General features: G+C 69.2%; 49 protein-coding genes (2 of these 49 running past the window's edge). 22 read left to right on the top strand and 27 right to left on the bottom strand.

The genetic code is table 11. The features are described from left to right. Positions 1-710, bottom strand: the 5' portion of a protein-coding gene (gene miaA, locus FBZ89_RS21820) for a tRNA (adenosine(37)-N6)-dimethylallyltransferase MiaA (RefSeq protein WP_246172438.1). It extends 226 nt beyond the left edge of the window; only the first 710 of its 936 coding nucleotides appear in the window; the start codon lies at positions 708-710; the stop codon falls past the left edge of the window. Positions 711-863: 153 nt separating this feature from the next. On the opposite strand from miaA, the gene serB reads away from it, so the two are divergent. Further along, complete coding sequence (gene serB / locus FBZ89_RS21815; RefSeq protein ID WP_145752130.1) at positions 864-1,784, top strand: phosphoserine phosphatase SerB; 921 nt, start codon at positions 864-866, stop codon at positions 1,782-1,784. Positions 1,785-1,798: 14 nt separating this feature from the next. Here serB and FBZ89_RS21810 read toward each other — a convergent pair whose 3' ends face one another. From FBZ89_RS21810 to hflK, 4 genes are all read right to left on the bottom strand, one after another. Further along, positions 1,799-3,358: a DegQ family serine endoprotease gene (locus FBZ89_RS21810; RefSeq protein WP_145752128.1), complete on the bottom strand. Its 1,560-nt coding sequence runs from the start codon at positions 3,356-3,358 to the stop codon at positions 1,799-1,801. 196 nt (positions 3,359-3,554) lie between these two features. Beyond that, the gene (locus FBZ89_RS21805) at positions 3,555-3,728 is read right to left on the bottom strand and encodes a DUF2065 domain-containing protein (protein WP_145752127.1); all 174 of its coding nucleotides are present in this window, start codon (positions 3,726-3,728) and stop codon (positions 3,555-3,557) included. Between the two features lie 50 nt (positions 3,729-3,778). After that, positions 3,779-4,681, bottom strand: coding sequence for a protease modulator HflC (hflC, locus tag FBZ89_RS21800; RefSeq protein ID WP_145752125.1), 903 nt, complete (start codon positions 4,679-4,681; stop codon positions 3,779-3,781). A 13-nt stretch (positions 4,682-4,694) separates the two neighbouring features. Next, positions 4,695-5,801 (bottom strand): FtsH protease activity modulator HflK, encoded by a 1,107-nt coding sequence (gene hflK / locus FBZ89_RS21795; protein WP_281292038.1) that lies wholly within the window; start codon positions 5,799-5,801, stop codon positions 4,695-4,697. 463 nt (positions 5,802-6,264) lie between these two features. On the opposite strand from hflK, the gene apbC reads away from it, so the two are divergent. Together apbC and FBZ89_RS21785 are read left to right on the top strand one after the other, a co-directional pair. Then, positions 6,265-7,398: an iron-sulfur cluster carrier protein ApbC gene (apbC, locus tag FBZ89_RS21790; RefSeq protein WP_145752203.1), complete on the top strand. Its 1,134-nt coding sequence runs from the start codon at positions 6,265-6,267 to the stop codon at positions 7,396-7,398. A gap of 175 nt (positions 7,399-7,573) precedes the next feature. After that, the gene (locus FBZ89_RS21785; protein WP_145613266.1) at positions 7,574-7,867 is read left to right on the top strand and encodes a hypothetical protein; all 294 of its coding nucleotides are present in this window, start codon (positions 7,574-7,576) and stop codon (positions 7,865-7,867) included. A 209-nt stretch (positions 7,868-8,076) separates the two neighbouring features. Here FBZ89_RS21785 and mutL read toward each other — a convergent pair whose 3' ends face one another. The 3 genes from mutL to pgi form a co-directional block, all read right to left on the bottom strand. Beyond that, complete coding sequence (gene mutL, locus FBZ89_RS21780; protein WP_145752123.1) at positions 8,077-10,029, bottom strand: DNA mismatch repair endonuclease MutL; 1,953 nt, start codon at positions 10,027-10,029, stop codon at positions 8,077-8,079. A 118-nt stretch (positions 10,030-10,147) separates the two neighbouring features. Further along, positions 10,148-11,443 (bottom strand): pentapeptide repeat-containing protein, encoded by a 1,296-nt coding sequence (locus FBZ89_RS21775; RefSeq protein WP_246172436.1) that lies wholly within the window; start codon positions 11,441-11,443, stop codon positions 10,148-10,150. Positions 11,444-11,658: 215 nt separating this feature from the next. Then, entirely contained in the window at positions 11,659-13,356 is a 1,698-nt protein-coding gene (gene pgi, locus FBZ89_RS21770) for a glucose-6-phosphate isomerase (RefSeq protein WP_246172434.1), read from the bottom strand. 310 nt (positions 13,357-13,666) lie between these two features. Between pgi and FBZ89_RS21765 the strand changes: the two genes are divergently transcribed. Further along, positions 13,667-14,695 carry a GIN domain-containing protein gene (locus FBZ89_RS21765; RefSeq protein ID WP_145752120.1) on the top strand — a complete coding sequence of 343 codons (1,029 nt, stop codon included), beginning with the start codon at positions 13,667-13,669 and terminating at the stop codon, positions 14,693-14,695. A 16-nt stretch (positions 14,696-14,711) separates the two neighbouring features. Here the strand turns inward: FBZ89_RS21765 and FBZ89_RS21760 are convergent, their stop codons facing one another. The 8 genes from FBZ89_RS21760 to FBZ89_RS21725 form a co-directional block, all read right to left on the bottom strand. Continuing rightward, positions 14,712-15,311, bottom strand: coding sequence for a hypothetical protein (locus tag FBZ89_RS21760; protein WP_145752119.1), 600 nt, complete (start codon positions 15,309-15,311; stop codon positions 14,712-14,714). An 80-nt stretch (positions 15,312-15,391) separates the two neighbouring features. Further along, a complete protein-coding gene (locus FBZ89_RS21755; protein WP_145752117.1) occupies positions 15,392-16,759 on the bottom strand; it encodes a M16 family metallopeptidase in 1,368 nt (455 codons plus the stop codon). Further along, a complete protein-coding gene (locus tag FBZ89_RS21750; RefSeq protein WP_145752115.1) occupies positions 16,756-18,183 on the bottom strand; it encodes a M16 family metallopeptidase in 1,428 nt (475 codons plus the stop codon). Before FBZ89_RS21750 ends, FBZ89_RS21755 begins: the two co-directional genes overlap by 4 nt. A gap of 217 nt (positions 18,184-18,400) precedes the next feature. Continuing rightward, entirely contained in the window at positions 18,401-18,904 is a 504-nt protein-coding gene (locus FBZ89_RS21745; protein ID WP_186457503.1) for a DUF3035 domain-containing protein, read from the bottom strand. Positions 18,905-19,014: 110 nt separating this feature from the next. Beyond that, positions 19,015-19,512: a signal peptidase II gene (gene lspA / locus FBZ89_RS21740; RefSeq protein WP_186457502.1), complete on the bottom strand. Its 498-nt coding sequence runs from the start codon at positions 19,510-19,512 to the stop codon at positions 19,015-19,017. Beyond that, a complete protein-coding gene (gene ileS / locus FBZ89_RS21735; RefSeq protein ID WP_145752111.1) occupies positions 19,509-22,385 on the bottom strand; it encodes an isoleucine--tRNA ligase in 2,877 nt (958 codons plus the stop codon). The genes lspA and ileS overlap by 4 nt, the downstream gene beginning before the upstream one ends. Before the next feature lie 291 nt (positions 22,386-22,676). Further along, complete coding sequence (locus tag FBZ89_RS21730; RefSeq protein ID WP_145752109.1) at positions 22,677-23,627, bottom strand: bifunctional riboflavin kinase/FAD synthetase; 951 nt, start codon at positions 23,625-23,627, stop codon at positions 22,677-22,679. 117 nt (positions 23,628-23,744) lie between these two features. Beyond that, complete coding sequence (locus tag FBZ89_RS21725) at positions 23,745-24,947, bottom strand: MFS transporter (protein WP_211115307.1); 1,203 nt, start codon at positions 24,945-24,947, stop codon at positions 23,745-23,747. Positions 24,948-25,045: 98 nt separating this feature from the next. Between FBZ89_RS21725 and FBZ89_RS21720 the strand changes: the two genes are divergently transcribed. Further along, entirely contained in the window at positions 25,046-26,014 is a 969-nt protein-coding gene (locus FBZ89_RS21720) for a LysR family transcriptional regulator (RefSeq protein ID WP_281292037.1), read from the top strand. A 239-nt stretch (positions 26,015-26,253) separates the two neighbouring features. Beyond that, positions 26,254-27,159, top strand: coding sequence for an alpha/beta fold hydrolase (locus FBZ89_RS21715; protein ID WP_186457501.1), 906 nt, complete (start codon positions 26,254-26,256; stop codon positions 27,157-27,159). On the opposite strand, the gene FBZ89_RS21710 is transcribed toward FBZ89_RS21715, so the two are convergent. Together FBZ89_RS21710 and hisS are read right to left on the bottom strand one after the other, a co-directional pair. After that, positions 27,160-30,354: a transglycosylase domain-containing protein gene (locus tag FBZ89_RS21710; RefSeq protein WP_246172432.1), complete on the bottom strand. Its 3,195-nt coding sequence runs from the start codon at positions 30,352-30,354 to the stop codon at positions 27,160-27,162. Positions 30,355-30,555: 201 nt separating this feature from the next. Then, positions 30,556-31,929, bottom strand: coding sequence for a histidine--tRNA ligase (gene hisS / locus FBZ89_RS21705; RefSeq protein ID WP_145752104.1), 1,374 nt, complete (start codon positions 31,927-31,929; stop codon positions 30,556-30,558). Between the two features lie 232 nt (positions 31,930-32,161). Here hisS and pyrC point away from each other — a divergent pair, with 232 nt between their 5' ends. Continuing rightward, positions 32,162-33,238 carry a dihydroorotase gene (gene pyrC / locus FBZ89_RS21700; protein WP_145752103.1) on the top strand — a complete coding sequence of 359 codons (1,077 nt, stop codon included), beginning with the start codon at positions 32,162-32,164 and terminating at the stop codon, positions 33,236-33,238. Positions 33,239-33,439: 201 nt separating this feature from the next. Further along, positions 33,440-34,114, top strand: coding sequence for an orotate phosphoribosyltransferase (locus FBZ89_RS21695; protein WP_145752101.1), 675 nt, complete (start codon positions 33,440-33,442; stop codon positions 34,112-34,114). Between the two features lie 66 nt (positions 34,115-34,180). Here FBZ89_RS21695 and FBZ89_RS21690 read toward each other — a convergent pair whose 3' ends face one another. Beyond that, positions 34,181-35,032, bottom strand: a complete 852-nt coding sequence (locus FBZ89_RS21690; RefSeq protein ID WP_145752099.1) for a helix-turn-helix domain-containing protein — start codon at positions 35,030-35,032, stop codon at positions 34,181-34,183. A gap of 158 nt (positions 35,033-35,190) precedes the next feature. On the opposite strand from FBZ89_RS21690, the gene FBZ89_RS21685 reads away from it, so the two are divergent. Then, positions 35,191-36,174: an alpha/beta fold hydrolase gene (locus FBZ89_RS21685; RefSeq protein WP_145752098.1), complete on the top strand. Its 984-nt coding sequence runs from the start codon at positions 35,191-35,193 to the stop codon at positions 36,172-36,174. Between the two features lie 74 nt (positions 36,175-36,248). Here the strand turns inward: FBZ89_RS21685 and FBZ89_RS21680 are convergent, their stop codons facing one another. Beyond that, the gene (locus FBZ89_RS21680; RefSeq protein ID WP_246172431.1) at positions 36,249-37,763 is read right to left on the bottom strand and encodes a methyl-accepting chemotaxis protein; all 1,515 of its coding nucleotides are present in this window, start codon (positions 37,761-37,763) and stop codon (positions 36,249-36,251) included. A gap of 771 nt (positions 37,764-38,534) precedes the next feature. On the opposite strand from FBZ89_RS21680, the gene FBZ89_RS21675 reads away from it, so the two are divergent. Then, the gene (locus tag FBZ89_RS21675; RefSeq protein ID WP_145752094.1) at positions 38,535-38,846 is read left to right on the top strand and encodes a hypothetical protein; all 312 of its coding nucleotides are present in this window, start codon (positions 38,535-38,537) and stop codon (positions 38,844-38,846) included. 107 nt (positions 38,847-38,953) lie between these two features. Here the strand turns inward: FBZ89_RS21675 and FBZ89_RS21670 are convergent, their stop codons facing one another. Continuing rightward, positions 38,954-40,510 carry a serine hydrolase domain-containing protein gene (locus FBZ89_RS21670; RefSeq protein WP_145752093.1) on the bottom strand — a complete coding sequence of 519 codons (1,557 nt, stop codon included), beginning with the start codon at positions 40,508-40,510 and terminating at the stop codon, positions 38,954-38,956. Positions 40,511-40,633: 123 nt separating this feature from the next. Next, positions 40,634-41,056, bottom strand: coding sequence for an RT0821/Lpp0805 family surface protein (locus FBZ89_RS30970; RefSeq protein WP_186457500.1), 423 nt, complete (start codon positions 41,054-41,056; stop codon positions 40,634-40,636). A gap of 264 nt (positions 41,057-41,320) precedes the next feature. Between FBZ89_RS30970 and FBZ89_RS21660 the strand changes: the two genes are divergently transcribed. From FBZ89_RS21660 to FBZ89_RS21650, 3 genes are read left to right on the top strand one after another with little or no spacing between them, the layout of a single operon-like run. Continuing rightward, positions 41,321-41,833 carry a MarR family winged helix-turn-helix transcriptional regulator gene (locus FBZ89_RS21660; RefSeq protein WP_145613288.1) on the top strand — a complete coding sequence of 171 codons (513 nt, stop codon included), beginning with the start codon at positions 41,321-41,323 and terminating at the stop codon, positions 41,831-41,833. 53 nt (positions 41,834-41,886) lie between these two features. Next, positions 41,887-42,588 carry a response regulator gene (locus tag FBZ89_RS21655; protein ID WP_145752089.1) on the top strand — a complete coding sequence of 234 codons (702 nt, stop codon included), beginning with the start codon at positions 41,887-41,889 and terminating at the stop codon, positions 42,586-42,588. Between the two features lie 32 nt (positions 42,589-42,620). After that, the gene (locus tag FBZ89_RS21650) at positions 42,621-44,003 is read left to right on the top strand and encodes an ATP-binding protein (RefSeq protein WP_145752087.1); all 1,383 of its coding nucleotides are present in this window, start codon (positions 42,621-42,623) and stop codon (positions 44,001-44,003) included. 83 nt (positions 44,004-44,086) lie between these two features. Here FBZ89_RS21650 and FBZ89_RS21645 read toward each other — a convergent pair whose 3' ends face one another. From FBZ89_RS21645 to FBZ89_RS21625, 5 genes are all read right to left on the bottom strand, one after another. Beyond that, entirely contained in the window at positions 44,087-44,569 is a 483-nt protein-coding gene (locus FBZ89_RS21645) for a phasin family protein (protein ID WP_145752085.1), read from the bottom strand. Positions 44,570-44,758: 189 nt separating this feature from the next. Next, a complete protein-coding gene (locus FBZ89_RS21640) occupies positions 44,759-45,253 on the bottom strand; it encodes a YbaK/EbsC family protein (protein WP_145752082.1) in 495 nt (164 codons plus the stop codon). Between the two features lie 6 nt (positions 45,254-45,259). Then, positions 45,260-46,069, bottom strand: a complete 810-nt coding sequence (gene proC, locus FBZ89_RS21635) for a pyrroline-5-carboxylate reductase (protein WP_145752081.1) — start codon at positions 46,067-46,069, stop codon at positions 45,260-45,262. A 52-nt stretch (positions 46,070-46,121) separates the two neighbouring features. Next, positions 46,122-46,625, bottom strand: a complete 504-nt coding sequence (locus tag FBZ89_RS21630) for a type III secretion system chaperone family protein (protein WP_088870881.1) — start codon at positions 46,623-46,625, stop codon at positions 46,122-46,124. A gap of 268 nt (positions 46,626-46,893) precedes the next feature. Further along, the gene (locus FBZ89_RS21625; RefSeq protein ID WP_145613293.1) at positions 46,894-47,199 is read right to left on the bottom strand and encodes an accessory factor UbiK family protein; all 306 of its coding nucleotides are present in this window, start codon (positions 47,197-47,199) and stop codon (positions 46,894-46,896) included. A gap of 361 nt (positions 47,200-47,560) precedes the next feature. Here FBZ89_RS21625 and lgt point away from each other — a divergent pair, with 361 nt between their 5' ends. From lgt to FBZ89_RS21580, 9 genes are all read left to right on the top strand, one after another. After that, positions 47,561-48,364 carry a prolipoprotein diacylglyceryl transferase gene (gene lgt / locus FBZ89_RS21620; RefSeq protein WP_186457499.1) on the top strand — a complete coding sequence of 268 codons (804 nt, stop codon included), beginning with the start codon at positions 47,561-47,563 and terminating at the stop codon, positions 48,362-48,364. Then, positions 48,364-49,500: a class I SAM-dependent methyltransferase gene (locus tag FBZ89_RS21615; RefSeq protein ID WP_145752079.1), complete on the top strand. Its 1,137-nt coding sequence runs from the start codon at positions 48,364-48,366 to the stop codon at positions 49,498-49,500. Before lgt ends, FBZ89_RS21615 begins: the two co-directional genes overlap by 1 nt. 3 nt (positions 49,501-49,503) lie before the next feature. Next, the gene (gene pgeF, locus FBZ89_RS21610) at positions 49,504-50,304 is read left to right on the top strand and encodes a peptidoglycan editing factor PgeF (protein WP_145752077.1); all 801 of its coding nucleotides are present in this window, start codon (positions 49,504-49,506) and stop codon (positions 50,302-50,304) included. Positions 50,305-50,475: 171 nt separating this feature from the next. Then, positions 50,476-51,408 (top strand): ribose-phosphate pyrophosphokinase, encoded by a 933-nt coding sequence (locus tag FBZ89_RS21605; protein ID WP_145752075.1) that lies wholly within the window; start codon positions 50,476-50,478, stop codon positions 51,406-51,408. Between the two features lie 305 nt (positions 51,409-51,713). After that, positions 51,714-52,319: a 50S ribosomal protein L25/general stress protein Ctc gene (locus FBZ89_RS21600; protein ID WP_145752073.1), complete on the top strand. Its 606-nt coding sequence runs from the start codon at positions 51,714-51,716 to the stop codon at positions 52,317-52,319. 6 nt (positions 52,320-52,325) lie between these two features. Beyond that, entirely contained in the window at positions 52,326-52,946 is a 621-nt protein-coding gene (gene pth, locus FBZ89_RS21595) for an aminoacyl-tRNA hydrolase (RefSeq protein ID WP_145752071.1), read from the top strand. A 159-nt stretch (positions 52,947-53,105) separates the two neighbouring features. Next, positions 53,106-53,528, top strand: a complete 423-nt coding sequence (locus FBZ89_RS21590; RefSeq protein ID WP_145752070.1) for a DUF2946 family protein — start codon at positions 53,106-53,108, stop codon at positions 53,526-53,528. A 274-nt stretch (positions 53,529-53,802) separates the two neighbouring features. Further along, positions 53,803-55,995, top strand: coding sequence for a TonB-dependent receptor (locus FBZ89_RS21585; RefSeq protein WP_186457498.1), 2,193 nt, complete (start codon positions 53,803-53,805; stop codon positions 55,993-55,995). Between the two features lie 16 nt (positions 55,996-56,011). After that, on the top strand, positions 56,012-56,531 hold the 5' portion of the coding sequence (locus FBZ89_RS21580; RefSeq protein WP_145752066.1) for an energy transducer TonB family protein. The gene runs 203 nt beyond the window's last position; 520 of the gene's 723 nt are visible here — the first part of the coding sequence; its start codon is at positions 56,012-56,014; its stop codon lies off the right edge, out of view.

Genomic DNA, 56,531 nt, shown 5'->3' with positions numbered 1-56,531 from the left:
GGCACGCCCAGCGCCTTCATGGCCGGCAGGTCGGGATCAAGGCCCAGATCCAGCAAGGCCCGCACCTCGTCCAACGCCCCCCGCTCCATCATGGCCAGGAAGCGCGCATCGCCATTGGCGTAGAGGCGGTCACGCGGCGGGTCGACCACAATGGTGTGGAAGGCCAGGTCGGCCGGCGCCGTGAACTCCGCCGTCCGCTGCCAATCCCCCAGGGTGCGGCCGGTGCCCACCACCACCTCCCACGCCCGCACCAGGCGCTGGGTGTCGCCGGGGGCCAGCTTAGCCGCCCCCTCCGGATCCCTGGCCGCCAAATCCTGGTGGAAGGCCGGACCGCCCAGCCTGGCATGCAGGGCCTTGGCCTGGTCCCGCACCGCGCCGTCGATGGCGGGAATATCCGCGATGCCGCTCATGAGGGTGCGCAGGTAGAGGCCGGTGCCGCCCACCAGGATGGGCCGCTCCGCCGCCCGCACCTCCGCCAGCGCCAGGTCGCGCCAATGCGCGGCGGACATGCGCAACGACGGCGGCACGGTGCCGTAGAGGCGGTGGACCGCCTGGGACAGATCATCCGGACCGGGCTGGGCGGTCAGCAGGGCCAGGCCCCGGTACACCTGCATGCTGTCGGCGTTGATGACGGTGCCGCCCAGGCGGACGCCCAAGTCCAAGGCCAGCCGCGACTTGCCCGAGGCGGTGGGGCCGCCGATGACGATCACCGCCTTGGGGACCTGCCTGGGTTCCTTTGTTGCGGCATCGGGACCCGCAACAGCACGGATCGCAGGGGCCGGATGCCCCACTGCGTCTTGCCTGCCGGCCCCGCCCCCCGTATCAAGACCGGCGGAAGCCCCCTCAAACCCTTCGGACATGCCATGACCCATGTGGTGACCCTGATCGCCGGCGCCCCCCTGACAGAGGCGGAGGCCGCGGCGGCGACGCTGGACGATAGCATGGTCCGGGCGGCGCGCGCCGCCCTGCAGGCGCTGGGGGCGGAAACCAGCACCCCCGATTGGCTGGCGCCGGGCCGCGCCTGCGACATCGCCTTCGCCGGCCTGCATCCCGACCAGGCCAATGCTGCCTGCGCCCAGGCCCTGCTGGGCCAGCCGGTGGACGCCATCACGCAGGAGGCGGCCGGCCGGCGCAAGGCCGTGCTGGTGGCCGACATGGAATCGACCATCATCCACCAGGAGATGCTGGACGAGCTGGGCGCCCTGATCGGCCGGCGCGACACCATCGCCGAAATCACCCGCCGCGCCATGAACGGCGAGATCGACTTCAAGGGCGCCCTGCGCGAGCGCGTGGCCCTGCTGGCCGGCATGGACGCCGCCGTGATCGATGAGTTGAAGGGCATCGTCACCCTGATGCCGGGCGCCCGGTCCCTGGTCGCCACCATGCGCAAGCACGGCGCCTACTGCGCCCTGGTGTCCGGCGGCTTCAAGCCCTTCACCGCGTACGTGCGCGGCATCCTGGGCTTTGACGAAGATCAGGCCAACGACCTGGTCATCCAGGACGGCAAGCTGACCGGCCAGCCGGTGGAACCCATCCTGGACAAGGATTCCAAGGCCGCGGCCCTGACCCGCATCTGCGCCCAGCGGCGCGTGCCCCTGACCGCCGCCGTCACCGTGGGCGACGGCGCCAACGACCTGCCCATGCTGCTGGCCGCCGGCCTGGGCATCGCCTTCCACGCCAAGCCGGCGGTGGCGGCAGCCGCGCGGGCCAAGGTCGACCACGGCGACCTCACCGCCCTGCTCTATGCCCAGGGCTATCGCGAGAGCGAGATCGTGGCCGGCTGACGCCCGGCGCGGGCTTATTCCAGCGGCAGGGCCACGAACAGCAGGTCGCCCGCCCGTTCCACCAGCAGCAGCACCGCCTTCTGGCCATTGTCCTTGGCCTTGGCCACGCGGGTGGCGACGTCATTGGGGGTGCTGACCTCTTCCTGGCCGACCTCGACGATCAGGTCGCCGGCCTTGATCTCGCGCTTGGCGGCCGGGCTGTTGGGGGCGACGCGCACCACGGCGACGCCCTGGGCGTCGTCGCGCACGCTGAACTTCTGCCGGACTTTGGGGCTGAGCGCGTCCAGGGTCAGGCCGACGCTGTCGATGGTGCCCTCGGCCTCGGCCGGCCCGTTGCCGGTGGCAGCGGTCGCCGCCCCGCCCTCGGTATCCTCTTTCAGCTCACCCAGCGACACGGTCACGTTGGTCTTGCCGCCCTTGCGCAGCACGACCAGCGCCGCCTTGTGGCCCACCGGCTCCTCCGCCACGATGCGGGGCAGCATCCGGCCGTTGGTGACGTCCTTGCCGTCGATGCTGACGATGACGTCGCCCTGTTTCAGGCCGGCCTGCTCGCCCGGCCCGCCGGGGCTGACCACGGCCACCAGGGCGCCGCGCTGCTGCTTCAGGTTCAGGGTTTCGGCGATGTCGGGCGTCACGTCCTGGATCTGCACGCCCAGCCAGCCGCGCCGCACCTTGCCGGTCTCACGCAACTGCTGCACCACGTTCTTGATCACCACCGCCGGGATGGCGAAGCCGATGCCGACCGACCCGGCCTCCCCCTCGTTGGACCCGGGGGAGAAGATGGCGGTGTTCATGCCGATGACCTCGCCGTTGAGGTTGATCAGCGGGCCGCCGGAATTGCCCAGGTTGATGGAGGCGTCGGTCTGCAGGAAGTCGTCATACTTGCCGGCGCCGATGTCGCGCCCGCGGGCGGAGATGATGCCCGCCGTCACCGTGCCGCCCAGGCCGAAGGGGTTGCCGATGGCCACCACCCAGTCGCCCACCTTCAGCGCGTCGCTGTTGCCCCACACCATGGCGGGCAGCTTGGACGACGGTTCCACCTTCAACAGGGCGATATCGGTGGCCTTGTCGGTCCCCACCAGCGTCGCCTTCATCTGGGTGTCGTCCTGCAGGCGCACCGTGATCTCGTCGGCGCCCTCGATGACGTGGTTGTTGGTCACCACATAGCCCGACGCGTCGATGATGAAGCCGGAGCCCAGCGAGGTGGCGCCGCCCTTGTCATCACCGCCACCGCCCTGGTCATTCTCCTTCTGCCGCTGCTGGTAGTCGCGGAAGAAGTCGCCGAAGGGCGAGCCGGGCGGAAACTCCGGCATGGGCAACTGACCCTGCTTCTTGTCCTTCATCACCTGGGTGGTGGAGATGTTCACCACCGCCGGCAGCATCTTTTCCACCAGGGGCGCGAAGCTGTGGGGCGGCGGTTCCGCCCGGGCGGGGGCGGGGTCGCCGCAGGCCGTGGGCAGCAGCAGGACGCCCAGCACCATCAGTGACCGGCGCAGGGCCGGGAACCGGCGGAGCCCTTCCTTCTTGGGGGATGGGGCCGTCGGCGAGGGTGCTGTGCAGGCGGGGGACGTCACTGTGGGGCCACTCCTGGCAGGGGGACGCCTTGAAGATGGCATCCGCCCGTCATCATTCCATATTCCCGTTACACGGTTCCCTTTCCGGGTTCCCGTTTTTGGGGCCCCCACTATAGGGGGGTGAAGTCGCGCCTGTTAAGGGGAATGGCTTGTGATATCGCAAGGGGATAGGGCGGCGGCCCGCCGATTGGTCCCCTTAGCGGCGCGCCAGCCACACCAGGCCGACGCCGATGCACGCCCCCGCCAGCCCCGCCCAGCGCAGGCGGTGCGCCGGCGTCTCGGCCATGCGGCCCGCCAGCCGGCGCATGGTCCCGGGCATGAGGGCATAACACACGCCCTCCAGCACCAGTGCCAGCGCCGCGCCCGTCATCAAGTCATTCAAAACCTTGGGCTCCCCGCTCTTTCGGGCACGGCCCGCGCCTACTTGTCCGCGCGGCGATGATCGCCGGCGCCCCCACTGGCGCCCCCACTGGCGCCCAAGTACTTGAAGAAGTCGGCGCCGGGAGACAGCACCAGGGTGGTGTCGTCGGGCTTCAGCGTGTCGCGGTAGGCCTGGAGGCTGCGGTAGAAGCTGTAGAATTCGGGGTTGCGGCTGATCGCCTCATTCATGATGCGAATCGCCTGGTTGTCGCCCTCGCCCCGGGTGATCTGGGCCTGGCGCTGGGCCTCGGCCAGCAGCACGGTGCGGTCGCGGTCGGCGCGGCTCTTGATCTGCTGCGACAGTTCCTGGCCCTGGGCCCGGGCCTCCGCCGCCTCGCGCTCACGTTCGGAGCGCATGCGGGCGAACACCGCCTGACTGGTCTGTTCCGGCAGGTCGGCCCGGCGCAGGCGCACGTCCACGATCTCGATGCCCAGGCGCTGCGCCTCCTGGTTCACCTGGGACTTGATGTCGGCCATGACCTTCTCGCGCTCCTGCGACAGCACGGCCGGCAGGTTGACGTTGCCCAGGACGCGGCGCATGGCCGAATTCACGATGACCGACAGGCGCAGGCGGGCCTGCTGCTCGTTGCCCAGGGTCTGGAAGAACATCAGCGGATCGGCTATGCGGTAGCGGGCGTAGGCGTCCACCTCCAGCCGCTTCTGGTCGGCCAGGATTGCGCTTTCCACCGGCGGGTCGATGTCCAGCACGCGGCGGTCCAGCACCACCACGTTCTGCACGAAGGGAATCTTGACCCACAAGCCGGGCTCGCGAATCACGCGCTTGGGCTCGCCGAACTGCAGCACCAGGGCCTGCTGCGTCTGGTTGAGGGTGAAGAAGCTGCCCTGCAGCAGGATGGCGGCCAGCACCAGCAGGCCCAGGGGAAGGATCCAACGCTTTTCCATGATGCGGTCCCCCTTACTGGCCGGCCTGCGCCGGGGATGCCGGCGGCGTGGCGGGGTGCGTGGGCGTCTTCAGCATGTCGTTCAGGGGCAGATAGGGCACGGCACCCCCGCCGGCCTTGTCGTCCAGCAGGATCTTGTGGGTGCCCTTCAGGATCTGCTCCATGGTCTCGATGTACAGGCGCCGGCTGGCGGCGTCGGGGGCCTGGGCATAGGCCTCCAGCACCTGCTGGAAGCGCTTGGCGTCACCCTGGGCCAGATCGACCACCTGGTCGCGATAGGCCTGCGCCTCCTGGTTCAGGCGTTCCGCGTCGCCACGGGCGCGGGGGATGATGTCGTTGCGATAGGTTTCCGCCTCGTTGCGCAGGCGTTCGCGGTCCTGGCGGGCGCGCTGCACGTCGTTGAAGGCCTCGACCACCGCCGGCGGCGGCTCCACCCGCTGCAACTGCACCTGGGTGATCTCGATGCCGGCCTGGTACTGGTCCAGGATGGTCTGCAGCAGCTGGCGGCTGTCGTTTTCGATGCGCTGGCGGGCGTCGGTCAGGGCGGGCTGGATCTCGGTGCGGCCGATGATCTCGCGCATGGCGCTCTCCGCCACCTTCTTCACCGTCTCTTCCGGCTCACGGATGTTGAACAGGAACTTGGCCGGGTCCTTGATGACCCAGAACACGGCGAAGTCGATATCGACGATATTCTCGTCGCCGGTCAGCATGGTGCTTTCGTCGGCCACGTCGCGGTCGCTGACGCTGCGCCGGCCGTCGCCCTGGCTGCGATACCCGATCTCGATGCGGTTGACGCGGGTGACCTGGGGCAGCAGCACCTGCTCGATGGGCGCCGGCAGGTGATAGCGCAGTCCCGGCTGTTCCACCCGCACCGGCTTGCCGAAGCGCAGGACCACGCCCTGCTCATCCGCCGCCACGCGGTAGACGCCCGTGGCCAGCCACAGGACAGCCACCGCCGCCACGCCCACGCCGATGACGCGGCCGGTGCTCCAGCCGCCCAGGTTGAAGGGCGCGCCCGACGGCGCCCCGCCGCGCGGCCGGCCGTTCCCGCCGGGACCACCGGCGCCGTTCCGCCCCCCGCCGCCCAGCAGGACGCGCAAGCGCTCACCGCTCTGGCGCACGGCATCCTCCAGCCCCGGTTGAGGGCGGGAGCCGGGCTTACCGGCGGATGATTTGGATGACGATGAGCTGCCGGCGATGCCCTCGCTCTGGCCCCAAGGGTTATGGGGCGCAGATCCGCCCGATGCGGGCCTGTTCGAGGATTTGTCCTTGGGGACGTCCTTGCCGGGATCATCCCCCGATCCGTTGTTGCCGCCGTTCGACCCTTGATTGGACCAGGGCATGTTCGCCTTTCCCGCTTCCCACAAGATCTGTTTGAGAGATCTGATTATTCGGCAACCGATACCCTATATGAAGGGCACCCTAGACAGAGGGCGACGGCGGCCTCACGGCCACCATGGCGGCCATCTCTCCCCCGGGCTTCCCCCCATTTCGGCGGCACCGTATATAGTCGGGCGTTCGCAGGGAAGCCCGACACGGGCGATATGACCCCCCGCCCCCCACTTTACAAGATGAAGGCGTTTGATCATGGCGGTTACCGAGTCCCAGGTGTTGGAGGCCCTCCGGCAGGTGGCGGACCCCGATCGCGGGTCTGACATCGTCAGCCTCAAGATGGTCTCCGGCGTCGCGGTGAAGGACGGCCATGTCCATTTCACCCTGGAGGTCGATCCGGCGCGCGGTGCCGCCCTGGAGCCGCTGCGCCAGGCGGCGGAGAAGGCGGTGGACCGCCTGGCCGGCGTGCTGTCGGTGACGGCGGTGCTGACCGCCCACCGCCCCGCGCCCAAGGCCGTCAGCGGCGGGGCCCCCGGCACTGGTACCCCGGGCACGGGCGCGCCTGGTGCCGGCAAGCCCGCCAAGGCCGGGGTGCCCGGCGTGGCCGCCATCATCGCCGTCGCCTCGGGCAAGGGGGGCGTGGGCAAGTCCACCACCTCCACCAACCTGGCGCTGGCCATGGCCGCCAACGGCCTGAAGGTGGGCCTGCTGGACGCCGACATCTATGGCCCCTCCATGCCGCGCATGATGGGCCTCAGCGGCAAGCCGGACAGCGCCGACGGCAAGCGCCTGGACCCGCTGGTCAACTACGGCGTCAAGGTCATGTCCATGGGCTTCCTGGTGGCCGAGGACACGCCCATGATCTGGCGCGGCCCCATGGTGATGAGCGCCCTGACCCAGATGCTGCGCGACGTGAACTGGGGCGAGCTGGACGTGCTGGTGGTCGACATGCCGCCGGGCACGGGCGACGCCCAGCTGACCATGGCGCAAAGCGTGCCGCTGGCCGGCGCCGTCATCGTCTCCACCCCGCAGGACATCGCCCTGCTGGACGCGCGCAAGGGCCTGAACATGTTCCGCCGGGTGGACGTGCCCGTCCTGGGCATCATCGAGAACATGAGCTATTTCTGCTGCCCCAACTGCGGCCACCGCAGCGACATCTTCAGCCACGGCGGCGCGCGGGCCGAGGCCGACAAGCTGGGCATCGATTTCCTGGGCGAGGTGCCGCTGGACATCGCCATCCGCGAGACCAGCGACGCCGGCACGCCCATCACCATCCAGCAGCCGGACGGCGTGCACGCCCAGACCTATCGCGCCATCGCCGCGCGTGTGGCGGAGAAGATCAAGGCCGGCGGCGGCCGTGCGGCCCCCCGCTTCGTGATCGAATAAATCTATCAGTCCATAGGTAAACCCTTGGAAAAACAGCGGGACGCGGTCGCAGCATGGCGTACGGAATGCGAAAAAGACGTTCTGTTGCGTCATTTTGGTGTCCGCTGTTTTTTCCTTTCCAATGTCACGCCCTCATGATACATAAAGTTCCGTTTTGCGGAGCTGAGTGGAAATCATGCGTCGGGTTGATACGGTTCAGGTTGCGTATGCGTTCCGGAACGGGGCCCACTCCTTCCAGGTGGAGGATCCGGCCACGGGTGCCATCGCGGTATCCCATGGCGTCCCGGAAGTGGCGTATGAACAGGTGACCCGTACCCTGTCCGAACGGGCGACCGGCCTGTCCGGCCGCCGGGTGGTGGCGCGTCCCGCCCTGCCCTTCGATGATTTCTTCAACTGGCTGCGCCAGAACCCCATCGCCAGCGTCGCCGGTGCCCCGGTGAAGGTTGAGTTCGCCTGGGAATTGCGCTGACCGGTTTAGAATTTGAACGGGCCTGACGGGCCGTTCCAGTGAGAGTGCCGCCCGCAAATCCGGGAAAACACCGGACGGGCGAACAGGGATAGAGGAAACACCAAGCAGTGTGCGGCCCGTAACCGGGGTCGAGGCGAAACGCCCGGAAGGTCATCCTTCCGGGCGTTGTCGTTTGACGAGACTGTTTTGGAGCAGGCTCGGCGCCACCGTCAGCGCCGGCCGAACAGCCGCTCGATGTCCGCCAGCTTCAGCTCCACATAGGTGGGACGGCCGTGGTTGCATTGGCCGCTGTGGGGCGTGGCCTCCATCTCGCGCAGCAGTGCGTCCATCTCGCCCAGCGTCAACACCCGGCCGGCGCGGACGGAGCCGTGGCAGGCCATGGAGGAGCACACCTCCTCAAGCCGTTCCTTCAGCGCGTGCTGGTCGCCCAGTTCCGCCAACTCATCGGCGATGTCGGTGACCAGGGCCTTGATGTCGGCCTTGGCGCCCAGCAGCGCCGGTATCTCCCGCACCACCACGGCGCCGGTGCCGAAGGATTCCAGGCAGAGGCCCAGCTCCGCCAGTTCATCGGAGCGTTCGGCCAGGCGGGCGGCGGCGGCCTCCTCCAGCTCCACCACCTCGGGGATCAGCAGCATCTGCCGCTTCACGCCCTGGGCCACCATGGACTGCTTGATGCGCTCATAGACCAGGCGCTCATGCGCGGCGTGCTGGTCGACGATGACCATGCCGTCCCGGGTCTGCGAGACGATGTAGGTCTGGTGCACCTGGGCGCGGGCGATGCCCAGGGGAAAGTCGGGCACGTCGTCCGCGCCGGTCTGGGCCATAGCGGCCACCGCCGCCGCCATGCCCGACGAAAGGGGGTTGGGCGCGGCGTCGGCATAAGCGGGCGCCTCAGCCAAGGCGAAGGGAGCGGTGGCCGGCGTGGGCCCCTCCCCCCTTGGCCCTTCCCAGGCCGCCACCGGCGCCTGGAAGGCGCGCGCGGCCTCGACCTGGCCCGCCGTCGGCCGGGTGATGCCGGGCCAGGTGCCGCCACCGGCATGGGGCTGGGGCTGCCACTGGAAGGCGGTCTGGGGGATGGGCCGGGCGCCATCGGCGCGGAAGCTGGCCAAGGCCGCCTGGCCCACGGTGGTGGAGGCGCGGTGGCCGGCACCGGCCAGCGCATGCTTCAGCGCGCCCACGATCAGGCCGCGCACCAGGCCCTGGTCGCGGAAGCGCACCTCCGTCTTGGCCGGGTGGACGTTGACGTCCACGTCCTCGCAGGGGATGTCCAGGAACAGGGCCAGCAGGGGGTGGCGGTCGCGGGCCAGGAAGTCGGCGTAAGCGCCGCGCACGGCGCCCAGCAGCAGCTTGTCGCGCACCGGCCGGCCGTTCACGAACAGGTACTGGCCGGCGGCGGTGTTCTTGTTCAGGGTGGGCAGGCCGATATGGCCATACAGCCGCACGCCCTCGCGCCGAGCATCGATGGGCAGGGCGTTCTCCTGGAACTCCCGCCCCATGATGGCGCCCAGGCGGGCCAGCAACGGGTCCTCGCCCCCCAAAACACCCGATGGCAGGGTACCGGTCTGTACCGGCAGGCGCAGGGGCGTGCGCCCCTCGTCCGCCACGGTGAAGGCGACCTCGGGATGGGCCATGGCCAGGCGCTGCACCACATCGACGGCGTGGTCCGTCTCCGTCCGCGTGGTCTTCAGGAATTTCAGGCGCGCCGGCGTGGCGTAGAACAGGTCGCGGACCTCGATGCGGGTGCCCACGGGATGGGCCGCCGGCACCGGCCGGCCCTTGGCCCCGCCCTCCACCGTCAGGGCCCAGGCGCTGTCGCTGCCCGGCTGGCGGCTGGTGATGGTCAGGCGGCTGACGGCGCCGATGGAGGGCAGCGCCTCCCCCCGGAAGCCCAGGGTATGGATGTTCAGCAGGTCGTCGCCCGGCAGTTTCGAGGTGGCGTGGCGCTCCACCGCCAGCGACAGCTCGTCGGCCGTCATGCCGCCGCCATCGTCCACCACCTGGATCAGCGCCTTGCCGCCGTCGCGCAGGGTGACGTCGATGCGCCGCGCGCCGGCGTCCAGCGCGTTCTCCACCAGCTCCTTCACGGCGGCGGCGGGACGCTCCACCACCTCGCCGGCGGCGATGCGGTTGACCAGGGTCTCAGGCAGAAGGCGAATGGGCATGATGGCGGCATTGTAGCGGGGCGCCGGGCCGGCGGGCAATGCGCGCGGTCACTGGTTCCGTCCCTCAATCGCCGGGCGGCCGCTGTCGCGGCCTAGAAAACTCAACAGCCGGCGGCGCTCAATCATCCGCCACATAGCGCACATGCCAGGTGCGGGGTAGGCCGCGGGCGCCGGTGAAGTCCACCGCCCGCATCTGCTCCTCCCGCACCAAGGCGCCGCTGAGGTTGGCGCCGCGCAAGTCCGCCTCGCGCAGGTCGGCGCCGCGCAGATCGGCGTGGCTGAGGTCGGCCTGGGCCAGGCGGATGCGGCGCAGGCGGGCGCCGCCGAGGTCGGCGTTGCGCAGCACGGCGCCGGTCAGGTTGGTGCGGACATACCGCTCGGCATCGATCTGCAGATAGTCGAGCGTGGCGTGGCGCAGGTTGGCGGCGTTGAAGTTGGCGCCCTGGAAGCTGCCGCCGCGCAAGTCGGCCTCGGCCAGGATGGCGGTGCGAAAGTCGGCGTTGTCGAACTGGCCCACCTGCATCTGGATGCCGGTCAGGTCCATGCCGTAGAACACCGCGCCGCGACCCACGCCCCGCGTCAGCATGGCCCGCGACAGGATGCCGGACCCACGCAGGTCCACACCGCTCAAGTCCAGGGCCATGCCCTCCTTGGCCGCCGTGCACACCCAGGTGGCGTGCAGGTTCAGCAGCTCGGCCATGGATCGGCCCAGTTCCGCCGCAGGGCGCCCGTGCGGCTTTTCCGTCAGCACGCCGGTCATGTCGGCGCCGCCCAGCTCCGTCAGGTTCATGACAGTGCCGATCAGCACGGCGCCGCGCAGGCTGGCGCCGCGTACGTCGGCGCCCGACAGGTCCGCCCCCTCCAGGTTGGTGCCGTCCAGTTTGGCGTGGCGCAGGTTGGCGCGCACCAGCTTGGCATTGCGCATGATGGCGTCGGTGAAGTCGGTGTGCATGGCGACCGAGCCCGACAGCTTGGCATTGGTCAGGTTGGACCCGCGCAAATTGGCCTCGGCCAGGTCGGCATTGGTGGGGTCCACGCTCATGATCTGCAGGCTGCCGTCGCGGGCGCGGGCGGCCAGGGTGCCGTCGCGCAGGTCGGCATCGAACAGGTCGGCCCCCGACAGGTCGGCACCGCGCAGGCAGGCGCCGCGCAGATCGGCCTTCACCAGCCGGGCGTTGCGCAAATTGGCGCCGCGCAGGTCGGTGACGAACAGCGTGGCGCATTCCAACAGGGCGCCGCTGAGGTCGACATCGCGCAGGATGGCGTGGGTGAAGTCGGCATGGCTGAGGTCGCGGCCGGCCATGGTGAGGCCGGACAGGTCCATACGGGCCAGCACGGCACGGGCCCCACCCACCTTGGCGTTACGGAACATGGCGTGGCGCTTCAGCACCAGGTCCAGCTGTTCCTGGGTCAAGCGCGTCGTCCCCGGTCGTTCGGAGCCGGTTCCACCAAGGCCACGCGTGCCGCTTTCCATGTCATCAACCTTGCCGGCGGACGATACCAGGGAGTCTGGATACGCCGCCGTCTATCGGCAAGCTTACGCCCGTAGGAAAAAAGCCGTCACGGGGAAAAGCCGGCCGCCCCCAAGGGCCGTGCCCGGGGGGACGTCCGGCCTTCCCGACGCGGCGGTCAGCGCAGGCCCTCGCGCACCACGCGGATGAGGCCGGCGGTGGAGCAGTCGTGGCCGCGGCGGGACCCACCCTCCAGCTCCGGCAGGATGGCCTTGGCCAGCTGCTTGCCCAGCTCCACCCCCCATTGGTCGAAGGAGTTCAAGTTCCACAGGATGCCCTGCACGAAAATCTTGTGCTCATACAACGCGATCAGCATGCCCAGGGTGTGCGGGTCCAGCTTCTGGAACAGCAGGGTGTTGGTCGGACGGTTGCCCGTGAACACCTTGTGCGGCACCAAGGCCTCCAGCTCATCACCATCCAGGCCCTGGCCGGCCAGCTCGGCCCGCGCCTCGTCCTCGGTCTTGCCCAGCAGCAGGGCTTCGGTCTGGGCCAGGAAGTTGGCCAGCAGCAGGGTGTGGTGGCGGCCCACCGGGTTCTGCGTCTCGATGGGCGCCAGGAAGTCGGCCGGGATCAGCGGCGTGCCCTGGTGGATCAGCTGGTAGAAGGCGTGCTGGCCGTTGGTGCCGGGCTCCCCGAACAGCGCCGGACCCGTGGAATAGTCCACCGGGCGGCCGTCGCGGTCCACACCCTTGCCGTTGCTCTCCATATCCGCCTGCTGCAGGTAGGCCGGCAGGCGGGCCAGGTACTGGTCATAGGGCAGCACGGCGTAGGACTGGGCATCCCAGAAGTTCACGTACCACAGGCCGATCAGGCCCAGCAACACGGGCATGTTGGCGGCCAGGGGGGCGGTGCGGAAATGCTCGTCCATCGCGTGGGCGCCGGCCAGCAACTCGGCGAAGCGGTCGGGGCCGACCATCAGCATTATCGGCAGGCCGATGGCCGACCACAGGCTGTAGCGGCCGCCCACCCAGTCCCAGAAGCCGAACATGTTGTCGGTGTCGATGCCGAAGGCCGCCACCTCCTTGGCGTTGGTCGACACGGCCACGAAGTGCTTGGCCACCGCCTCGGCCGGCGCCCCTTGGGCCAGCAGCCAGCCGCGCGCCGTATGGGCATTGGCCAGCGTCTCCTGCGTGGTGAAGGTCTTGGAGGCGATGATGAACAGCGTCGTCTCCGCATCCACCTTCTTCAGCACTTCCGCGATGTGGGTGCCATCGACGTTGGAGACGAAATGGGCCTGCAGATGCGGGTGATGATAGGGGGTCAGCGCCTGGGTCACCATGACGGGGCCCAGGTCGGACCCGCCGATGCCGATGTTGACGATGTCGGTGATGGGCTGGCCGGTCCAGCCGCGCCATTCGCCATCCCGGACGGCGGTGGCGAAGGCGCCCATGCGGTCCAGCACGGCGTGCACGTCCGGCACCACGTTGCGGCCATCGACCAGCACCGTGGCGCCCTTGGGCTGGCGCAACGCGGTGTGCAGCACGGCGCGACCTTCCGTCAGGTTGATGGCGGCACCCGCGAACATGGCTTCGCGCCAGCCTTCCAGGTCACGGGCGCGGGCGAAGTCCAGCAGCAGGGGCAGCGTCTCATCGGTCAGCCGGTTCTTGGAATAGTCCAGCAGCAGGGTGCCCAGCTTCAGGGAGTATTTGTCGAACCGCTCGGGATCGGCGGCGAACAGGTCGCGCATGTGCACGCCGTCCAGCGCCTGGCGGTGCCGGGCCAGCGCCCGCCAGGCGGGTGTCTCAACCAGAGGAGTGTCCACGAGGGTCGGGTCTTGGGGGGTCGCGTCCTGGGTGGGGGTCTGCGTGGCGGACATCGTTCTCTCCTGACCTGTGGCCAGGGGCGCCCGGATCCCATTATCCCGCCCCTGGAAAGCCCCAGGGGTGTAACACGGCTGCGGATGGTTAAGCAGCGTTTCGGATGGGGATTTCGTCCATTTGACGCGAATTTGTCTTCGTTTTTGACGTCTGGCGCGGCGACCGGCCGGGCCACATGGGGGAACGGCATGGGGCCACTTGGCGCACGCCGGCCGCCCGGACCGGTTCCATCGCCTGCTACGTCCTTGATCACCACAGCCGCGCGGTGACAATGGGGACCATGCCGCAACCATAGACGAGTCCGGTCCCATGTCCCGTTCCCACCATATCGCCCTGCCCCTGGCGCTCGCGGCGCTTACCGCCGCCGGCACCGCCTGGGCGGGGGAGCGCAGCTGGGCCCTGGAGGGACAGGAGCTGCGGGTCACCACCCCCTGCGCCCGCTCGGTGGACATCACCGCATCGCCCAGCGCGCGCGACGTGCGCATCCAGGCCACGGCGGACGACCCCAAGGAACTGGACCAGCTGACCGCCAGCGGCGGCACGACAGCCCAGCTGGGCATCAGCGCCCGCCGCTGCTACCGCGAGGGGGAGGATTGGAAGCGCTGGCAGCCCACGCTGCGCATCACCATCACCGTGCCCGCCGGCATCCCTCTTGAGGTGCAGGAGGGCGGGTCGACCGACTACCAGGCCAGCGGCGGCTTCGGCGCCTTGGCGCTAAACCTGGACGGTTCCGGCAATTTCAAGGTCGATCACGTGGCCGGCGGCGCCCAGGTGCGCATCCACGGGTCCGGCGATACCCAGCTGGATCGCCTGGAGGGCGCGCTGAAGGTGCGGGTGGCCGGCTCGGGCAATGTCGGCATCATCCAGATGGCGGGCCCCTCCACCGACCTGGAGAGCAGCGGCAGCGGCACCATCACCATCGGCGGGGGCAGCGGCGGCACCACCCAGGCCAAGCTCAGCGGCTCGGGCAACGTCACCCTGCCGGCGGTGCAGGACCTGCGCCTGTCCATCGACGGGTCGGGCGACCTGGTGGTGGCCAAGGCGCAAGGGGCGCTGTCGGCCCATCTGGGCGGCTCGGGCACGCTGACCATCCACGCCGTGTCGGCCACCACCGCCCAGCTGAAGCAGTCGGGCAATGGCGACATCACCATCGATGGCGGGGAGATCGGCACCTTGTCGTCCGCCATCAGCGGCAGCGGCGACCAAGTGCTGCGCGTCAAGGTCACCGACGCCACCCTCTCGCTCAGCGGCAGCGGCGACGTGAAGATCGACCAGGTAACCGGCCGGCTAGACCAGGCGCACAGCGGCAGCGGCAGCGTCCACGTGGGCGGACGCTGACCCGCCGGACGCTTTCCTATCGCGCCTGACGGCGGGCGGGCCGCACCATGGTGCGGGACCGGGGCAGGCGCACCGGTTCCGCCTTGGCGGCCGGCTCATCCTCATCCACGTCGAACAGGCTGTCCTTCGCCGCCGCCATCTCCGGGACCGGCGTGGGCGCGCGCAGGGCGTTGGGCATGACGGTCAGGGGCAGGCCGATGGCGCTGCCCAGGGCCTCCGCCATCTCCTTGGGCAGGGGACCGCCCGCCATGGTCTTGGCCGCGAGGGTGGAGGTGATGCCCTGGGGCAGCATGGCGTCGTCGCTGAGGGCGCGGTATTCCCGCACCAGTTCCTGCAGCGTGGCCCACACGGAACGGATTTCCCCCTCCAGCACCTCGCGGCGGCGGTGCAGGGCGGCAGGATCCGCCCTGATGGCGGCAAGGATTGCCGCGATGGGAATGCCGTCGATGTGGTCGGGCACCGGGGCCGCGCGAGCGCCACCCCGGCGCCGGTCCAGCCCGTTAGGCACGGGGTTATCCTGCAAAGCCACGGGTGCCGGGCTTTCCGGAGCGGCGCGGCCCGTCAGGGCGGCGGCCGGGAAGAAGCGTGCCTTGAAATCCTCGAACGTGAACGTCATCGGAAACCCCCAGCTGCCAAGATCGCGGACGGGGATACCTCAGCAACTCCTATGCCAAAGGTTAGCGGGGAAATCGTTGCTCAACGCAGCGGGCCGGTGGCCCCGCCAACCACCACCGTAGTCATGGTATCGGGACGCAACAGCCGCGCCGCCACCCGCCGGACATCGGCCAATGTCACCCGGCGCAGCAGCTCGTCGCGATGGTCGAGGAAGCCGGCGGCGTAGCCATCACGGCGAATATCCAGCAACAGCGCGGCGATGGCGCGGTCGTTGGTGAATTGCAAAGGAAAGGAGCCGATCAAATAAGTCTGGGCGTCGCGCAGCTCCCGCGCGGTCACCCCGTGGGCGGCCACCTCCGCCAGGGTATGGCGCACCAGGCCCAAGGCCTGCCCCACCGTGGCGCTGGCGGTGGAGCCGCTGACGATGAACAGGTCGGCATGGGCATAGGATTGCAAATTGCATTGCACATCGTAAGACAACCCCCGCCGGGTCCGCACCGCCTCCGCCAACCGCGATTCCAGACCCTCCCCGCCCAGGATGTGGCTCAGCAGCAGGGCGGCGGGCCAGTCGGGGTCGCCGGGGGGAATGCCTGCCCCCGCCTGCACGAACAAGCTCTGCGGGCCCGGCCAGGACACGACGGCCGGCCGGACGTCGGCAGAGGGCAGCGCGTCGGGAATGGCGGCCGGCGCGGCCATGGCCGGCAGGGTGCCGAAGATCCAGTCCACCGCCGCCCCCAGTTCCGCCGGGTCGATGTCGCCCGCCGCCGTCACCAGCAGGCCGTCGCGCGCCAGGCGCCGGGTGGCGAACCCGCGCAAATCGCCGGCGGTGATGGCCGCCAGCGTGTCCGCCGTGCCACGCAGGGGGCGGCCGTAGGGGTGGTCGGGGAACAGCCGGCGGGCCAGGGCGTGATAGGCGACGGTCACCGGATCCGCCTCCTCCCGCCGCACGGCCACCTGCAGCTGGCCCCGGATGCGGGCGACCGCGTCGGCGTCGAAGCGCGGCGCCGTCAGGGCCATTCGGGCCAGAGTGAACGCCTCCTCCCGGTTCTCCCGCAGGGTCAGGAGCGCGCCGGAGAACCAGTCGCGGCTGGCGTTGAAGGCCAGGCCGATGGAGTGGTCGGCCAAGCGATCCTGGAAGGTGGCGGCGTCCAGGTCGCCCGCCCCCTCGTCCAGCAAACCGGCCGCCATGGCGGCCAAGCCCAGCCGGTCGGCAGGATCGGTGGCGGCCCCGCCCCGGAAGGACCAGTCGAGGGCGATGATGGGGTTCTTGGCGTCGCGCACCAGCCAGACCTCGATGCCGCCGGGGCTGAGCACGCGCTCCACCAAAGACGCCTTGCCCGGGGATGCCTTGACCAGGGAGGCCCGGGCCACCGTGGCGGTCCGCGCTGGCTGGCCGAGCAACACCAACGCCAGCACCAACGCCCACAGCAACGCCCACGGGGCCTTCATCGGATGGCCCCCTGCGCCGCGCCCTGCGCCGCCGCCACGTCCTCCGGCTCCTCCTCCGGCGTCGGCGCGTCGGGGTCGGGCAGCAGCAGGGCGGTGACGGAGCCCCGGCCGCCCAACACGGTCCGCAGGGCGCGGTTCACATCCTCCACCGTCACAGCGGCGATGCGGTCGGGCCAGGCCTCGACATCCGCCACGCTTTGCCCCGTGGTCAGCGCCACGCCGAATTCCGAGGCGGGGCCCTGCAGGCTGTCACGCGCATAGATGGCGCCCACCTGCAGGCGCCGGATGGCGGTCGCCACTTCCGCCGCGCTTACCCCGTCGTGCAGCAGGCGCGCCAGCTCGGCGTTCAGGCCGGCCTCGGCGTCCGCCACCGGCACGTCCGGTCCCGGCACCACGCCCAGGCTGAACTGCCCCGGCCCCAGCGCGTCGGCCAGGTAATCGACGCTGACCCCCGCCGCCAGGCCCTGGCGCACCACCAGCGCCTGGTAGAGGCGGCCGGTGGCGCCGCCGCCCAGGATGGTCTGCAACACCTCCAGCGCGTAGACCTGCGCCGGCGCGGCGGCCCAGCCGTGAGAGGGCGCCGCCCACACCCGGCTCAGCGACGGCTGACGCACCTGGGCGTCCTTCAGTTCGATGCGGCGATCCTCCCCCCCGGCGGACGCCGCCCCCCGTGCCACCACCCGGTCGGGCACCGGGCGGGCGGGGATACGGCCGAAGGTGCCCTCCGCCAAGGGGCGCAGGGTCGCGGCGCTGATGTCGCCCGCCACCACCAGCACGGCATTGTTGGGGGCGTACCAGGCCATGTAATAGGACTGGGCGTCGGCGGGGGTCAGGGCCGCCACCTCATCCGGCCGGCCCACCACCGGCCGGGCATAGGGATAGGCCTGGAACAGGGCCGCCTGCACCTGTTCCCGCAGGCGGGCGGCGGGGCTGGCCTCCGTCCGCTGCCGCCGCTCGTTCAGCACCACCGCCAGTTCCGGCGCCGCCGTTTCCGGCCGGATGCGCAGGTTGGCCATGCGGTCGGCTTCCAGCCGCAGGGTCAGGGGCAGCTGGTCGCGGGCGATGGTTTGGAAATAGACCGTCTGGTCCTGGTTGGTGTAGGCGTTCTCCACGCCCCCGTGCGCCGCCACCTGCCGGGAAAAGGCGCCGGAGGGCACGGTGGCCGTGCCCCGGAACATCAGGTGCTCCAGGTAATGGGCGACGCCCGACTTGCCCGCCGGCTCATCCCCGGCACCGGCCTTGTAGAACAGCATCTGGGTGACGACTGGGGCGCGATGGTTGGGCACCACCACCACCTGCAGGCCATTGGCCAGCGTGAAGGTCTCGGGATCGAAAACCCGGGCCGGGGCCGCCGCCGGCACCACAAGCGCAAGCGCCAGGGCCGCGAACCGCGCCCCCCAGAAAGGCCGCCAAAAGACGCCCAAGGCCCCGCCACTCCCGCTACATGCCGCCCCGTTTCCCAGAGGAATAGCATGGGCACAGGATGGCCCCAAGGGAAGCTGGCCGTTGGGATGGGCTCAGGGATGCGCGTACGCCCGGCGCCAGTATCATCCTCCGCATCGTCCCCTCCCTTTCCCGCCGGCCGCATAGCAAAAGGCCCGGGCGGGATGTCATCCCGTCCGGGCCTTGAACCCTGGTCCCTTAGCGGGAACCGGCGGAGCTGCTGTCGCGCTGCACCGTCGGGCCGTTCGCCGCCGGCTTGTCATCGCCCTTCCAGAACATCAGTCCGTCCAGGAAGCCACGGTCGCCGACCACGGTGCCCGGCCATTCCTTGTCGATGATCTTGCGGATCTGGGGATCGGCCTGATCGCCGCCAGCCTTGGCCACCAGGGCGGCCTCACCCTTGCTCTGGTCGGCGGTGGCGGAGGCCACGGCCGACGCCTCTGTAGTGGCGGCGCCGAACACGGTGCTGGTGGCGCGCGTCTCCTTCACGATTTCCTGCGGGCGCGGGCTGCCCGGCTGCGGCGGACGCAGGTTGAAATCGGGCGGCACCTCCAGCGGCGCGCGCGCCAGCACCCGGAACTCGTCCGGAGTCGGACGCGACCCGCCGAACAGGTAGTCCAGGCTGTCACACCCCGTCAGGGCTGCCAAACCGGCCGCCGCGAGCATCAGCCGCGCGCTAAACACCTTAGAATTCTCGCCCATATCCTCGTCCGTCGAATGTAGGCCCCGAACCCCGGGACCCCCGTGAACCTGACCCAAAAACGGAACCAACCCCATCCGCGGAGCCCCACCGCTCCGTTGACGGCGACACCCTACCGCGTCGCGGGCTTGACGAACAGCCCATCCACGACCAGCACCAGCATGCCGACCACGATGCCGCTATCGGCAACGTTGAATGCCGGCCAATGCCACGCCGCGATGTGGAAGTCCAGAAAATCAACGACGGCGCCCAGGCGCAGCCGGTCGATCACGTTCCCCAAAGCCCCGCCGATCACCATGCCGGCGCACACCGCCTCGATCAGGCGGGCCGCGCGGCGCATCCACACCGCCATGGCGGCGGTGATGACCAGGGCTAACACGATCAACATGACCGTGCCCGTCGCGCCGCCCTGATTAAACAGGCCGAAGCTGACACCGTGGTTCCACACCAGCACCAGGTTGAAGAAGGGCAGCAGGGTCACGCCGTCGCCGGCCTCGGCGAAGCGGTCCAGGATGGCGGCCTTGCTGGCCTGGTCGGCGGCCAGGATGACAGCCGCCGCCAGCAGGCCGGGAATGCCGAACCGCCCCAACACACGGGTCAGCATGCTCATGCGTGGGGACCCCCAGCGGGACCGACGGCGTCGGCGCAGCGATGGCACAGCTGCTCCCCCCCCTCAGCCGCCGGCACTTCCGGCAGGATGCGCCAGCAGCGCTCACACTTCCCGCCCTCGGCCGGGCCGAAGACCACGCCCACGCCGGCCACGTCGGCCAGGGTGAAGGCGCCCTCGGGTGCGGCACCCACGGTCACGGTGATGCCGGAGGTGATGCTGATCTCCGCCAGGTCCAGGCCGGCCAGGGCCGCGTGATGGGCCGCCTGCACGTACACCGTGGGGTGCGCCTGCAGGGAAGAGCCGATGGTCTTGTCGGCGCGCTTCAGTTCCAGCGCGCCCGTGACCGCGCGGCGCACATCGCGCACCACGGTCCAGCGGGCGGCCAGGGCGTCGTCGCGCCAATCCGCCGGGATGTCGGGGAACTGGCGCAGGTGCACGCTTTCCGGCCAGGCGGCGCGGCGGGCGTCGTCGCCCTCGGCCAGGAAGGCCAGCCAGGCCTCCTCCGCCGTGAAGCACAGGATGGGGGCCAGCCAGGCGGTCAGCGTCACGAACAGCCGTTCCAGCACCGTGCGCACGGCGCGGCGGCGGGCGCTGGTCGGCGCGTCGCAGTACAGGCTGTCCTTGCGGACGTCGAAGTAGAAGGCCGACAGGTCCACCGCGCAGAAGTTATGCAACTCGGTGATCAGGCGGTGCAGATCATATTCCTTGGTGGACTGGCGCACGATGGCGTCCATCTCCGCCAGGCGGTGCAGCACCCAGCGCTCCAGGTCCGGCATGGCCGCCGGCGCCACCCGCTCGGCCTCCGTGAAGTCGGCCAGGGCGCCCAGCAGGTAGCGCAGGGTGTTGCGCAGGCGGCGGTAGAGATCGGCGTTGCTCTTCAGGATCTCCTTGCCGACCTTCAGGTCCTCCGAATAGTCGGAGCCCACGACCCACAGGCGCAAGATGTCGGCGCCGTACTCCTCCATCACCTGCTGCGGCGCCACCACGTTGCCCAGGGACTTGGACATCTTGCGACCCTGCTCATCCAGCGCGAAACCGTGGGTCAGAACCGCCTTGAAGGGCGCGCGGCCCCGGGTGCCGCAGCTTTCCAGCAGCGAGGAGTGGAACCAGCCGCGATGCTGGTCCGACCCTTCCAGGTAGAGGTCGGCGGGCGAGGACAGGTCGTTGCGCCGCTCCAGCACGAAGGCGTGGGTGGAGCCCGATTCAAACCAGACGTCCACGATGTCGAATACCTGGTCGAAATCGGCCGGGTCGTAGTCCGGCCCCAGGAAGTCGGCGGCGGGCCGGCTGTACCAGGCGTCCGCCCCCTCGGTCTCGAAGAGGCTGGCGATGCGGTTCAGCACGCCCTCGTCCTTCAGGGGCTGGCCGTCCGTCTTGGACAGGAACAGGGCGATGGGCACGCCCCAGGCGCGCTGGCGGCTGATGCACCAGTCGGGCCGGCTTTCCACCATGGCGTGGATGCGGTTGCGGCCCTGCGGCGGCACCCACTGCGTCTCATCGATGGCCGCCAGCGCCCGCGCCCGCAGGTCGTTGGTGTCCATGGAGATGAACCACTGCGGCGTGGTGCGGAAGATCAGCGGCGCCTTGGAACGCCAGCTGTGCGGGTAGCTGTGCTTCAGGTTGCCCTTGGCCAGCAGCGACCCTTGCGCGATCAGGGCGCTGATGGACTTGCCGTTGGCGTCGCCGGGCTTGCCTTCCGGCGTGTAGACGCGGGCACCGGCGAACAGCGGCACATGGGCATAGTAGCTGCCGTCCGCGTCCACGGTCTGCGGCACCTCCAGCCCGAACTTGCGGCCGAGGTCGAAGTCCTCGGCACCGTGGCCCGGCGCGGTATGGACGAAGCCGGTACCGGCGTCGGACGTGACATGGTCGCCCGGCAGCAGCGGCACGGCGTAGTCATAGCCGCCGTTGGCCTCGGGATGGCCGCGGAAGGGATGGGCCAGGATGGCACCGTTGAGGTCGGCGGCGGTGACGTCCGCCCCCTTCTCAAACGTCGCCTTGGCCGACGCCGCGACGCCCTCGGCCAGGGCCTGGGCCAGGATGAGCTTCTCGCCCACCTTGGCGAGCGAGCCTTCCAGCACCTCGGTCACGGTGTAGACGGCGTAGGCGATCTCCTCGCCATAGGCCACGGCGCGGTTGCCCGGCATGGTCCAGGGGGTGGTGGTCCAGATGACGACCGACGCGCCGGTCAGCACGGGCGTGGGCGCCGTCACCACCGGGAAGCGCACCCAGATCATGGGCGAGGTCACGTCCTGGTATTCGACCTCCGCCTCGGCCAGGGCGGTCTTTTCCACCACCGACCACATGACCGGCTTGGCGCCCTTGTACAGGCCGCCGTTCAGGAGGAACTTGTGGATCTCGCGCACGATGGCGGATTCGGCGTCGAACGCCATGGTCAGGTAGGGGTTCTGCCAGTCGCCTTCCACGCCCAGGCGGCGGAATTCGGCGGCCTGGATGCCCACCCATTCGGCGGCGAAGTTGCGGCACTCGGCCCGGAACTGCAGGACCGGCACCTCGTCCTTGTCCTTGCCGGCCTTGCGGTACTTCTCCTCGATCTTCCACTCGATGGGCAGGCCGTGGCAGTCCCAGCCGGGAACATAGACCGCGTTGCGGCCCTGCATCTGCTGGCTGCGGATGACCACGTCCTTCAGGATCTTGTTGACCGCGTGGCCGATGTGGATGTTGCCGTTGGCGTAGGGCGGGCCGTCATGCAGCACGAAGGGCGCGCGCTCCGCACCGTCCTGGCGCAGCTTGCCGTACAGATCGATGGCCGCCCAGTGGGCCAGCAGCTCCGGCTCCTTCTTCGGCAGACCGCCGCGCATGGGGAAATCGGTGCGCGGCAGGAAAACGGTGTCTTTAAGATCGCGGGTCATGGCGGGTCAGAAAATCCGGTGTTCGGATGGCGGCCTTGCCCTTGTCCGGAGGCGGATGCGGGCGCCCCGGGGGTAAGGCCGGCGGGATAGTCGGCGGTGGTGGTACGCGGATGAACGCACCCTGGTCCCGGCCCCCCTCAGGAGACCGGGTCGATAATTCGCAGGTCCATGACCCTGATCTGGCGCGTTGGCAACATGGGGGCGGATGTTAGCAGCCGGCCCCCGTGGGTCAAGCAAGATGGGAAGGCCCGCGAAGGCGTCAAGACGCTGGATATCAAGGCGGTGGCCCGTTCAGGACTGGGACAGCGCCGCCAGGCGGAGGCGCGCCTCGTCCGCGTCCCGGGCGATCTGGTCCTTCAGCGCCTGGAAATTCTCGAACTTCATCTCCGGTCGGATGAAGTCCAGCAGCTGCACGCGGACATGGCGGCCGTAGAGATCGCCATCGAAGTCGAACAGATGGGCCTCCAGCCGTTCCACCGCGCCCCCCACGGTGGGCCGGCGACCCAGGTTGGCCACACCGTCGCGCCAGACGGTGCCCGCCCCCTCGTCCACGCCGGCACGCACGGCGTAAACACCGAAATGGGGGCGAAGATAGTCATGGATTTCGATGTTGGCGGTGGGGAAGCCGATGGTGCGGCCCCGCTTGTCACCGTGCTCCACCCGGCCCTCGATCTCGAAGGGATGCCCCAGGATGGCGGCCGCCTCTTGCGGCCGGCCCTCCTGCAGGTGGCGGCGGACGGCGGTGGAGGAATAGGGCTCGCCCGCGCCATTGGCTACCGGCCGCGCCTCGGTCACGCCGAAGCCGTGGCGGGCGCCCAGCGCGCGCAGCAGCGCCATGTCGCCGCCCCGGTTGTGGCCGAACAGGAAGTCGTAGCCGGCCACCACATGGCGCGCGGCCAGACCCTGGACCAGCACCGTCTCCACAAACTCCTCGGCCGTCATGCCCGCCAGGGCGGCGTCGAAGTGCAGCACCACCATGGCGTCCATGCCCAACGCCTCGATCAGGTGGGTCTTGATGCGCAGGGGCGTCAGGCGGAAAGGTGGGTCGTTGGGCCGGAAGAAGCTGCGCGGGTGCGGTTCGAACGTCACCACGGCGGCCGGTCGGCCCAATTCATCGGCCAGGGCGCGGGCCTGGCCGATGACGGCGCGGTGGCCCAGATGCACGCCGTCGAAATTGCCCAGGGCCACGACGGCCCCATGCAACTCGGCGGGCGCATCCTCATAGTGGCGCAGTAATTTCATGACCGGCGGCTTTCCGTCGACTTGAGGTGGGCCGTGAACAGGCGGATGTCCGATGCGTCCGGATATAGGCGCTAACGCCCCGCCGTGCAAAGCCCTTCCCGCGCATGTGCCCCGTCCTCAGGCCGCATGCGCGGGTTCGGAATGAAATCGCAGCCGGGCGTTCAGGGCGGCGCTGGCGAACAGCAGGACGGCGGTGACGAAGAACACCGCGCGCATGCCGACATGGCCGCCGATGAAACCGCCCAGCAGCGGCCCCGCCACCTGCCCCGCGAACTGGGCGGAGGTGGAATAGCCCAGGATGGCGCCCGCCACCCGGTCGGGCACGGCATGGCGGATCAGGGTGGTGATGGCCGGCAGCAGGCCCGCCAAGGTCAGGCCCATGAGGAAGCGCAAGGCAACCAATTGCCAGGTATGGGTGACGAAGGCCTGCGGGATCATCAGCAGGCCGGTGGCGGCCAGGCAGGCGATGACCACGGTGCGCGGCCCCAGCCGATCGGTCAGCCGCCCTACGCGGGGTGCCGCCAGCATGCTGGCCAGGGCGCCGCCCGCCATCACCAGGCCGGACAGGAAGGCGATGTCGCTGCCGGGGGCGGCGATCTGGCCGACATAAACGGTGATGATGGGCTCGATCGACATGTTGGCCACCATCAGCATGCAGGCGGTCAGCAGCATGGCGTAGACCGGCCGCCGGTCGGGAATCTGGCGCCAGGGGCTGCCGATGGGGTGGGGGCCGGCGGCCCTGGCCCGCGGCTCTTCCCGGATCAGGGTGGCGGTGGCGATGAAGGTCAGGAAGATGACGCCGGCGGCGGCGAAGAAGGTCTGGCGCAGGCCGATAAGGCCGGGCAGCGCCCCGCCGATCAACGGCCCGGCCAGGCTGCCGGCCAGCATGCCGGTGGACAGGATACCCAGCGCCCAACCGGAGCGGGCCTTGGGCGTCTGTGTCGCCACCAGCACGATGGAGCCGGAGGCGTAACCACCCAGCAGGCCCGCCAGCAGGCGCAGGGCCACCAGCTGATAGACGTCCTGCACCAGGCCGGTCAGGGCGATGGCCACCGTCATGGCTAGGCTGGCGCGGATCAGGATGACCTTGCGGCCGTAGCGGTCGGCGAACTTGCCCCACAGGGGGGCGGTGGCGCCGGCGCCGAAGAAGGTGGCGCCATAGGCGATGCCCGACCACTGCACGATGGCCGCGTGCCCCGCCACCCCCAGATGCTCCACGTACAGCGGCAGGAAGGGCAAGATCAGGCTGAGGCCCGCGATGGTGGTGAAGGACCCGAACAGGCAGACGTAGAGGTTCCGTCGCCAATGCAGGGATTCCATGATGGCCATCCTCAAAATCAACAGTTCGCCCTGAAAACTGGCGTCGGCGGGGCCAGAGGTCCAATATATGGTGCAGGCGAAGGTGATCGCTTTTAGCAATGGCGGACCCACGAACCGAGGCCACGACCATGGAACTGCGCCACATCCGCTATTTCCTGGCGGTGGCCGAGGAAGGCAACTTCACCCGCGCGGCGGCCCGCCTGGGCATCGGCCAGCCGCCGCTGAGCCAGCAGATCAAGGATTTGGAGCGCGAGGTGGGGGCGCCGCTGTTCCACCGCGTGCCCCATGGCGCCGAACTGACGGAGGCGGGCCGCGCCTTCCTGGACCGCGTGCGCCCCTTCCCCGCCCTGGCGCAGCAGGCGCTGGACGGCGCGCGGCGGGCGGCACGCGGCGAGCTGGGCAGCCTGCGGACGGGCTTCACCTCCTCCTCGGCCTTCAACCCGGCGGTGGCCGGCGCCATCCGGTCTTTTCGCCGGGCCTACCCCGAGGTGGATTTGGGTCTGGTCGAATCGAATTCCGTTCCCTTGCTGGCGGCGCTGGAAGGGGGAGAGGTCGACATCATCTTCCTGCGGACCGATCCGCCCCCGGGCGGCCCGGTGCAGACCCGCCTGCTGGCGGTGGAGCCCATGGTGGCCGTCCTGCCCGCCGGCCATCCGGCGGCGGGGACCCCGGTCCTGGACCTGGGCCGGCTGAGGGATGACCCCTTCATCCTGTTCCCCAAGGGGGCGGGCCCCAGCATGTTCGAGACCACCATGGCCGCCTGCCGCGCCGCCGGGTTCGAGCCGCGGCTGTACCAGACGGCGCCGCAGATGAGTTCCATCGTCAACCTGGTGGCGGCCGAACTGGGCGTGTCCATCATGCCGGCGTCGATGTCCCAAGTGCGGGTGGCGGGCGTCGTCTTCCTGCCCCTGGCCCCGCTGCCGGGCATTCCCCAGCCGACGGCCCGGCTGGCGCTGGCCTGGCGACGCGGCGACACGCGTGTACTGGTGCGTAACTTCATCAACCACGCCGGCCCCGCCGTGGCCGAACCCCAGGGGACGGATGAAACTTTTCCCAAGCCCCTGTGAGGGCGCGCATAGCGGGAAACGGCGCCCCGCCAATAATCTGATAAAATGTGCAGGTATGGATCGGCGGCTTGATCGCAGGCCCGAATCGCGCCGACAATGGGACGATAACGCCGAGAACTATGCGGGCCGGAACCGTCGCCGTCATGGACAACGCAGTCGAAACAACCCCTGGCGAAACATCCCCCGGCGCCGAGCCGGCGGGATGGACTTACCCATCGGGCGGCGCCGGATGGGCCTGCATGTATCTGGACCGTCCGGACGGCGCGCGGTTGCGCCTGGGCTGCTGGCAGAGCGCGGGGGACGAAGGCCGCCGCGGCACTTGCCTCCTGGTCAACGGCCGCAGCGAATTCCTGGAAAAATATGCGGAGCAGGCGGCGGAGTGGGCCGCCCGGGGCTGGCGCGTCGTGTCCTTCGACTGGCGCGGCCAGGGCCTGTCCACCCGGCCCCTGTCCAACCGGCAGCTGGGGCACATCGACGACTTCTCGACCTATCTGGAGGATCTGGAGGCCATCATGGCCGCCCTGTGCCCGCCCACGGGGTCCGTCGTCGCCTTCGCCCATAGCATGGGCGGCCACCTGATGCTGCGTCATGTGCTGGACTGCGACACGGCGATGGAGGTACCGCGGCTGAAGGCCCTGATCCTGTCGGCCGCCATGGTGCGGATCAACACCGCCCCGCTGCCCGGCCGCGCCGCCGCCCTGATCGCCAACTTGGCCTGCCGCCAAGGCAAGGCGGAAACCTACGCCCCCGGCCAGCGCGATTTCGACCCGGACGCGCAGCGGTTCGAGGGCAACCCCCTGACCAGCGATCCGCGCCGCTTCAAGGTGGCGTTGGATGCCTGCCGCCAGCAGCAGGACCTGTGCCTGGGCGGCGTCACCTATGGCTGGCTGGCGGCCGCCTACCGCTCCACCGACTATCTTGCCCACGCCACGATGTCGGGCCTGGACCTGCCCATCCAGATTCTGGCGGCTGGCGCCGACCGGATCGTCAGCTCCCCGGCCTTGCGCGCCCTGGCCCGTCGCCTGCCCGACGCCCGCTTTCACAACTACCCCGGCGCCCGGCATGAACTGATGATGGAGAACGACGCCATCCGCCGCGCCGTGTGGGAAGATGTGGATAACTTCCTAGAGGAAACAGGGTTGTAGTCACCCCTGGTCCGGCGGCATCAGCATCAGAGGCTGCAGCGCCGGGGCCAGGACGCGCAGCAGCTGGGCGGGCAGGGCGCTGGTGAAGTGGTAGTTCGCGGCCTGGGCCCCATGGACATGGGCGGTGATGACACCGAAGAAGCGGTCACCGGCGTAGAAGACGAACGTGGCGGTGCGGTTCACCACCCGTGATTCCAGCAGCACCCCGCCGGGCCCGAAGCGGTCAAAGCGCTGGTCGCCCGTGCCGGTCTTCCCGCCCAGGGGCAGCGGGTTGCCGTCGGCGTCGTGGAAGGCGCCCTTGGCGCGCTGGGCCGTGCCGTTCTGCACCACGTCCAGCAGGTGGGCCTTCACCACCTCCACCAGGTCATGGGACAGCACCCGCTCCCCCTTCATCTGATCGTCCAGGCCCACCACCGTCTCATAGGGCGTGCCGACGGCGAAGTGCAGGCGGGTGACACGGGCGGTGGGCAGGCGGATGCCGTCATTGACGATGATGCCCATCAGATCGGCCAGCGCCCCCGGCCGGTCGCCCGAGCTGCCGATGGAGGTGGCGTAGGAGGGCACCAGCGCCTCGAAGGGATAGCCCAGGCGCTTCCAATCGGCATGGATGCGGGCGAAGGCCTCCTCCTCCAGCACGATGCCGATGCGCGTGTCCTGCGCGTGCTTGTAGCGGGTGGAGAACAGCCACTGATAGCTTTCCTGGCGCGAGGTGCTGCTCTCCTTCAGCATCTGACGCTTCGGCGCCTTGGGGCTTTCCTGCAGATAGGCCACCAGCCACAGTTCCAGCGGGTGCACGCCGGCCATGTAGCCGCGGTCGTTCAGGCTCCACTTTTCCGGATCGGCCTTCTCGAACAGGGCGGCCACGGTGGCCGGCTTCAGCGGCTGGGGCTTGGCGGGGGGGTGCGCCCCGGGCCGGGTGTCATTTTCCACCGCGCCATGGGCGGCCAGGAAGCGGGCCAGATCCTCCGGCGTCGCGTTCGGCCGGACGGAACGGTAGATGACGGCCAGCCGCTCCTCCCGCGTGCCGGCCTTGGCCGCCAGCGTCTCCAGCGCCTTGTCGGGGCTGAGGCCGCCGTATTCGTCCCAGAAATGGTTCAGGAAGGTGCTGCCTTCCCGGTCCGCGAACTGGGCCAAGTAGGTCTGGCGGGCCGGGTGGTGCGGGTCATCCAGGACGTCGTCCTTTCGCGCCGGCCCCTCGGCGATGTAGTGGTTCACCACGTCGCGCATCAGCCGGATGAACACCAGGTTGACCGAGCGGCGCAGCGCCTCGGACACCGTCAGGATGCGGTGGTCGTCCGACTTTTCGAAATTGTTGAAGCTGTGCAGGCCACCGCCGGTGAAGAAGCGCTCCCCCGTCCCGGCGGAATAGGTGCGCTCCATGGCCGCGTTCAGCATGGCCGGCAGGCCCTGGTCGCCCGTCTGCGCCAACGTGTCGGTCACCCAGCGGGTGAGGTTGTCGTCCGCCGCGGCCGAGATGTCGCGCAGCGCGGCGGCGTCGCGCTGGTGATAGTCGCGGTACAGCTTCTCGACGATCTCCAGGTAGGAGATCAGGGTGCGCAGCTTGGCGGTGGACCCCAGGTCCAGCCGCGCGCCTTCGTTCAGGTCCAGCGGCTGGTCCAGGGTGTCGACCTGCACCCGCACCAGGTTGGCGTGCGGCGCGCGCTCATACAAGGTAACGGAATAGACCACCTTGGCCGGATCGGCGCCGGTCAGCAGCCGGTCGCCGGTCAGGCCCAGCTCCGCCGTCGCCGCCGGGTCCGCCAGGCGCTTCAGCACCCCGGTCACCCGCTCCTGCGCCGCCTGGTCCAGCGTCGTCTCGGTGGTCAGGTCCAGCCGGTCCAGCTGGTACAGCGTATGGGCGCCCAGCATCGTGGTCAGGCGGTTGCGGATGGCGTTGACCGCCTTCTGCTCCACATACGACACGTCGGGCGGGTCCGGCGCCTCATCCCGGAAGCGCAGCTTGAAGTTCTGGGCTGCATCAGCCAGCGCCGGCGGGATGACGCCCGCCTTCTCCAGCACGCGCAGATGCTCATTGCACAGGGCGTCCAGAGCCGTGCGGTTGGTGGTGAGGTAGAAGGACGGCCGCCGCTGGGCCAGCAGCAGGCTCAGCACCTGCTTGTAGACCACGGCCTGGGTCGCCAGATCCTCCTCCGTTTGGGGCGGCGCCCGCAGGATCTGGTTGGCGGCGGTGAAGTCGGTGCCGTACCAGGCCCACAGGCCGTCGCCCAGGCCGTTGATCTCGCCGATGCCGGGCCGCGCCGACAGGGGTGTGGAGTTCAGATAATCCACCAGGATGCGGTAACGGGTCTGCGTGGTGTCGGCGCCGTCCATATAGGCGCGCATGCTGGCCGACGCCATCTGGCGCAACTTCTCCACCCCGTCCGCCGTCTGCCCGCCGGCGGAATGGCGGTACTTCTCCGTCTGGGTCGCCAGGGTGCTGCCGCCGATGCGCTGGGCGCCGGGATTGACGACCTGCAACGGGATCTGCAGCAGGGCCAGGCCGAAGCGGTCCCAATCCACCGCCGGGTTGCGATAGGGATGGGCCGGATCCAGCAGCTGGCGATTCTCGATGAACAGCAGGGTGTTGGCCACCACGGGCGGAACGGAGGCGTAGCTGGTGAACACCCGCTCAGGATAATTGGCGCCGTAGAGCAGCGTTCCGCCCCGGTCCAGCACCTGCAGCCCGGCCGAGGTCTTCTCCGCATAGGGCGGGTAGAAGCTGAGGTCCAGATAGTCCAGCAAGGTGGGCGACATGCGCGCCTGGGCGGTGACGCGATAGGGTCCCGCCGTCAGCCGTTCCAGGAAGCTGGGCATCTGGGTGTAGCCCAGCCGCTCGTCATACGGCCCCGCCGTGGGATAGCGCACAGCCGTGGTGGGGCCGGGGTAGACGGAATAACGCAGGTCGCGCCCGACCCGGGCCAGCAGGGCGGATTCGAAGCCCGACGTCTCCGTCTCCAGCCAGGCGGCGCCCCCGATGCAGCCCAGGATGGCCAGGCTGGTGGCCCAGCCCAGGATGCGCACCCACAGCGGCGTGCCCCGCCGACGGACTTTCGGCGGCTTGGGCGCGGCGTCGGCTGATCCGGCGCCCGGCGCCAAGCGGGAGACGGGCGGACGCAGGGCGGCCAAGGTGTCGGCCCGCCCGCTAACACCCGTTAGGGGAGCCCCGCCCAAGCTGTTGTCGGTGCTGGTCGTCATCGCCCGCGTACGCGGTACCCCCCTCAGCGCAGACCCGTCATAGGCCACCGGGCAGAGGTTCACCCCCCGCCCCAACTAAGCGGCCTATCCTGCCCGCGATCAAGCGATATCAGGGTCGGCCCCCTGTTGGGGGTAGGTTTTGCCGCCGGTGTTGGCCAAACACGGCTCTCTAACGCAAGGTCCGTGCCGGTTCCGGTGATCTCAGCGGGCGCGGCCGAACGCCGCCAGCAGATGGCCGGCCAGGTCGGCGCGGGCCACGGCGGCCTGCTCGCCACTCACCAGCTGCTTGACCGTGACGGTACCGGCGGCGGCCTCGTCCGGACCCATCATCAGCACCACGGGGATGCCGGCGCGGTCGGCATATTTCATCTGCTTGGCGATTTTTGCCGGTTCCAGATGCACCTCGACGTTCAGGCCGGCGGTGCGCAGCTCACCCGCCAAGGCCAGGTAGTCGGGCAGCAACTCGGGCGCGAACTGGGTGACCAGCACGTCGATGGTGCTGGTCTGGTCCTTCACCAGGCCGGCCTGGTCCAGCACGTAGAACAGGCGGGTAGCGCCGATGGAGATGCCCACGCCCGGCAGCTTGCTCTTGGTGTACTGGCTGGCCAGGTTGTCATAGCGCCCGCCGGAGCAGACGCTGCCCATCTGCGGGAAGTCGGTCAGGAAGGTCTCATAGACCGTGCCGGTGTAGTAATCCAGGCCGCGGGTGATGGAGAAGTTGACGCGGAAGTGGCTGTCCGGCACGCCCAGGGCGCGCAGGCCCGCCACCACCTGGGTCAGCTCATCCAGTCCTTCCTGGGCCAAGGCGCTGGCGCCCGCCAACTCCTTGGCCTTGGCCAGCATTGCATCCGTGGTGCCGTCGATGCCGACGAAGGCCAGGATGGCGGCGGCCGTCTCGGCCGACAGCGCCTGTTCCCCCGTCAGGGTGGCGCGCACGGCGTCCACGCCCACCTTGGGCAGCTTGTCGATCTCGCGCAGCACGGCGGCCTGCGCCTCACCCTCGGTCAGGCCCAGCCCTTCCAGGAAGCCGCGCAGGATCTTGCGGTTGGACAGGTTGATCTGGAAGGGGCCGACGTCGATGCCCACCTGCGCCAGATCGCGGAACACGGTGTAGATGACGGACGGCATCTCCGCGTCATAGGCGACGGACAGGCTGTCCTTGCCGATGACGTCGATGTCGCACTGATAGAATTCGCGATAGCGCCCCTTCTGCGCCCGCTCCCCACGATAGACGCGCTGGATCTGATAGCGGCGGAAGGGGAAGCTCAACTCATGCTCATGCTCCGCCACATAGCGGGCGGTGGGCACGGTCAGGTCGAAGCGCAGGGCGATGTCCGGGCGCTTGGCCTGTTCCAGCGCGCCGGTCGACTGCACGAAATAAATCTGCTTTTCCGTCTCGCCGCCCGACTTGGTCAGCAACACGTCCACGGTTTCGAACACCGGGGTTTCGATCTGCAGGAAGCCGAAACGCTCAAAGCCCCGCCGAATGGTGTCCAGCATGCGCTGGAAGGCGATCTGCTTGGACGGCAGCAGTTCCATCGTGCCGGGCGGCGTGCGGGGGGCGATCAGGGCCATGGGATCGGACTCGGAATCTAAGAGACGGACAAGACGGGCTTCATACCCGATTTGCCCAGTGGCGCGCCACAGGCATGGGCGGCGCGCCACAGGCATGGGCGGCGCGCCACTGGCATGGGCCCCGCGCCACAGACATGGGCGCCAGCGCCATGCCCCGGGCCGCCGGGGGTTGAGCCCACGCGCTTGAGCGCGTAGGACTGGCGCCCGGACATCATAAGCCGGACCCTGCCCCATGAGCGCGACCACCGCCGCCCGCCTGACCCTGCGCCGCCCCGACGACTGGCACCTGCACGTCCGCACCGGGGCCATGCTGCGCGCCGTGCTGCCGCACTCCGCCCGCCAGATGGGCCGGGCCATCATCATGCCCAACCTGGTGCCGCCGGTGACCGACCGGGCGTCCGCCCTGCGCTACAAGGCGGAGATCCAGGAGGCCCTGGCCGCCTTGCCGGAAAACGGGGGGGCCCGTTTCCAGCCGCTGATGACCGCCTACCTGACGGACGGCAGCAGCGCCGACGAGATCGCCGCCGGCTATGAGGAAGGTCTGTTCCGGGCGGTGAAGCTGTACCCCGCCCATGCCACGACCAATTCCGCCCACGGCGTCACCGATCTCGCCAACGTGGCCGGCGTGCTGGCGCGCATGCAGGATATCGGCATGCCCCTGCTGGTCCATGGCGAGGTGACCGACCCCGCCATCGACATCTTCGACCGCGAGGCGGTGTTCATCGAGCGGGTGCTGCTGCCCCTGATGAACCGCTACCCCGCCCTGAAGATCGTGCTGGAACACGCCACGACGGAAGAGGCGGTGGCCGTGGTGGAGGCGCACGGGGCCAGCGGGCGCCTCGCCTGCACCATCACCGCCCATCACCTGATGATCAACCGCTCATCCATCTTCGCGGGCGGCATCCGGCCCCACCTCTATTGCCTGCCCATCGCCAAGCGGGAGAAGCATCGCCTGGCCCTGCGCCGTGCCGCCACCTCCGGCCAGCCCTGGTTTTTCCTGGGCACCGACAGCGCGCCGCACCCCACCAGTGCCAAGGAATCGGGTTGCGGCTGCGCCGGCATCTACACGGCGGCCAGCGCCATCGAACTCTACGCCCAGGTCTTCGATGAGGAAGGCAAGCTGGACGCGCTGGAGGCCTTCGCCAGCCTGAACGGCCCGCGCTTCCACGGCCTGGCGCCGAATGAGGACACCATCACCCTGGTACGGGACGGCCATACCGTTCCCGACCTGGTGGACGCCGGCGGCAGCAACGCTGTCCTGCCCTTCCGCGCCGGCGAACGGCTGGACTGGCGCCTCTCTCAAGACTAAGCCCGTGTGGCATTTGATCGTAACCGCTCAAATGCCCCCCTCAAGCGCCGGGCGCGGCCATCCGGCCGCTTGGCTATCCTCGCTGCGCCCTCCGGTGCTCGCTCCGGCAGACGCAGTCGCGTCCTACAACGGCATGAGTTACTTGCTCATGCCGTTGGTGTAATTACCCACTCAATTCCCAATTCAGTGCCCGAGGTCCTCATGATCGACGCCCAGACCGCCGCCAGCCTGACCGCCCGCATCCTGCTGGACATCAAGGCGATCCACTTCAACGCCGCCCAGCCCTTCATCCTGACCTCGGGCAAGGCCAGCCCGGTCTATATCGATTGCCGCAAGGTCATCAGCTTCCCGCGCGCCCGCTCGGCCATCATCGATTACGCCGTGCAGACGGTGATGCGCGACGCCGGGTTCGAAGCGTTCGACGGCGTCGCCGGCGGTGAGACGGCCGGCATCTCCTACGCCGCTTGGATGGCCGACCGCATGGGCCTGCCCATGCAGTACGTGCGCAAGAAGCCCAAGGGCTTCGGCCGCAACGCCCAGATCGAGGGCCAGTTCGACGAGGGCGACCGCATCCTGCTGGTGGAAGACCTGACCACCGACGGCGGCAGCAAGGTGGGCTTCGTCAACGCCCTGCGCCAGGCGGGTGCTGTGTGCGAGCACGCCTTCGTCGTCTTCCACTACGGCATCTTCCCCAAGAGCGTGGAGACGATGCGCGAAATCGGCGTCACCCTGCATGCCCTGACCACCTGGTGGGACGTGCTGAAGGTGGCTCGCGACCACAACTATTTCGATACCGCAACGATGTTGGAAGTGGAGAAGTTCCTGCACGCCCCGGCCGAATGGTCGGCGGCCAATGGCGGTAAGGTGGAAGGATAAGGTCCTTCCCGCAGCGCCAACGGATACGCGACAGCGGCAGGGGCATCCCCTACCGCTGTTTGTTCATCAGGCGGACGTAGCCGCCAGTGCCTTGCACCGCTCCGCCGTGCGCTCATCGGCCGGGAACATGCACTCGATGCGCAGTTCCTCCACCGTCACGTCGCGGGCGGTGCCGAAGGTGGTGATGGTGGAGAAGAAGCGCAGCGGGTGGCCGCTGGCATCCAGCGCCCCGCCGGCGAAGACCGTGGTGCACAGCGGCAGGGGATAGGCGTCGGGATCGCGCGACCGCCAACGGGCCGGCACGCCGGGATAGGCCAGCACATCGTCCAGCAGGGTGCGCAGGCCCTGGTCCAGCGGGGTGGCCGCCACCTCGCTATGCAGATGGCGGATCAGGTCGCCGGCCAGGCTTTCCCAATTGCCCATGACGGGCCGCATGTCGTCGGGGTCGAACACCTGGCGCAGGATGTTGTTGTGCCGGGGCATGCGGCCCCGCGCCAGGCTGACCACCCGGGCGGTGGCGCGGTTGATGCGCACCACATCCCAGCGGCGGTTCATCACCAGGGCGGGGTAGGGTTCTTGCTGATTGATGATGAAATCGATGGCCTGGCGCACCGGTGCCATCTCCGGCGTCGCCAGCGTCCGCTCGCCATAGCGGGGCGCATAGCCGGCGGCCACCAGCAGGGCGTTGCGCTCCCGCAGGGGCATGTCCAGCGTATCGGCCAGGCGGGCCAGCAGCTCGCGGCTGGGCTGGGCCTTGCCGGTTTCCACACAGCTGAGATGCCGGGTGGAGACACCGGCCTCCAGCGCCAAATCCATCTGGCTCATGCGCCGCGCCGCCCGCCATTCGCGCAGCAGCAGGCCCAGCGGCGTCGGCTGGAAGGGAATGGCGGTCACGGTCGCGGCGGCGGCATGGGTCATGGCTGGTGAATGATACGGCGGCCACGGGCAAAAGCCATGACCTCTGAGGTCAAGAAACCATGACCTGACGGGTTATCGACCGCGAATAAGGCCCAGGCGTATCCCTGGGGCATCCGAATCACCCTGCCCCACCACCCTGCCCTTGAGGGGGATGAGAGATGCTGACCGCACCGTTCGCCCGACGTCATTTCCTGCAAAGCCTGGCCGGCGCCGCCCTGGTCCTGGGAACGTCCGGTGCCGGCGCGGCCGCCCTGTCCGGCACCGGGCCGCTGGACGCCGCCGCCTACCGGTCCCTGCGCCGCTACGCCGGCACGCCCTTCGGCCATGTCGCCTACATGGAACAGGGCAGCGGCCCCGACGCCGTGTTCCTGCACGGCTTCCCCCTGAACAGCTTCCAGTGGCGCGGGGCCATCGACCGGCTGGCGGCCCATCGCCGCTGCCTGGCGCCGGACTTCCTGGGCCTGGGCTACAGCCGCGTGCCGGACGGTCAGGCGGTGACCCCCACGGTCCAGGTGCGCATGCTGGCCGCCTTCCTGGACAGCGTGGGCGCCAACACGGTGGACATCGTGGCCAACGACAGCGGCGGGGCCGTGGCCCAGCTGTTCGTCACCCGGTACCCCAAGCGGGTACGCAGCCTGTTGCTGACCAACTGCGATATCGAGCCCGACAGCCCGCCCCCGGCCCTGCAGCCGGTGCTGCAGATGGCGCGGGCCGGCACCTTCGCCGACCGCGCGCTGGCGCGCTGGGTGGCGGACAAGGATTTGGCGCGCGGCCCGACAGGCTTGGGCGGCCAAACCTTCAGCGACCCCACCCGCCCCACGGACGAGGCCATCGACTATTACCTGGGCCCGCTGGTCAGCAGCCCCCGGCGCAAGGACCTGGTGCACGCCTATACCCTGGGCCTGGCCCCCAACCCGCTAGCCGGCATCGAGAAGGAGTTGCGCCGCGTGACGGTTCCCGCGCGCATCGTCTGGGGCACCGCCGACACCATCTTCGACCCCGCCGGCGGCGACTACCTGGCCGGCATCCTGCCCAATTGCCAGGGCGTCCGCCATTTGCCCCAGGCCAAGCTGTTCTTCCCCGAGGAATATCCCGACGTGATCGCGGAAGAGGCCAGGACGCTGTGGGGCGTGACCGCCTGAAAACCCGCCGTCCCCTTCCAATAAAAAACCCCGCGGAAGCGATCCCGCGGGGTTTTTCGATGCGCGAGAGCGGCTTAGGCGGCGCGGACCTGCTGCAGGAAGCGGTCCACCTGGCCGGCCAGGGTGTCGGACTGCTGGGCCAGGCCGGTGGCCGCGCCCAGAACCTGGGTGGCCGACTTGCCGGTGTCCTCGGCGGCATGCTGCAGCGAGCCGATGTTGCGCGACACTTCCATGGTGCCCATGGAGGCCTGCTGGACGTTCCGTGCAATTTCCTTGGTCGCCGCGTCCTGCTCTTCCACCGCACCCGCGACCATGTCGGAGATGTCGTTGATCTCGGCGATGGTCCTGGAAATCGTGATGATGGCGTCGACCGCGTCGCGGGTGGCGTCCTGCATGGTGGAGATCTGGGCGGAGATTTCCTCCGTCGCCTTGGCCGTCTGGTTGGCCAGGCTCTTGACCTCGCTGGCCACGACCGCGAAGCCCTTGCCGGCTTCACCGGCGCGGGCCGCCTCGATGGTGGCGTTCAGCGCCAGCAGGTTGGTCTGGCTGGCGATGTCGGAGATCAGTTTCACCACGTCACCGATACTCTGAGCGCGCGAGGCCAGCGACTGCACGGTCTCGTTCGTCTTCTCGGCGGTGGAGGCGGCGGCCTTAGCGATGCGGGCCGAGGTGTTGACCTGGTTGGAAATCTCTGCCAGCGAGCCGGCCAGTTCCTCGGTGGCGCTGGCCACCGACTGCACGTTGGCCGAGGCCTGCTGCGTGGCGGCGGCGACGGCGCCGGCCTGGCTGCGGCTCTCGTCGGCCGAACCGGACAGCGTCTGCGCGCTGGACTGCATGCGGGTGGCGGCCTCGGACACCTGGGCCACGACGCCCTTCACGGTGCTCTCGAACTCGTCGGCCAGGCGGTTCATGGTGTGACGCTTCTCTTCCGCCGCCTCCCGCTCCGCCTGCTCCTGCACCTTCTTCAGGCGCTCCACTTCCAGGGCGTTGTCCTTGAACACCTGGACGGAGGCGGCCATGGCGCCGATCTCGTCGCCACGCTCCGTGCCGGTGATGTCCACGGTCAGGTCGCCGCTGGCCAGACGGCCCATGGCGGTCTGCAAGGTGGTCAGCGGACGGCTGACCAGGAAGTGCAGCAGCACGGCCAGGCCGCCGACCAGGATGGCCAGCACGATGAGGGCGGTCAGCAGCGAGCCCTTGACGGTGGAGGAGATGGCCTCGTTCAGGCCCTGGCGGCTCCACGCCACGATCAGGGTGCCGACCTGGTCATGGTTGGCGCCGGCCTTCACCGGCGACATGACGATCAGGTGGTCGCCGCGGTCGAAGGCCTTGGTCTCGGTGACCTTCTTGGGCAGGTCCTTGTCCTTGTCGATGGCGTAGGTCGGCAGGGTCTTGCTGTCGAAGCTGTCCAGGGATTCGCCGTCGCCGTCGTTCACGCGCACGCCCGCCAGGCTGCCGCCCGCGCGGGTGCTGAGGTCGGCATAAGCGTCGGCGATCGAATCCTGCTGCTTGAAGCGGACGGCGGCGCTCATCTGCTGCGCCAGCATTTCCGTTTCCTGGCGCTCGGACGCCACAGACTGGGCCAGCATAGCCTTATGCATCTGATTGGTGCTGAGCCAAATGACAGCACCCAGGCCGATAATCGTGGGAATGGCGACCGCAGGGGCGATCTTGCGCCCAATGGTAAACCAGCTTCTCGAATTTTCCGGCTTCTTCACCAGGCCACTGACACGCCCCAAAAACCCATCTGCCTCATACGACATTATTTACTACCCCTGCTTTGTTCATTGCCCCGCGCCGCTGTCGTCGCCAAGACCGACAGCCACCCTATCAAACCCGGTGCGCGCCCCCGAACCCTCGCCCACAGTGCGATCGCGGCTCGGCCTAGGCCCTGGGCTAATACCTAGACATGCTTTCGCAGACCTGTAAACTGACTTATAACCTCAACTACAGTTAACGCCGCCAAGGACCACGATGACTGAAATTTATCTTTCGCAATGCGGAAAGGATTTCAGCCTGGCTCCATTAGCGTCAGACTCTGGTTAAAACCCCGGAATCCAAGGGGCTAACGGGGTGAGATAAACGAAACGGGGGAAAAGGGGCCAAGCCCCGCTGTTCTTCTTAGCATTTTAAGTAATAAAAATTCAGCGCAGGTGACACAAACGTCACCGCTCCGTCATATCGGATCTCGGCCGGCGGCGTTCCGGCCGACCAGGACGATGGCTGATCGTGAACAGGGCACGGGTCCGCAACGTACGGGCCCCCAGGCGTGAAGACAGATGTAGGTAACGATCCATAAGGCTTTGATGGATAGTCTTTTTTCGACTGTGTACTTACTGGACTCTGGGAGGTTGGTGCAGATGAAGAAGCGGGTGGCAGCCATCGTCCTGATGGCTGGTTTGGGGGTTGCGGGCGCAGCGCGGGCGGAGTGCACGCTGGGTACGCCTCCCGCCGTGCCGGACGGCAGCAAGGCGGCGGAAGCGGATATGCAGGCGGCATCCGCAGCCGTGAAGAAGTTCATGGCGGAGACCCAGGACTATATGAGCTGCGTCGAGTTTGAAGGCAAAAACGGCAACGGCAACTGGCAGAAGAAGTACAACGATGCCGTCGACCAGATGCAGAAGCTCGCGAGCGATTTCAACAAGCAGTTGAAGGCTTTCAAATCCAAATAAAGGTTAATGCCCGCAATTCCGCCGCGCCCCTTCCGAGGCCGGCGGACAGACGGTACGGATCCCACCCGGAAGAACCACTTTAAGTGGTGAGCAATGGTTAAGGCGCCTCACCGCCGGTGCGGCGTTTTGTCCGCCGGCGGCGATCCCGCGTTCGACTGGCCCGCGTTCGGCTGGCCCCCATTCGGCTGGCCGGAAGCGCCACCCGGCACGGCGGGGGCGGTCGGCAAGGCCGGCTGGGCGTCCTTGCCGTGGGAAGGCGCGGCGTCCAGCGGCACCGTCACCACCGTTGGCGGCTTGCGCGGCGTGACGATGGGCGGCATGGCCAGCCCTTGCGGCTGGACGGCGATGGAGGAATAAGGCGTGCGCTTGGGCTCCGGCGGGCGTTCCAGGTGGCGGGTCACCAGGTTCACCAGGGTGGCGTCATCCCAGGGCTCGACCGCGCGGCCCAGGCGCAGGATCACCAAGTCGGCCGCCTTCGACACATAAAGCCGCTGGCCACCCGCGCCCGCCATGAAGACGGTGTCAGGCTCGGCGAAGGCTTCGGCCGCCTTGACGGGGCCGCCCTTTTCCCGCGGCCAGGCGAGGCGCACCCGCATGCCCTCGTTGCGGGCGAACAGCGTGGGGCGCTGCATCTCCTCCACCCAGGGCATGGGCAGGACCGCGCGGTTTTCCACCTGGCCGCCGTCCTTCAACAGCAGGCCCAGGCGCAGCCAATCGCGCGCCGTCGCCTTGACGCAGCAGCCCACCAGGGTGGCGCGGCCGCTATCATCCAACAGCATCTCCGCCGGGCGGGCGCCGATCGGGGCCCACAGCCCCTGCGACAAATAGGCGGCCAGCGGCTGCCTGGTCGTCTTTTCCAGCACCAGGGCCAGCACCTGCAACTCCCCCTCCGCCGGCTTGTAACGGGTCCCGGGTTCCGCCTCCAGCGCCAGGCCCTTCAGCCAGGCGCCGGCATCGGCCGCCGCCGGGCCGCCCGGGGTGCCGTTATCAGGCGGGAAGCCGAGGCCGCTGCTGCCCACCAGCAGGTCGCGCACGGTGACGCGGCCCCGCGGATCGTCCTTCCAGTCCGGGAAGATCTGGCCCAGCGCCTGATCCGCGGAAGTGAGGAAGCCATCCTGGATGGCTTTGCCGGTCAGGAAGGTCAGCAGGCCCGCCTGCAGACCGGCGCCGTCCATCAGGTCAGCCGGGCGGGTCCCGGGACCGTAGTCCTCCACTTGCAGGGCGCCGCGATACCAGACCAGCAGGGCCGTGGTGCCGGTGCTGGACTCGAAGGTGTGCAGGGCCTTCAGGCCCTCATCCGAAATCTGGCGGTCATCGGGCGAGGCCACCGTCAGGATGGGTCCGTCGCCGCCCGCCACCTCCACCGTCACCGGGCCGCGGGGGGCCGGGGGCTCCGCCGCCGCCGGCGGCGGGGGTGGCGGCACTTCCGCACGCTTGCCCCAATGGGCCAGCAGCAGGCCGCCGCCGATGGCCACCGCCGCCACCGGCGCCAGCAGCAGGGCCACCCGAAGGTAGCCGCTCCGGGGGTAGCCGCTCCGGGGCTCGCCAGGCCTGGAGACGCCGGGCTTGGGCGCACCGGGCTTGGGCGCACCGGGCTTGGGCGCACCGGGCTTGGGCGCACCGGGCTTGGGCGGAGTGGCTCCCGATTTCGGTGATTGGGACATCAGTACGTAACGCTCCCCGAAGGCGGATGGGTCCGCCCGGGCGCGGGCCCGGCACGAACTCCGGCATAAGCCTTGGCCGTGACTGTGGCACGGCCAAGGCAGCGAGAGTCGGCGGGGACCGCCTTACTTGCGTTCGCGGACCGGGTAGTCGACGCCGTCGACCACTTCCCAGCTGCCGTCGGGCTGGCGGCAGATGAAACCGGTCTGGTGGCGGAACAGCTGGCCTTGGAACACCACCGAGTGGAATTCACGGCACGGGCGGTTCTTGGCGTCGAAGCCGTCGCGCAGCATCTTCACGGTGCCCTGGCGACCCGTCTGCGGGTTCGTCCAGCTCACGGTTTCCTGGACGGGCTTGCCCGTGGCCTCCTTCAGCGCCGTCTGCAGCGCGGTCAGGTCGCTGGCATCCAGCGTAATGTCCGTGGGCGGCGGCTTGGGCGCCTCGACGGGCGGCGGCTCGGCCGGCGCCGCGGGCTTCTCCTCGGGCTTGGCGGCGCAACCCGCCAGCGCCAGCAGCATCAGTCCTGCGACCGACAGCTTCATCTTCATCCCTTTGGCTCCTGCATCCCCTGGTAAACGCCCCCCAATATCGACGGCGCCCCGATTGAGCGCCCCTTTTTGCCAAAGGTGACGCCCACCGCGCAATCCCTGCCGAAGCCCGACCCCCAAAAGCCAGAGACCGGAAGGCGGTATGCCGCCGAAGGGCCGAGGCGGGCGGGGTGCGACGGATCGTCCGTGAAACCGCTCCCCTTCACGGGCGCAACTGGCATAATGCCGCCCGTTATTCGTGCCAGTACCGAAAGCCTGCATCGCATGACCGACATGAAAACCGGCGTAAACCCCCTGTTCCTGCGGGAGGAGGAGCTACGGCAGGCGATGGAGATGCTGTTCTACGCCTACCGCGACTTCACCGCCGAACCCGACACCATGCTGGAGAAGATCGGCCTGGGCCGGGCGCACCACCGCGTCATCTACTTCGTGGGCCGCCATCCCCACATCACCGTGACCGACCTGCTGGGCATCCTGCGCATCACCAAGCAGAGCCTGTCGCGCGTGCTGCAGGACCTGGTGCGTGAGGAATACATCGTGCAGCGGCAGGGCACCCGCGACCGGCGCCAGCGCCTGCTGGACCTGACGCCCAAGGGCCAGGAACTGGAACGCCAGCTGTCCGAACCGCAGCGCCAGCTGATCGCCCGCGCCTACCGCAGGGCGGGGGCGGAAGCGGTGGAGGGCTTCCGCAAGGTCATGGTCGGCATCATGGACGACAGCGACCGGGATACGTTCGCCCAGGCGCGGCCCGCCGTGGCGGCGCTGGCGAAGCGCTGAGCCCGCGTTATGCTATGCTGCCGCCCCGCGACCGTTAGGGAGAGCATCCGACCATGACGATGACGCAGCAGGCCCTGCCCGAGGAGCAGCCCCACATCCTGGTGGTGGATGACGACGACCGTCTGCGCGAGGCCCTGCGGCGCTATTTGTCGCAGAACGGCTTCATCGTCTCGGCTGCGGCGGACGCGGCGGCGGCCCGGCGCATGCTGGCCTCCCTGAACTTCGACCTCATGGTGCTGGACGTGCGCATGCCCGGCGAGTCGGGGCTGGAGCTGACCCGCAGCCTGCGCGCCGGTGGCGGCCTGCCCATCCTGCTGCTGACGGCCAACGGACAGCCGGATGACCGCATCGCCGGGCTGGAGGCGGGGGCCGATGACTACCTGCCCAAGCCCTTCGAGCCGCGCGAGCTGGTGCTGCGCATCACCTCCATCCTGCGCCGCCTGCCCAAGCCGGCGGCGGCCGCGGCGGAGGTGCGCCTGGGCCGTTGGGTGTTCGATGCCGAGCGGGAGGAACTGCGCTCGGGCGAGGAGACCGTGCGCCTGACCAGTGGCGAGGCGAGCCTGCTGCGCACCCTGGCCGCCCAGCCGGGGGTGGTGTTCACGCGGGAGGATCTGGGGCGCGCCGGCATCGACAGCAACGCCCGCGCCATCGACGTGCAGGTCACCCGCCTGCGGCGCAAGATCGAGACCGACCCGCGCCAGCCGCGCTATCTGCAGACCGTGCGCGGCGAAGGTTATGTGCTGCGGCCCGACTGAGGCCGCCCTTTTTTGTCGCTGAAGGACGCCCCATGAGCATGACGCGTGAACAGGCGCCCCGGCGCCAGGGTCTGGGGGCGCCCCCGGTGATCAACCCTTCCGGCGTGGTGAAGCGCCTGCTGCCGCGCACGCTGTTCGGCCGGTCGCTGCTGATCATCACCACGCCGGTGATCCTGGCCCAGGCCATCGCCACCTTCTACTTCTATGACCAGCATTGGGAACGGGTGACCAACAACCAGGCCTTCGGCGTGGCGGGCGAGATCGCCATGGTCATCGAGCAGCTGGGCCGCGACCAGACGGAAGATGACCGGGGCGTGACCCTGGACATGGTGACCCGCACCACCGACCTGATGGTGACCTTCAGCCCGGGCGAACGGCTGCCCAACTGGCACCGCCAGCACCTGTTCGGCATCCTGGAGCACACGCTGGGCCGGGCCCTGGATGAGAAGGTTGGCCGCCCTTGGACCATAGACACCCACGTCGCCCATGAATGGTACGGCATCAACGTGCAACTGCCCGACGGCGTGCTGCACGTCCTGTCGCCGGAGCGGCGGCTGTTCAGCTTCACCAGCTGGGTGTTCATCCTGTGGATGGCTGGCAGCTCGCTGCTGCTGTTCACCATCGCCATCATGTTCATGCGCAACCAGATCCGGCCCATCCGCCGCCTGGCCATCGCGGCGGAGGCCTTCGGCAAGGGCCGCGACACCCCCCTGTTCAAGCCGGAGGGCGCGTCGGAGGTGCGGCAGGCCGCCACGGCCTTCCTGCAGATGCGGGAACGCATCCAGCGCCAGATCAGCCAGCGCACGGAGATGCTGGCCGGGGTCAGCCACGATCTGCGCACCCCCCTGACCCGCATGCGCCTGCAGCTGGCCATGCTGCCCGAGGCCCAGGAGGTGGAGGAGCTGAAGGCCGACGTGGCCGAGATGGAGGGGATGATCGAGGCCTATCTGGCCTTCGCCCGGGGCGAGGGCGCCGAACCGCCCGCCCCTACCGATGTGGGTGCCCTGCTGACCGACGTGGTGGCCAACGCCCGGCGCGAGGGCCGGTCGGTGGAACTGAGCCTGCCGGACGCCACCATCATCGTGCCGCTGCGCGCCAACGACTTCCGCCGCTGCGTCGCCAACCTGGTGGGCAACGCCGTGCGCTATGCCGGCCGGGCCTGGGTGACCTTGCAGCGCCAGGGCGGCCACCTCTATGTCCTGGTTGACGACAACGGGCCCGGCATCCCGGCGGAAATGCGGGAGGAAGTGTTCCGCCCCTTCCACCGCCTGGACAGCTCGCGCAACCAGGCCACCGGCGGTGTCGGCCTGGGCCTGGGCATCGCCCGCGACATCGCCAACCGTCATGGCGGCAACGTCCTGCTGGAAGACAGCCCCCGGGGCGGCCTGCGGGCGGTGATCAGACTGCCTGTGTAAGCAGCCGGGCAGCGGAAATGAAAACGGGCGACACCCTGTGGGGTGCCGCCCGTCTGTCATTCAGCGCGAGGCTGTAACCAGGCTCAGTGCTTGGTCTGGGCCTTGGCGATGGCGGCCTTCACTTCCTCGATGCTTTCCTTCACGCGGTTGGACAGCACGTCGGCGGCTTCGCTGTTGGACTTGGCGATCAGCTCGGCCAGTTCCTTGACGTTGGCCAGGGCCTTCTCGAAAGCGGTCTTCACCAGCTCGGCCTGCTTGGCGACTTTGTCCTCCGGCGTACCGGTGGACAGGAAGTCGGAAACCACGGAGGAGGTCTCCTCCAGGCTCTGGCGCAGGATTTCGGCCTGGCGGCGCAGGACGGCCTGGATGCCTTCCACGGCCAGCTGGTTGGCGGCCGTCACGGCCTCGATGTTCTTGCGCTGGGCGGCGACGAAGGCATCGACGTCAATGCCCGGCACCTTGTAGTCAGCCAGCGTCTTGGTGAAGTCCACCTTGGTGAACTCCGCGAACTTGGTCGGGTCGAAGAACTTCGTCATGTCGAAGTCGAGGAACGGATTGGTCGCCATAGTGTTCAGATCCCTATACGGCTTGCGCCGCTGCGGTGCGGCAATTCCGGGGGGATAATGCTTGGGGTAAGCCAGCCGGTCAATGGTTTTTGTGCACCGCACAATAAACTCTTTTGGCTAGTATAGGCCGGCCGAGCACCGCCATAGGTCGAACCGGCTAAGACACCGGTGACACCCCGTTCCTTCCGCCTAGGCGACGTCCGCCACCCGGGCGCCGGCCAGCCGGGCCAGTACATCGGGGGCAATGGCGAACACGGCATTGGGGGTGCCTGCCGCCGCCCAAACCGTAGGAAATGACAGCAAACGGCGGTCGAATAATGTGACAGGCGTCACCGCATGACCCAGCGGCGGAACGCCGCCGATGGGGAAACCCGTGGTCAGCCGCACATACTCCGGATCAGCGCGCAGCAGCCGGTCGCCGTTCAGCGTGTCGGCCAGGGCCTTGGCCACCAGGGCCTCGTTGATGCGGGTCGCACCCGACGCCACCACCAGGACGGAGGCGTTTTTTTCGCGTGTGCGAAAAACGATTGACTTGGCGATTTGTGCCGCATCGCAACCAATGACCGCCGCGGCCTCCGCCGCCGTGCGGGTGGTGGCGGCGAATTCCACGACGTGGATGGGCTGGCCCAGATCGTTCAGCAGGTTCTGGATCTTCTGCGCGCTGGGGCTGAGGGGTCCGGCCATGACGCGTCAGCCCGCCAGGTCCCGCGACCGCCGATTGGCGGCGGCGACCGCGCGGGTCATCAGCGGCGCCAGGCCCTGCCCCTCGTCCATCAACACGTCCAGCGCCGCCTGGGTGGTGCCCTTGGGACTGGTGACGTTGATGCGCAGCTGGGTGGCCGTGGTGTCCGGGTTGCGGTACAGCAGCTCACCCGCCCCGGTCACCGTGGCTCGCGCCAGGCGCAGCGCCAGGTCCGGCGGCAGGCCCACGGCGGCGCCGGCGGCGGCCATGGCCTCCACCAGGTGGAAAACATAGGCGGGGCCGCTGCCCGACACGGCGGTCACCGCGTCGATCAGCCCCTCATCCTCCACCCACACCACCTCGCCCACGGCGCTCAGCAGCCGCTGGCACAGGTCGCGCTGGCCGGCCGAGACGGCCGGCGTGGCATAGGCGCCGGAGATGCCCCGGCCCACGGCGGCCGGCGTGTTGGGCATGGCCCGCACCAGGGCGGCGCCCGCGCCCAGCACCTTCTGGAAATAGGCAATGGTCTTGCCGGCGGCGATGGACAGGAAGACGGCGCCGCCGGCATAGGCGGCGTAGGCCGGCAGCACCTGGTCCATCATCTGGGGCTTCACGGCCAGCACCACGGCGGTGGGACTGAAATCCGCCGGGATGGCGGCGGGATCAGACACCAGGACCGTCCCCTCCGGCACGGACCCGGTGGGGGCCACGGGGTCGACGATGATCACGCGACGGACGGTGCCCGCCGCCTGCCATCCGGCCAGCATGGCGCCGCCCATCTTGCCGAAGCCCACCAACAACAAATCCACAGCCGTCATCCCCGCACCCTATTTATGACATTCAAACGGAGGTCCCGGGGTGTGGGCTGTATCAAGCTTCGCCGAGCGTGTCCAGAATGGCGGCGGAAACGGCGTCCGCGGCACTTTTGCCGCCCCAGATGACGAACTGGAACGCGGGGTAGTAGCGCTCGCACTCCGCCACCGCGATTTCGACCAGATCCTCGATCTGTTCCACGCTGGCGGCCCGCGTGCCCCGCAGCAGCAGCGTCTGGCGGAACATGGGCGTGTGCTCTTCACTGCACACGTCGAAGTGGCCCAGCCACATCTTTCCGTTCACCTCGGCCAACAGCTCGGTGACGGCCAGTTTGCGGGCCGGCGGCACCTTCATGTCGAACTGACATGAGAACTGCATGGCGCTGACTTCGTTCTGCCAAACGAAAAACAGCCGGTAGTCGCACCACCGGCCGTTGATCTCGACGATCATCTCGTCTTCGCTGGCGCGCTCGAACGGCCATTCGTTGGCCGAGACGATCTCCTCGACGATATCAAGGGGATTGTGGGTGGTGCTGCTAGTCTCGACGGCAAGTGCCGACATGATACGCCCTCCTGTCGCGCGCGATGGCAAGGGACGGCCCATCCCGCCCGGCGCCGGACCGGAAACGTCCGATCCGCTCAAAACAAAATCTGGTGCTGCCGGGCGTGGGAGCTACCAGGGGTACGGTGCCAGAGGATAACCGCCCCCGCAACCGTCTTCTACCCGGCCACTGGGCCCGTTTGGCACCCGCCCCCTTTGGGCAGGGCCGGAAGCCTCGAATCCCTTGGGTTTCGGCCCAAGGCACCCCTTTCGGCCAGGGGGTGAGCGCTCAGGCCGGCTTGTCCGCCTCAGCCGCGGCCTTGGCCACAACCGACTCAAGATGGGCGACGCGGTCCAGCAGCGCCTGCTGCAGGACCATCAGCCGGTTGATCTCATCCTCCTGCGCGCGGGCGCGGGCGGCCATTTCCTTCACGGCCTCGAACTCGTCCCGGCGGACCATGTCCAAGCCGCTGAGCACGCGTTCCAAACGCTGGCGCACATGGCCCTCGACCTCGTTCTTCAGCCCGGCCACGGCGCCGACGGCGCCCCCGGCCACACGGGCCAAATCGTCCAGCACCTTGTTGTCCACCTGCATCGCCTCAATCCTCAAAGCAGTACCGCCGACGCCCCGGTACCGATGCGGCGGGACCCGGAAAGCGAACGGCCATCAGGCCGCCATTATCGCGCCCCACGTTCGCACGTGCAACAGCACCTTCGAAGCGCCCCGGAGGAGCGCCCCTGGTAGCGCCACGGCGCGGGCCGCGTGGTTGCGGATTCCGGCCACCGGTTGCGACCGGGGCGCGGTGCCCCTATAAAGCCGAACAGCCGAGTCCATTTCTTTTCACACGGCCGGCCATGTGGGGGCGGATGCCCGCCGGGACAAGGGCGTGCCGATGTGCCCGGCGCCCACCGCATGACAGGCCGGAAGAGACGTCCACGGGGATATCCACAGCATCATGGCCCTCGCCTTTCCCAATATCAGCCCGACCATCGTCGAGATCGGCCCCTTCGCCCTGCGCTGGTACGCGCTGGCCTACATCGTGGGCGTCACGCTGGGCTACCGCCTGGCGCTGGGCATGGCCCGGCGCATGAACGGCCGCCCCACCCCGGCGGAGCTGGACGACTTCCTGGTCTGGGCCGTTGTCGGTGTGCTGGCCGGCGGGCGCCTCGGCTTCATCCTGTTCTACAACCTGGATTTCTACCTGCAGCACCCGCTGGACATGTTGAAGGTCTGGAACGGCGGCATGTCCTTCCACGGCGGCATGACGGGCGTGGCCCTGGCCGTGCTGCTGTTCGCGCGGCGGCGCGGCTTCAACCCGCTGTCCCTGGGCGATCTGGCCGCCGTGGCCGCCCCCATCGGCCTGTTCCTGGGCCGCCTGGCCAATTTCGTGAACGGGGAGTTGTGGGGCCGGCCCACCGACGTGCCCTGGGGCATGGTCTTCCCCCATGCCGACGACCTGCCCCGCCACCCCAGCCAGCTGTATGAGGCGGGGCTGGAGGGCATCGTGCTGTTCACCGCGCTGTTCCTGCTGTCGCGCGTCCCGTCGGTGCGGGACCGCACCGGCACGCTGACCGGCGCCTTCCTCATCGGCTACGCCCTGTGCCGCATCACGGCCGAGTTCTTCCGCGAGCCCGACGTGCAGGTGGGCTTCCTGCTGGGCGGCGGCGTCACCATGGGCCAGATCCTGTCGGTGCCCATGCTGCTGATCGGCGTGGCCCTGGTGGCCCTGGCCCGCCGCCGCGTGCCGGCGGCGGCCTGATGCCGGGGACGCCTCCGCCCCTCGGAACCCTGGCCGGCCATCTCATCCGCCGTATCCGTGATGAGGGCCCCCTGCGCCTGTCCACCTTCATGGCCGAGGCGCTGGGCCATCCCACGCTGGGCTATTACACCACCCGGGACCCGCTGGGCGCCGCCGGCGACTTCACCACCGCGCCCGAGATCAGCCAGATGTTCGGGGAACTGCTGGGCCTGTGGTGCGCCCAGGCGTGGCTGGCCCTGGGCTCGCCTGCGCCTTTGCACCTGGTGGAGCTGGGGCCCGGGCGCGGCACGCTGATGGCCGACGCGCTGCGCGCCATGGCCCGGGTTCCCGGCCTGACCCAGGCCCTGCGCGTCCATATGGTGGAGACCAGCCCGTCCTTGCGCGCCCGCCAGCGCGCCACCCTGGCGGCCCTGCCCGCCGCCGCCCAGCCACCCCATCCCATCGCCTGGGCCGACAGCCTGGCGGTGGTGCCCGAAGGGCCTCTGCTGGTGCTGGCCAACGAATTCTTCGATGCCCTGCCCATCCGCCAGATGCAGAAGACGGCGCGCGGCTGGGCCGAACGCTGCGTCACCTGGCTGGAACCGGAAAGCCGCTTCGCCTGGACGCTGGACGCCGGCGGCGGCGCCGCGCTGCTGGTGCCGCCCGACCTGCGGGACGCGCCCGAGGGCGCGGTGGTGGAGCTGTGCCCCGCCGCGCTGACCGTGGCGGGGGAAATCGGGCGCCGCCTGGCCACCCACCCGGGCGCCGCCCTGGTGGTGGATTATGGCTATGACGCGCGGCCGCTGGGCGACACGCTGCAGGCGGTGCGCGGCCACGCCTACGCCGTCGTGCTGGACGACCCAGGCCAGGCCGACCTGACGGCCCACGTCGATTTCCGCACCCTGGCCGCGACGGCGGTGGCGGCCGGCGCCCGGTCCCATGGCATTGTCGAGCAGGGGGCCCTGCTGCACCGTCTGGGCATCCAGCAGCGCGCCGCCGCCTTGAAGCGGGGTGCGGCGGCCCCGCAGGCCCATGCCATCGACCTGGCACTGGACCGCCTGGCCGCCCCCGACCAGATGGGCCGCCTGTTCAAGGCCCTGGCCCTGACCAGCCCGGGCGCGCCGCCGCCCGCCGGCTTCGAACCCAGCGAAGGCTGATCCATGACCGCCCCGATCCCTGAAGACCGCCCCTACCTGACCTTGGACGCCCTGGATTTGCCCGGCGTGCACCATGGCTATTTCACCCGGCGGGGCGGTGTATCCACCGGGCTCTACGCCGGGCGCAACGTCGGCTTCGGGTCGAACGACGACGCGGCGGCGGTGGCGGAGAATCGGGCGCGCTGCGCCGCAGACCTGGGCCTGCCGGCGGACAGCCTGGTCACCGTCTATCAGGTGCACAGCCCCACGGTGGTGACGGTGGAACGCCCCTGGGCGCGGGAGGAGGCGCCGCGGGCCGACGCCATGGTCACCCGCCAGCGGGGCATCGCCCTGGGCATCCTGACGGCGGATTGCGTGCCCGTGCTGTTCGCCGACCCGACCGCCGGGGTGATCGGGGCCGCCCATGCCGGCTGGAAGGGCGCCTTCACGGGCGTGCTGGAGGCCACGGTGCGCGCCATGGCGGATCTGGGGGCCGACCCCGCCCGCATCGTCGCCGGCGTCGGCCCCCATATCGGCGCCGGCTCTTATGAAGTGGGGCCGGAGTTCGAGGCCCGCTTCCTGGAGGCCGACGCCGGCAACGCGCGCTTCTTCCATCCCGGCCGGCGGGCGGACCATCCCCGGTTCGACATCGGAGCCTACGTCGGGCACCGGCTGTCCGGGTGCGGCCTGGCCAGGGTGGCGCATACCGGCCACGACACGGTTGAGCGGGAGGATCTGTTCTTCAGCTATCGGCGGTCCACCCTGCAGTGCGAGGGCGATTATGGCCGCCATATCAGCATGATAGCCCTGGACCCCATCTCCTGAGACAGCTTCCAGCGGGGGGGCGGAACCCCCGTATCGGCGCATGCCCCCCGTGCCCAGACAGCGGGGGGCGGCGGTTTACAGCCTAGGCCTTGCTTGATATGGTCCGCGCGCCTTTATGAAGGTATGAAGACGCTCCGGCGTCGCCCACTTCCTATTATTAAGAGCGACCCCATGAAGCTCATCGCCGGCAACAGCAATCGCCCGCTTGCCGAGGCCATCTCGGTCTGCCTGAAGGTTCCGCTGACGAAGGCCAGCATCCGGCGCTTCAGCGACATGGAAGTCTTCGTGGAAATCCTGGAAAACGTCCGCGGCGAGGACGTGTTCGTCATCCAGTCCACCTCTTATCCCGCCAACGACAACCTGATGGAATTGCTGGTCACCATCGACGCCCTGCGTCGCGGCTCGGCCCGGCGCATCACGGCCGTGCTGCCCTACTACGGCTATGCCCGCCAGGACCGCAAGACGGGTCCCCGCACCCCCATCTCGGCCAAGCTGGTCGCCAACCTGATCACCACCGCCGGTGCCAACCGCGTGCTGACCATGGATTTGCACGCCGGCCAGATCCAGGGCTTCTTCGACATCCCCACCGACAACCTGGTGGCTGCCCCGGTGTTCGTGCAGGACATCGAGACCACCATGGGCCGCGATAACCTGATGATCGTGTCGCCCGACGTGGGCGGCGTGGTGCGCGCCCGCGCCATCGCCAAGCGCCTGGACGCCGACCTGGCCATCATTGACAAGCGGCGTGAGCGCGCCGGCGTGTCGGAGGTGATGAACGTCATCGGCGACGTCAGCGGCCGCGACTGCATCCTGGTTGACGACATCGTGGACAGCGCCGGCACCCTGTGCAATGCCGCCGTCGCCCTGAAGGAGCGGGGCGCCAAGTCGGTGCGCGCCTACGTCACCCATGGCGTGCTGTCGGGCGGCGCCGTCGCCCGCGTGGCGCAGTCCCCGCTGGAAGCGCTGATCACCACCGACAGCATCCAGGCGACCGAGGCCGTGCGCGTCTCGCGCAACGTGCGCCACCTGACCGTCGCCCCCCTGATCGCCGAGGCTATCGAGCGCATCAGCAATGAGAAGTCGGTGTCGTCTCTGTTCGACTGATCACTGATCGAAGGCCCCCTCAAACGCCGGGCGCGGCCATCCGGCCGTTTGGCTTCCTCGGTTTCCAGTCCACTGCGTTCCCCGGAAATGTCCGGAGGACGCAGTCACGTCCTACAGCGGCATGAGTTCAGAACTCATGCCGCTGATATGCTTTATGCCGACAGCACCAAGCACCCTCGAAGGCGGCCTCATGGCCGCCTTCTTGACTCTATGGCTTGACTCCGGGCCGTCGCGCGCATACACCCGCGCATTCCGACCGCGTCAGCACCCCTGGAGGCTGGCGCATTTTCTTAAGGAGAGTACCAATGACCCAGATTATCGCGCTCGCCGCCGAGGCGCGGAACGGGGCAGGCAAGGGGACCGCCCGTCAGACCCGCCGCGATGGCCGCATCCCTGCCGTGATTTACGGCAACAAGGAAAAGCCGGTGACGATCTCCCTGGAGGCCGTCCATTTCACCCGCGTGCTGCACAAGCCGGGCTTCTTCACGCACCTGTACGACGTCACCGTCGATGGCGTGACCACCCGCACCCTGCCGCGCGACGTCCAGTTCGACCCGGTGACCGACCGTCCCCTGCACGTCGATTTCCTGCGTGTCAGCGACACCACCGAGATCGTGGTGAAGGTGCCGGTGGAATTCGTTGGCCATGACGCCAGCCCCGGCCTGAAGCGTGGCGCCGTGCTGAACATCGTCCGCCACGAGGTCGAACTGCACGTCCGCGCCAACAACATTCCGGAGCACCTGACGGTGAACCTGGATGGCGTTGATGTCGGCGCCTCCATCCACATCAGCAGCGTCAAGCTGCCGGAAGGCGCCCGTCCGGTCATCGACCGCGACTTCACCATCGCCACCGTTGCCGCTCCCTCGGGCCTGAAGTCCGAAGAGAACGCGGCGGCGGCTGCCGAGGCCTGATAGACGATGCGGCTGGTGGTCGGTCTGGGCAACCCTGGCCCGGAATATGCGCACCACCGGCACAACGTCGGCTTCATGGCGGTGGACGAGATCGCCCAACGCCATCGGTTCAGCCCCTGGAAGAAACGCTTCCAGGGGCTGATCACCGAGGGGCAGATCGGCCCCGAAAAGATCTATCTTCTGAAACCGCAGACCTTCATGAACCTGTCCGGCCAATCGGTCGGGGAGGCGATGCGGTTCTACAAGATGACGCCCGACCAGGTCATCGTCCTGCATGACGAGCTGGACCTGCCCCCGGGCAAGCTGCGCGCCAAGAAGGGCGGCGGCCACGGCGGGCACAACGGCCTGCGCTCCATCGACGACCACATCGGCAAGGATTACTGGCGCGTGCGCCTGGGCATCGGCCATCCGGGGGACAAGAACCTGGTGCACGGCTGGGTGCTGTCCAACTTCGCCAAGGCCGAGCAGACCTGGCTGGTCCCCTTCCTGGACGCGGTCGTGGGCGATTTCAACCTGATGACCGAGGGTGAGCCCGAGAAGTTCCAGAGCCGCGTCGCCCTGGTCACGCAGCCGCCCAGGCCGGCGAAGCAATCCGCGCCCAAGATATCCCCGGTCGAGCCTCGCTAAGCCCCCCCCCAAGCCGGCGCCGCGTCGACACCCGCCTTCAACGCACCCGTCAACGACATGGATCAACCAAAGCCGCCGCGCATCGGCGGGGCTGGCGTGAGTGCCCCTGCGTTGACTTGACGGTCATGGCCCCGGAAAGTCTTCCGATGGATCGGGGGCATGACACGACGCACCGCACATAACCGACTGGACCAGGCGCGCCGCGACAGCGGCAGGCGCCTGATCGCCTGGCTGACGCTGGCGCTGCTGGCCATCGACGTGATGGCCGCCGGCGTGCTGCCCCTGCGCCTGCGGGCGGCGCAGGCCGACCCGGACACCGCCTACATCCTCTGCGGCCCGGCAGCACCGGCCAGCGGGCCTAAGAGCGGTGACGCGTCCCGTCATGGGACCGGCGGCCATGCCCAGCCGTTTTGCGCCTATTGCCTACCCTTCCTGCACGGCGGCATGGCCCTGCCGTCCCCGGTGCCCCTGCCCCTGCCCCGGCTTGCGGGCCGGTTGGATCTGGCCAGCGCCGTCAGTCCGGCGGGGACCACCCCCTACCGCCAGTCCGCCTATCCCCGGGGCCCACCGGCCCGGGCCTGACGCCCCCCAATCGACCCCGCGCCCCCCCACCCCGACCGAGGGGTGGACCGGCGCGGTCCTTCCCAGTCGCGGCCCTTACCGGGTCCAGCGCGCGGTGGAGCATGTCCGGACGCCCCCATGGCGGGGTGCGCCGCCGGGACGTTGCCGGCCGCTGGCGCCCGGAGTCCGCCGCCCTTTCGGATTGGCTTCACAAATGTCATTCAGCGTTTCCAGCGCCCTCGCCGGGTGCCTTGCTCCGTCGCATCGCCCGAGTGGCCCGCATGCGTCCATCCATTTGACCCGGGTATCGGCCCTGGCCCTGATGGCCGGTGCCCTGCCTTGGCTGCCGGCCACCGCGATGGCCCAGCAGGCCGCGACCGATGGGAAGCCCCCCGCCGTCGCCCTGCCCGCCATCGATGTGGACAGGGAGTTCGCGGCCGGGGGTATGTCCGCCCCGTCCGCTGACGGCCACCTCGGCAGCCAGGCCATCGCCGACCGCCGAACCGCCACCCCCGACACCGCCGCCCTGCTCTCCGGATTGCCCGGCGTCTCCCTTTATGGGGCCGGCGGCATTTCCAGCCTGCCCGTCCTGCGGGGCCTGGCCGACGACCGGGTGCTGACCCTGGTCAACAATGTGCCGGTGGCCGCGTCCTGCCCCAACCATATGAACCCGGCCCTGTCCTACATCGCCCCCGGCGACGTGGGCGCCATCGACGTTCTGGCGGGGGTGACGCCCGTCAGCCGGGGCGGCGACAACATCGGCGGCACCATCGCCGTCACCACGCCGGAGCCGCAATTCGCCGGCGAAGGCCAGGGCATGGCCGTGCACGGCGACGTATCCACCGCCTTCCGCAGTGTAAACAACGGCACGACCGTGGGTGGCCACCTGTCCGCCGCGACCGACCGCTACGTCGTGGGCTATGCCGGGTCATGGAGCCGGGGCGACGACTACGCCCGCGGCGGCGACGGCAAGGACGTCAACTCCACCCTGTTCGAAACCCAAAGCCACACGCTCAGCCTGGCGGCCCGGGTGGGCGACGACGGCGTGCTGGAGGTGCGCGGTGGGGTGCAGTACACGCCCTATGAGGGCTTCGCCAACCAGCGCATGGACATGACCGACAACCGTGGCACCTCGGTCGACGCGCACTACAAGGCCGGCTTCGCCTGGGGCACGCTGGACGCCGCCGCGTATTGGCAGCATGTCCGCCACGCCATGAACTTCCTGGAGGACAAGGGTGGTTCGGATGGTGGCGGCATGCCCATGAACACCCGGTCCAACGCCACCGGTTACACGGTGAAGGCCGACATTCCGCTCAGCGCCGCCGACACGCTGCGGGTGGGCAGTGAATTCCACCACTACGCCCTGGATGACTGGTGGCCGCCCGTGGGCGGCATGATGGCCATGATGATGGGCCCCAACACCTTCCACACCATCAACGGCGGCACGCGCGATCGCCTGGGAACCTTCGTGGAATGGGAGCGGACCTGGGGAGGCGGCTGGAGCAGCCTGGCCGGACTGCGCAACGACACGGTATGGATGAACACCGGCACCGTATCGGGCTACAACACCAGCTATGCCGCCAACGCCGCCGCCTTCAATGCCCGCGACCGCGCCCGCACGGACGCGAATGTCGATGCCACGGCCAAGCTGCGCTACGCCATCGACGACCAGGCGACGGTCGACCTGGGCTATGCCCGCAAAAGCCGCTCGCCCAACCTGTATGAGCGCTATGCCTGGTCCACCGGCAACATGGCCAGCAGCATGATCACCTGGAATGGCGACGGGAACTACTACGTCGGCAATCCGGACCTGAAGCCCGAGGTCGCCAACACCGTCAGCGCCTCATTCAGCTGGCGCGCGGCACCCCCCGCCGACGGCACGGAAGCGCCCCCAGCCTGGGAAATCCGCCTGACCCCCCACTACAGCTATATCGAGGACTACATCAGCCAGCGCCTGCTTACCCCGGTGGTGTCCAACGGCGTTCCCTTCGCCAAGGTCATGTTCGCCAACCGTGACGCCCGCACCTATGGCCTGGACCTGTCGGGCCAGGCCACCGTCTGGCGTGACGCCGACCATGGTGCCATCGGCATCAGCGGCGTGCTGGGCTGGGTCCGGGGCCAGACGGTGTCGGACGAGGATGGCCTCTATCACATGATGCCCCTGAACGGCCGCATCGCCGTGGACCACACGCTGGGCGGCTGGCACGGGACGGTGGAGGTGCAGATGGTCGACGCCAAGACGCAGGTCGACCGCCTGCTGCGGGAGCCCACCACCCCCGGCTACACCCAGGTGAACCTGCGCGGCAGCTACACCTGGGGCGATATCCGGGTGGACTTCGCCATCGAGAACCTGATGGACAAGGCCTATGCCCTGCCGTTGGGCGGCATCGACTATGGCGACTGGCGGGCCGCCAACTACGCCACGCTCCTGGGCTCGGTGCCCGGCCCGGGGCGGTCGTTCAACGCCGGCCTGACCGTCAAGTTCTGACGGGGACGATCCTGACATGAGGCAAAAGACCGCCCCGTCCCGGGTGTCCCCCGGCGTCATGGCCGGCTTTCGTCCGGCCGCCTATGGCCGGGCGGTACATCCGCGCGCCGGGGCGCTCTTCGCCGCCCTTATCGCCCTCGCCATCCAGGCCGCCCTGGTGACCTGGATGGCCGGGCTGTCGGGCCCGCCGGCGGCAATCCGCGCACAGGACGAAACCGTGGTGGTGGCCCGGCTGCTGCCCCCGCCGCCGCGGGTGGTGGAGACGCCCACGATCCGGCCCCGCCGCCAAGCGCCGCCGTCCCATCTGCGGCAGCGGAACCCCGCAGCCCCCGTGAGCCCACCGGCGCCTGCCTCGCCGGTCGTGGCGGCAGCCCTTCCCGTCCCCGAGGCACCGCTACCGGAGACCGCGACCGCCGACGCACCGCCCCCCGCCGTGATCCGGCGTCCCCCCGATCCGCCACCGCCGGACATGCTTGAAGCCTATACCCGCGCAGTGTGGCAGGCGCTGGCCCGCCATCGGCCCGCCCATGTCGCGG

The organism is Nitrospirillum amazonense, from assembly GCF_007828045.1.
Lineage (GTDB): Bacteria > Pseudomonadota > Alphaproteobacteria > Azospirillales > Azospirillaceae > Nitrospirillum > Nitrospirillum amazonense_C.
Note: the sequence above shows the minus strand (reverse complement) of the source record. Positions and strands in the feature narration are given on the sequence as shown.

What these genes read in the sequence shown, in the direction of transcription:
- hisS (WP_145752104.1), bottom strand. Translation starts at nt 31,929, where the DNA reads ATGGCCCTGATCGCCCCCCGCACGCCGCCCGGCACGATGGAACTGCTG.
- FBZ89_RS21650 (WP_145752087.1), top strand. Translation starts at nt 42,621, where the DNA reads ATGAGCATGACGCGTGAACAGGCGCCCCGGCGCCAGGGTCTGGGGGCG.
- FBZ89_RS21645 (WP_145752085.1), bottom strand. Translation starts at nt 44,569, where the DNA reads ATGGCGACCAATCCGTTCCTCGACTTCGACATGACGAAGTTCTTCGAC.
- pgi (WP_246172434.1), bottom strand. Translation starts at nt 13,356, where the DNA reads ATGTCCGCCACGCAGACCCCCACCCAGGACGCGACCCCCCAAGACCCG.
- FBZ89_RS21590 (WP_145752070.1), top strand. Translation starts at nt 53,106, where the DNA reads ATGACACGACGCACCGCACATAACCGACTGGACCAGGCGCGCCGCGAC.
- FBZ89_RS21760 (WP_145752119.1), bottom strand. Translation starts at nt 15,311, where the DNA reads ATGACGTTCACGTTCGAGGATTTCAAGGCACGCTTCTTCCCGGCCGCC.
- FBZ89_RS21695 (WP_145752101.1), top strand. Translation starts at nt 33,440, where the DNA reads ATGATCGACGCCCAGACCGCCGCCAGCCTGACCGCCCGCATCCTGCTG.
- proC (WP_145752081.1), bottom strand. Translation starts at nt 46,069, where the DNA reads ATGACGGCTGTGGATTTGTTGTTGGTGGGCTTCGGCAAGATGGGCGGC.
- FBZ89_RS21600 (WP_145752073.1), top strand. Translation starts at nt 51,714, where the DNA reads ATGACCCAGATTATCGCGCTCGCCGCCGAGGCGCGGAACGGGGCAGGC.
- pyrC (WP_145752103.1), top strand. Translation starts at nt 32,162, where the DNA reads ATGAGCGCGACCACCGCCGCCCGCCTGACCCTGCGCCGCCCCGACGAC.
- FBZ89_RS30970 (WP_186457500.1), bottom strand. Translation starts at nt 41,056, where the DNA reads ATGAAGATGAAGCTGTCGGTCGCAGGACTGATGCTGCTGGCGCTGGCG.
- FBZ89_RS21660 (WP_145613288.1), top strand. Translation starts at nt 41,321, where the DNA reads ATGACCGACATGAAAACCGGCGTAAACCCCCTGTTCCTGCGGGAGGAG.
- FBZ89_RS21730 (WP_145752109.1), bottom strand. Translation starts at nt 23,627, where the DNA reads ATGAAATTACTGCGCCACTATGAGGATGCGCCCGCCGAGTTGCATGGG.
- pgeF (WP_145752077.1), top strand. Translation starts at nt 49,504, where the DNA reads ATGACCGCCCCGATCCCTGAAGACCGCCCCTACCTGACCTTGGACGCC.
- FBZ89_RS21715 (WP_186457501.1), top strand. Translation starts at nt 26,254, where the DNA reads ATGTATCTGGACCGTCCGGACGGCGCGCGGTTGCGCCTGGGCTGCTGG.
- FBZ89_RS21785 (WP_145613266.1), top strand. Translation starts at nt 7,574, where the DNA reads ATGCGTCGGGTTGATACGGTTCAGGTTGCGTATGCGTTCCGGAACGGG.
- FBZ89_RS21710 (WP_246172432.1), bottom strand. Translation starts at nt 30,354, where the DNA reads ATGACGACCAGCACCGACAACAGCTTGGGCGGGGCTCCCCTAACGGGT.
- FBZ89_RS21755 (WP_145752117.1), bottom strand. Translation starts at nt 16,759, where the DNA reads ATGAAGGCCCCGTGGGCGTTGCTGTGGGCGTTGGTGCTGGCGTTGGTG.
- lgt (WP_186457499.1), top strand. Translation starts at nt 47,561, where the DNA reads ATGGCCCTCGCCTTTCCCAATATCAGCCCGACCATCGTCGAGATCGGC.
- FBZ89_RS21615 (WP_145752079.1), top strand. Translation starts at nt 48,364, where the DNA reads ATGCCGGGGACGCCTCCGCCCCTCGGAACCCTGGCCGGCCATCTCATC.
- FBZ89_RS21630 (WP_088870881.1), bottom strand. Translation starts at nt 46,625, where the DNA reads ATGTCGGCACTTGCCGTCGAGACTAGCAGCACCACCCACAATCCCCTT.
- FBZ89_RS21655 (WP_145752089.1), top strand. Translation starts at nt 41,887, where the DNA reads ATGACGATGACGCAGCAGGCCCTGCCCGAGGAGCAGCCCCACATCCTG.
- FBZ89_RS21625 (WP_145613293.1), bottom strand. Translation starts at nt 47,199, where the DNA reads ATGCAGGTGGACAACAAGGTGCTGGACGATTTGGCCCGTGTGGCCGGG.
- FBZ89_RS21745 (WP_186457503.1), bottom strand. Translation starts at nt 18,904, where the DNA reads ATGGGCGAGAATTCTAAGGTGTTTAGCGCGCGGCTGATGCTCGCGGCG.
- FBZ89_RS21675 (WP_145752094.1), top strand. Translation starts at nt 38,535, where the DNA reads ATGAAGAAGCGGGTGGCAGCCATCGTCCTGATGGCTGGTTTGGGGGTT.
- hflC (WP_145752125.1), bottom strand. Translation starts at nt 4,681, where the DNA reads ATGGAAAAGCGTTGGATCCTTCCCCTGGGCCTGCTGGTGCTGGCCGCC.
- FBZ89_RS21805 (WP_145752127.1), bottom strand. Translation starts at nt 3,728, where the DNA reads ATGACGGGCGCGGCGCTGGCACTGGTGCTGGAGGGCGTGTGTTATGCC.
- FBZ89_RS21725 (WP_211115307.1), bottom strand. Translation starts at nt 24,947, where the DNA reads ATGGAATCCCTGCATTGGCGACGGAACCTCTACGTCTGCCTGTTCGGG.
- FBZ89_RS21605 (WP_145752075.1), top strand. Translation starts at nt 50,476, where the DNA reads ATGAAGCTCATCGCCGGCAACAGCAATCGCCCGCTTGCCGAGGCCATC.
- mutL (WP_145752123.1), bottom strand. Translation starts at nt 10,029, where the DNA reads ATGCCCATTCGCCTTCTGCCTGAGACCCTGGTCAACCGCATCGCCGCC.
- FBZ89_RS21670 (WP_145752093.1), bottom strand. Translation starts at nt 40,510, where the DNA reads ATGTCCCAATCACCGAAATCGGGAGCCACTCCGCCCAAGCCCGGTGCG.
- FBZ89_RS21765 (WP_145752120.1), top strand. Translation starts at nt 13,667, where the DNA reads ATGTCCCGTTCCCACCATATCGCCCTGCCCCTGGCGCTCGCGGCGCTT.
- ileS (WP_145752111.1), bottom strand. Translation starts at nt 22,385, where the DNA reads ATGACCCGCGATCTTAAAGACACCGTTTTCCTGCCGCGCACCGATTTC.
- FBZ89_RS21720 (WP_281292037.1), top strand. Translation starts at nt 25,046, where the DNA reads ATGGCGGACCCACGAACCGAGGCCACGACCATGGAACTGCGCCACATC.
- FBZ89_RS21680 (WP_246172431.1), bottom strand. Translation starts at nt 37,763, where the DNA reads ATGCTGGCCCAGTCTGTGGCGTCCGAGCGCCAGGAAACGGAAATGCTG.
- FBZ89_RS21685 (WP_145752098.1), top strand. Translation starts at nt 35,191, where the DNA reads ATGCTGACCGCACCGTTCGCCCGACGTCATTTCCTGCAAAGCCTGGCC.
- FBZ89_RS21640 (WP_145752082.1), bottom strand. Translation starts at nt 45,253, where the DNA reads ATGGCCGGACCCCTCAGCCCCAGCGCGCAGAAGATCCAGAACCTGCTG.
- pth (WP_145752071.1), top strand. Translation starts at nt 52,326, where the DNA reads ATGCGGCTGGTGGTCGGTCTGGGCAACCCTGGCCCGGAATATGCGCAC.
- lspA (WP_186457502.1), bottom strand. Translation starts at nt 19,512, where the DNA reads ATGAGCATGCTGACCCGTGTGTTGGGGCGGTTCGGCATTCCCGGCCTG.
- FBZ89_RS21690 (WP_145752099.1), bottom strand. Translation starts at nt 35,032, where the DNA reads ATGACCCATGCCGCCGCCGCGACCGTGACCGCCATTCCCTTCCAGCCG.
- serB (WP_145752130.1), top strand. Translation starts at nt 864, where the DNA reads ATGACCCATGTGGTGACCCTGATCGCCGGCGCCCCCCTGACAGAGGCG.